We start from the raw sequence: 56,522 nt of genomic DNA, 5'->3' as shown, positions 1-56,522 counted from the left end.
GCGGCGATGCAGGTCGGTCCCGGCGTCAGGTAGACCGTCTTCGGCTGGGTGATGTTGCGGCGAGGGCCGTACTCGGTCTTCACGCTGTCGTAGAGCTTGGTGCTCCAGATCGACACGGTGATCGAGCTGGAGGTGTACGACGTGTCGATCAGGACGCCGTAGGGCGTGTTGTTGCGGAACTTGAAGTCGAGCTGCGGCCAGTAGATGGTCGACTCGATCACTGCCGGGTAGCGGCTGAAGTAGAACGAGTGCGGCTTGTGCTCGACGTCCTCCAGCCCGGCGTAGTAGGTCGCGTTGAACAGCGTGGTGGTGAACTGGGAGACGCCACCGCCGACGCCCGGCACCAGCTTGCCGCCGACAATCGTCGGCGCGTCCTTGTATCCCTGGTCGTAGCCGCGTTCGCCGGTGTGCCCGTTGAGCGAGAACGTCTCGCCCGGCTTCACCAGTGCGCCGTCCACGTCCTTCGCGGCGCGGACGATGTTCTGGCTGCGCGGCGACGAGAGGCCGCCGGTGAAGTGGGTGGTGAAGCTCGACACCCGCTCCTTGATGCCGAGCTTCGCCAGCTCCGCCTCGGTCAGCTCGGGGGCGGCCGGCTTCAGCGCGGCGGTCACCGTACGGCCCTCGGTCTTCGGCAGCACCGCGAGCAGCGCCGGGCCGAGCGCGGCGGCGTCGACCTGGCGCCCGGGCTTGCTGGGCACCACCTTCGGCTTGCCGCCGCTGATGGTCAGCCCGGCGTCCCGCGGCTCGATCTCGAGCTTCGTGAGCCGGTCACCGAGCGCGGTACGCAGCCGCTTGACGTCGACCTTCGGAGTGAGCGTGCCCGCGTCGTCGGCGGAGAAGCGCAGCGACCGGGCGATGGCGGCGGGCGGGATGGTGACCGAGCCGCCGTCGGTGGTGAGCGTGACCGGTGCGGCCACCGCGGGCCGGGCCAGCTCGGAGACGAGGCGGTCCACCTCCTCGCGGGTGGTGGCCGGCCACTTCTCGACGAGCGGCACGGTGACCGGCTCGGCCGCCAGCCAGCCGGCCTTCACCACGGCGGTGGCGCCGTCCGTGTCGATCGTCAGCGCCGGCTTCGGGTAGACCGGCTTCGGTGTGGTGCCGGTCCAGACGATTGCCGGCATGGTCATCTCGCGTCCCTGCGCGCCCATCACCTTGCGCAGGGCCGCCCCCAGCTTGGCCTGGTCGACGGTGACCACCGGCTCGACCGTACGGGAGCCGACGAGCCGGCTCACCGCGTGCGCGTCGGCCTCGGCCGCAGCCGCCACCGTCGCTTCCACATCGATGGCGAGCCCCACCTCGGACGGCTTCAGCTCGGCCTTGTTCTCGCCGACGGCGACCGCGAGCGGGGCGTTCAGCGTGTCGGCCCGGCGTTCCAGCTCGGCGCGGAGCGCCTGGGCCGCCTCCGCGCGGCTCCGCCCGCCCAGCTCGGTGCCGAGCACCGTGGTGCCACGGGGTACGTCACCGGCGTACGCGTAGGCGCCCAGGCCGATACCACCGGCGAGCACGGCCGCGACGATCCCCCCGGCCAGCAGCAGCCGGGCCCGCCGCGAGCGGCTCGGCTCGGGCGCGTCGCCTCCGGGCGGTGTGGCGACCGGCTCCATCTCGACGCCGGGCCAGCTCACCGCCGCCACCTTGATGGTGGGACGGTCGTCGGCAGCCGGCATCTTCTCGCCGTACATCGTCACTGCAACCTCGATCGGAAGTACACGCGGGGACCGCTTCCCCCGCGGGAGACACCTACGGTAACCAACGCTCGGGCCCATCGGGAGGGTCCGGCCCGGCGCTCGTGTCGGGCGACCGCCGGTGTCGTACCGATCACCCGTTTCGGGGCCGTGCCACGGTGTGGATCGTGGCACGGTGAGCTGGTGCGGACACAGGATCGGGTGCCGGCGTACGGCGGTGGGTGGCTGGACCGGGCGGCGGCGCGGCGCGCCGACGCGGACTGGCTGGCCGAGCGGCTGGCCGATCCGGCGAGCGTCGTGCTGCCGCTGTGGCGGGACCGCTGCCTGGTCGACGACGACGGCCCGGTCCGGCTCACCGCGCAGCGCGCGTCGGCCGTCCGGGCCACCGCGGGCGAGACCGTCTTCCTCGGGCTCGACGGGGACGCCGCGGTGTTCGCCGTCGACCTGTCCGCGCTCGGCGAGCGGGCGGCCGTGGAGGCGACAGCCGCGACCGGCGTGGTCGACCTGCGGGCGCTCGCGGGCCGGCTCGACCCGGCCGGAGCGGCGATCCAGGCGTACGCCCGGGGGTTGTTGTTGTGGCACCGGCAGCAGCGATACTGCGGCGCGTGTGGCGCGGCGGCAGTGGCCGGTGGCGGTGGACACGTCCGGACCTGCGCCGACGCGGAGTGCGGGCGGCTGCTGTTCCCCCGGATCGAGCCGGCCGTCATCATGCTCGTCGAGGCGCCCGGCCCGCCGGGGCGCTGTCTGCTGGCCCGGCACGCGGGCGCGGCCGAGGGGGCCTGGTCGACGCTCGCCGGCTTCGTCGAGGTCGGTGAGAGCCTGGAGGACGCGGTCCGCCGGGAGCTGGCGGAGGAGGCTGGGGTGACAGTCACCGACGTGACCTACCAGGGGTCGCAGGCGTGGCCGTTCCCCGCCGGCCTGATGGTGGCTTTCCGGGCCGTCGCCACGTCCGAGCAGGTCCGCGTGGACGGGGAGGAACTGCTGGAGGCGCGTTGGTTCAGCCGGGCGGAGCTGCGGGAGCGGATCGCGTCCGGGCGGTCGCTGGGCCGGGTGGACTCGATCGATCACCTGTTGCTGGGTGACTGGCTGAGCGCCGACGCGCCGGCACGGCCATCAGCAGTGTCGTGACCACGGCCGTCGCGAGGGCCGCGGCGACGAGACCGCCGACGGTACGCGGGCGCAGAATCGCGGCCACCGTCACCAGTGCGCCGGTGCCCAGCCACAGCGGTGCCGCCGCCCACCTGACGCCCCCGGCGAGACGGTCGTTGAGCAGCACGAACGTCACCGCGTAGAGCGCGCCGACGGCGGCGAACAGCGGCGCGTACCGGCCGAGCGCCGTGTAGTCGGGTCCGCCGACGAGCCGGAAGGCCAGCCCGCCGGCGACCGCCGACGCGCCCACCAGGACCAGACCGCACGCGCCCGTCACCGCGAGCGCCACGGTACGGCTCCGGCGGTCGCCGCGAGCCAGGCGTGGCAGGGCGAGGACGGCGGCGACCTGCGGCGCCCAGAGCGCGCCCTTGGTCAGGACGGTCCCCACCGAGTACGCCCCGGAGCCCGACGGTGGCAGCAGTTGCCGGGCCAGGAGCAGGTCGGCGTAGGAGACGACGAGCATCGCCAGCGTCGCCCCGCATCCGGCGGTCACCTGGGCGACGGTCAGGCGCGGGGCGGCCGACGGACGCCGGGGCGTACCGGTGAGCCGGGCCAGCGCCGGGGGCGCCAGCGCGGCGGTGAGCGCCCCGATCCCCAGCGCGCCGGTCAGGCCCGCGCCGAGCAGCAGCCCCACGATCACCCCGCCGTAGCGGGCGGCGGCCAGCAGCGCCATCGCGGTGGCGAGCCGCAGGAAGCGCTGACCGCCCTGCAACTCGCCGAGCGAGCGCGACGAGAGCACCACCGAGGCGGTGGTGACCGCCAGCAGCGCGGGCACCACCGCGGGCAGGTCCAGCGCGGCGACCAGCACCGGCGTCGCCACCAGCAACGCCCCCGCGCACATGGCGGCGGTCAGCACGGTGAGCCGCCGGGTGTCGGACGGGCCGTGCCGGGCGTGGTGCACGGCGACTGCCAGTTGCAGGCCGAGCCCCGGCACACCGGCGATGGCCACCAGGCCGAGGGCGGTGGCGAGCGCGCCGAGGTCGTCCGCGTCCAGCTTCCGGGCGGCGAGCACCGGCACCAGGTAGGCCAGGCCGTTGACCAGGACACCGGCGAGCGTGACGGCAACGCCCGCCGCGCCCAGCCCGGTTCTCCGGCCGTCCGCCGCCTCCGGCTCGGGGCCCGTCCGTTCCTCGCTCACGTGATCTCCGAGACGCGGGCCGCCGGGCCGCCGTCCGAGCCCGGCACGGCGTCCGGTGCCGGCCGCCCGTCCGGACCCGGCTCGGCGCGACCGTCCAGGTCCGGACCCGGCTCGGGGTCGCGGTCCGGGCCTCGGTCCGCGGCCGGCTCGACGTCGCGGTCCGCGGCCGGCTCGGCCTCCCGGTTCGCGGCCGGCTCGGCCTCATGGTCCGCAACCGGCCCGGTCTCGCGGTCCGGTCCCAGGCCCGCAACGGGACCCGGACCGGCGAGTGCGGCTGGGACGGCAGGACCGGCGAGGGTGGCGGGAGCGGCGACGGCAGCGGCGGCGAGGGCGGGGACGGGCGTCGGCTGCCCGTCCGGCTCCGGCGCCCGGGGGCCGGCACGGCCGGGGCCGCCGCCGGGGCCGGGCGGATCCGGCGTACGGGCCGGCGGCGGGCGGTCGTGGGAAGCCAGAGCGCGCCCAGGGCGGCGACCGTCAGAAGTTGCGGCAGCGCGTCGGTGTGCTGGTCGGCCGATTCCAGGTAGACCCACCCGGCCAGCGCCACCAGCGCGCCGGGAAGCCACGTCTCGGCCGCCCGGGCGATCCGCCTGACCCGCCGGGGGTCACCGGTCCAGGGCAGGCGGCGCGGTCCGGGTACGGCGAGCATGAAGCCCGCCGCGACCAGCAGGGCACCGAGCAGACCGCTGTGGAGCACGAGCGCGGCGGCGCCGACTGCGAGCAGCGGCAGCGAGCGGGTGAGCCGTCGCCGGGCCGCCGGTACGACGGCGACCGCGCGATCCCCGGCCGGCCGGCGGTCCGGCAGCACCGCGAGCAGGACCACCACCGCCAGCAGGACGCCGCCGAGCAGCAGACCCATCCGGTACGGAGTGTCCGGCGTGAAGCGCAGCACCACGTCCCCGGCGACACCGGCGGGCAGGATCCAGCCCTGCTGCCAGCCGTCCACCACGAGCGGGGTGAGCGTCTTCCCGCCGATGGTCGCCTGCCAGCCGGTGTTGGTGTTCTCCCGGACCGCGAGCACCCGGTCGACGGAGTGTTCGGACACCCGTACCCGACGCTCGGTGGCCGACCAGGAACCCACCTCGATATCGCCGGCGGCGGCCGCCGCGGCGGGCGTGGCGGTGCGCGGCGCCAGCGCGACCCGGGTGGCGACGGCGAGCGTGCCCGCCGTGGTGATGACGCGGTGCTCGCCGCTGGCCAGGTCGAGCTGCCGGGGTGTGTTCCGGCCGCAGGCGGTGACCGGCATCTCGCGCATCTCCAGCAGGTCGCGCACCGTGCCGGTGAGCGTGGTGGTGATGCGGGACGAGCCGACCTGGAGCGTCGGGCCCGATCCGCAGGCCAGCTTCAGCGGCGTCTCCGGGCGGGGTGCGACGGTGGTCCCGAGGGGCAGCACCGTCACCTCACCGACCGCGATGGGCAGCGGCTCGGGCAGGCGCAGGCCGTACGGGTCGATGCTCGTGACGGACGGCTTGTCGAGGAACTGGATGGTGATCGAGTCGGTTCGCATCGGCGGGTCGAGCGTGAGCACACCGTCGTTGGTGAGCAGGTTGCTGCGGAAACCGTCGTTGCCCACCACCCGGACGCTGCCGAGCCGGGTGGCGGCGGTCCCGTCCTCGACGGTGAACCGGATCCGGCTGATGACCTGCGGTTCGAGCCAGGTGAGGCGCAGGATCGGCGCCTCGTCGTTCAGCGCCGGTGACCAGCTCGTGGCCGGGTCGCCGTCGAGGACCGCGCCGGGCCGGCCGGCCGGGTCGGGCACCGCCGTCGAGGACGCGGTGACCTGCGGCGCGAGGCGCAACGGCTGGGCTTCGGCGACCAGCTTGTCCAGGGCGGCGTTCAGCTCCGGGCCGGGCGTCGGCCGCGCCCACATCCTCGTGTCGTACGTCCCGGCCACCGGCAGCGTGAAGGTGCGGTCGATGGTGGAGCCGTCCTCCGAGCCGCGGATCGCGTCGGTGGAGCAGCGCGGGCGGCCGTCGACGGTGAAGCAGGCAGGCGTGGACGGCGCCGCCGACACGACGACGCCGGCCGGCTGATCGGTGGCGGGGGCGGCGGGCAACTGGAGCGTCCGGCCGGTCTCGACGCCAGGAATCTTGATCTCGCTGATGCCGACCGACTTGTCGCCGAACGGGCGCAGGTCGAACGCGGCGTCGACGGCGACCTCGACCTTGCGGGTGGCGTGGACGCCGGCCAGCTCGAAGACCATGTGGTCACCGAACTGCTCGACGGTGCGGCTCTCGTACCCGGCGGTCACGGTGACTGTGGTGGGCAGGGCGTCGGCCTTCAGGTCGAACCACACCTCGACCCGGGTGACCCGGGTCGGGTTCGCCAGGTTCACCTCGATCCACTGCTTGTCGCTGTCCGAGTGCGGCGCCGACCGCCAGGACGTGGCGGTGTCGCCGTCCATCGCCGCGTACGGCTGGTACTCCGGCCGGGCGCCGCCGGTGGCGTCGATCTGGGAGCGGGCGGTCGAGGCACGGATGCCGCTGATGCCCTCGAAGCGGGCGACGGTCGACCACTCCGGCCCCCAGTCGGGCAGGTAGTCGTGCGCGGGCGCGGTCACCGCGAAGGTGTCGTCGGCGGTGAGCGTCTGGGAGGAGTTGTCGCGCAGCCGGCCGAACGAGACGTCGCGTCGTCGCAACCCGTCGGTCAGCACGACCGGCCCCGTGGTCTCGCCGGCCTTCGCGTCGCCGGCCAGGACCGTGGGCGCGGCGCCGAGCTGGCCCGAGGCGGCCAGGTCGAGCAGCGACTCGGGACCGCCGACGACAGTGGTCACGTCGTCGCGGTCGTACGCGACCACCGGCTGGACGGGCCGGTCCACCCGGTACACCTCGAGTGCCCGTCCGGGCACGTCGAGGCCCTGGTCGCGGAACTCGTCCGGGGAGTCGGAGCCGCCGCGTACCGGGCCGAAGGACACGACGCGGGTCAGCCCGGGTGAGCGTTCCAGCGCCTGCCGGACGACCGCCGGGCGGGCCGTGTCCGAGCGGCCGTGGTCGAGGTCGGCGCGGAACAGTACGTGGCTGATCCCGGAGCGGGCGAGCAGGTCGGCCAGGCCGGCCGAGCCGGCGCCGGTGGCGAGCGTCGACTCGATCGCGTCCAGCAGCCGGATCGTGGCGGGCGGGGTGAACGGGATGGCGTTGCGCACCGCCCACCGGCTGTCCAGCAGCGGCTGGGCGATCTCGTCGGTGGTGCTGCCCCAGTCGTACGCGGGGAAGCGCGCGCCGGGGACCACGAGCACGCGTCCGCGTCCGGTGTTGGCGTCCAGCCAGTCGGTGGCCTCGTGCCAGTAGCCGGGCACGTCCTTGACCGCGCCCGGCGTGGCGAGGCCACCGGCGAGCGCCGGTGAGGCGACGCCCGCGACCGCCACCATCGCGGTGCCGGCGGTGAGCCAGGCCCGGGCCGTGGCGCGGCCGCGGCGCTGCTCGGGTGCGGTCCGGGCGGCGCGTACGGCGAGGCTGACCAGGTGCGCCAGGCCGAGCGCCAGCGGCAGGCGGAGCAGCACGTCGAACTTGTGCACGTTGCGCAGCGGGGCGCCGATGCCGTCGAGGAACTGCTGCTGCGGCCCGGCGAGGATGTTGGGCAGGTCGCCGGTGTGCCCGAGCCCGACGAGCGCGACGCCGAGCAGCAGACCGGTGATGAGGAACCGGCGGTGCGGCATTCCCCGCCGGGACAGGCCGAGCACGCCGAGCGCGGCGACCGCCAGGGTGGCCACGACGAGCAGCGTCTCGTTGGCCAGCCGCGCGCCGGCCGGGATGGTCGCGCCGAACGGGGAGGCCAGGTAGGCGACCCAGTAGGAGGCGCCGCGCAGCGTCGTCACCGCGTCGGTGACGCTCGTGGTGTTGCGGGCGGTCTCGATGTAGTCCAGGAACGGCGGGCTGTACCGGCCGAGGACCAGCAGCGGGATCAGCCACCACGCGGTGGCCATGGCGACCGCCCCGCACCAGGCCGCGAGGGCGGTGACGCGGCGGCGCAGCGGCTGGAGCGTGGCGAGCCAGAGCAGGGCGAGCGGCACCACGGCGGCGACGGCTGTGGCGTTGACGCCGCCCGCGCACGCGACGGCGATCGCCGACCCGGCGACCGCGCGTCGCAGCCGGGCGCCCCGGGCGAGTCCCACGAGCGGGATGAGCACCCACGGCGCGACGGCGCTGGGCCAGGACTCCACCGACGACCAGCCGAGCTGGGTCAGGATGCGCGGGGACAGCGCGAACGCGACGCCGGCGATCATCCGGCCGGCGGGACTGCCGATGCCGAGCCGGCCCGCCAGCCGCACCACACCGAGGTACGCGACGCAGAACAGCAGCGCCCACCACAACCGCTGGACGATCCACGGCGCGATGCCCAGTTCCGTCCCGAGCAGGAAGAACGGGCCCATCGGCCACAGATATCCGTACGCCTGGTTCTGGAGCTGGCCGAACGTGCCGGTGGGGTCCCACAGGTGCAGCGAGCGCAGCAGCCACCCGGCCGGATTCACGTTCAGGTCGACCTTGGTGTCCGGTACGACCTGCCCGGGTGCCTGCTGGAAGGCGAGGGCGGTGAGCGCGAGACAGATCGTCAGGTGCCGGAACCGTCGCGCCGTCTGCCGGGCACGGCCGGTCTCCCGGGCGGGGAGATCCGTCCCCGTCGGCGACGTTGTCGTCCCGTCCGCACGCATTTTCGGCTCCTGTCTCGCCGGCCGTACGCGTACCTGCAACATGACGCGTGTCGCGCGACGTTATCCGGAGCGGACGCGCAGCGGCGACCTGGGGGCGCTGCGCGGCTTTATCAGGAGAACGGCCGTCCCCACGGCGTGTAAGCGTGTGGCAGGCTGCCGACCATGTCAATGCCACAAGCAGCGGCCGAGACGCATCCGGCAGCCGTCGGCGCGGAGGACGACGGACCCGGACCCATCGGTCGCTGGATACGTGCCGACCGCGTGCGCGCGGTCGCGATCGCCCTCATCGTCGTGTCCGTCGCGTCGCGCGCCGGGCTGGCCGCCCGTGGCTGGTTCTCGCAGGACGAGTTCGTCATCGCCGCGCAGGTGCTCGACACCCGGCTGGACCCGGACTACCTGCTGGGCACGTTCAACAACCACCTCATGCCGGCCGGGCTGGCGGTCGCGTGGCTGATGGTCCGGGCGGCCGGTTTCGCCGGCTGGCCGTGGATCCTGCTGCTGGCGGCCGGGCAGGCGGCGGTGGGCATCGCCCTCTACCGGCTGCTCCGTGACCTGCTGCGCCCCGGGTGGGGGCTGCTCGTCCCGCTGAGCCTGTTCCTGTTCAGCCCGCTGACGCTCGAGGTGTCGTCGCTGTGGCTGGTCGGGCTGCTCGTGCTGCCGCCGCAGCTCGCGCTGGTCCTGGCGGTGGCGGCCCAGGTCCGGTACGTGCGCACCGGCCGGAAGCGGCACCTCGTCCTGGTCGCGTTCTGGCTGGTGTTCGGCCTGCTCTTCGACACCAAGGCGCTGCTGATCGTGCCGCTGCTGTTCCTGCTGACCGCGTTCCTGTTCACCAAGGGCCGCGCGTGGCGCAGCCTGGTGACCACCGTCGTGCGGTTCTGGCCGGCGTGGCTGATGCTCACCGTGCTGTCCGGGGCGTACCTGGCGTACTACCTGACCCGTCCGGCCCGGGTGCTGGACGAGCCCACCGCGGTCGGGCAGGTCTTCACCTTCCTCGGCGACCTGATCGGCGACACGGTGGTGCCGGGCCTGCTCGGCGGGCCGTGGCGCTGGACGTACGCCGGTGACGGGCCGCCGCTGTCCGACCCGTACGACATCGCCAAGTGGCTGTCCTGGGCGGTGCTCGCGGCGCTGATCGTGGTCACCGTGCGGCGGCGGCCGTCCGCCGGGCGGGCCTGGCTGCTGCTCGCCTGCTACCTCGGCCTGGTCGCGGCGCTGTTCGCGGTGACCCGGCTCGGCGGACCGCTGGGGCCGCTGGTCGGCGTCGTGCCCCGCTACGTCGCGGACGTGGTGCTGGTGGCCGCGATCTGCGTCGGGGTGGCGCTGCTCGGAATGAAGGACCACGACGAGGACGACGTCTCCGCGTGGCCGCTGCCGACCGTGCTGCGGGAGCCGGGCGCCTTCGCGGTCGGTCTGGTCTCAATGGTGGTGCTGCTGGCGACCATCGGCGTGGGCACGCTGTGGAGCACCGCGCGGTTCGGCGACAACTGGAGCACCAAGCACGGGCGGGACTACCTGGCCACGACGCAGGCCGAGCTGGCCGCCGCGCCGCCGGGCACCGTCTTCTTCGACACGACCGTCCCGGACCGGGTCGTGGCCGGGTACTTCTGGCCGGACAACCTCCAGTCCCACTTCTTCCGTCCGGCCGAGCGCCGGCCGACGTTCGTGACGATGAGCGAGAAGCCGTCGACGTTCGACGAGAACGGCCGGATCCGGCCGGTCGTGGTCGAGGGGCGCAAGGTCGCGCCCGGCACCGTGGAGGGCTGCGGGCACCTGGCCGAGGGCGGCCGGACCGCCCGCATCCCGATGGACGGCTACCTGGTGGAGTGGCCGTACGTGGTGCACTTCGGCTATGTCAGCTCCGGTGAGTCGACGGCGGTGTTCACGCTCGGCGAGGCGACCCGCGAGATCACGCTGAAGGAAGGGCTGAACGACGTGTTCTTCATGCTCGAGGGCGCCGGGAGTGCCGTCGAGCTGACCGTGAACACGCCCGGAGTCAGGTTGTGCACCAACCTGATCACCATCGGCCGGGCGGTGCCGAAGCCGTAATGACCGGACGTCCCGCCGAGGGCGGCGGCCCCGCGGTCCGGCGGTGGCGGGAGACGCTGCCGCTGTACCTCGTGGCGGTCGTCGTCACCGCGTTGATCCTGGCGCCGCTCGTGGCGCCGGGCTACGCGCTGCGGTACGACATGGTGTTCGTCCCCCGGCAGCCGCTGAGCTGGGATCTGGTGGCCCCGGCGCAGAGCCTGCCCCGGGCGGTGCCGATGGACGCGCTGGTATCCCTGGTGACCCAGCTCGTGCCGGGCTGGGTGGTGCAGCGGGTGGCGCTGGCCGGGGCGGTCCTGTTCGCCGCAGTGGGCGCGGGACGGCTGGTGCCGACGCAGCGGCGTGCCGTGCAACTGGTCGCCGCGGTGGCGTACGCGTGGACGCCGTACCTGGCCGAGCGTCTGCTGATCGGGCAGTGGGGGCTGCTGCTGGCGTACGCCGCACTGCCCTGGCTGGTGCGGGCGGCGCTGGACCTGCGGGCGGGCCGCGACGGCGCGCTCGCCCGGGTGGTGCTGCTCGCCGCGCCCGCCGCGATCACCCCGACCGGCGGCCTGATCGCGCTGGCGACGGTGCTGGTGCTGGCGGCGGACCGGGCCCGGCTCCGGCTGTCCGCGGTCGCGGTGGGCGGTGTCGCGCTGCTCAACGCCCCGTGGATCGTGGCGGCCCTGGTCACGGGGGCGGGCGGCACGTCCGACCCGGCCGGCGTGGCGGCGTTCGCGGCGCGCGCCGAGAACTGGGCGGGCACGCTGGTGGCGCTCGCGGGCACCGGCGGCATCTGGAACGTGCAGGCCACCCCGGCCAGCCGGTCCGCCACGTTGGCCCCGCTGGCGACACTGCTGCTCGTGGTGCTGGCCGCTGCCGGCGCCGGCCTGTTGCGGCGCCGGCTGCCGGCGGGCGCGGCGGTACGGCTGGGCGTGCTGGCCGGCGGCGCGTACCTGCTGGCCGCTCTCGCCGTGCTCCCCGGCGGGAACGCGGCGCTGAGCTGGGCGGTGGCGCACGTGCCGGGGGCGGGACTGCTCCGCGACGGGCAGAAGTTCCTCGCGCCGTACGCCCTCGTGCTGGTGGTGTGCGCGGCGCTGGGCGCCGAACGGCTGGTGGCCCGGATCGACCGCGAGGTCGGCGGGATCGTGCTGGCCGGGCTGCTGCTCCTGCCGGTGGCCGCGATGCCGGACCTGGCGTTCGGCGGAGCCGGGCGGATCAGCCCGGTGCGCTACCCGGCGGACTGGCGGGCGGTCGCCGAGCGCCTGCCCGACGACCCCGGTGAGATTCTCGCCCTGCCGCTGACCACCTACCGGGCCTATCCGTGGAACCCGGGCCGGGTGGTGCTGGACCCGGCTCCCCGCTATCTGCCGGGAACCGTGCTCACCGACGACACGCTCGTGGTCGACGACGTCGCGGTGGCCGGGGAGAATCCGCGCCTGCGCGAGGTGCGCCGGGTGCTCGCCGAGGGGCGGCCGGTCTCGGCCACCGGCGTGCCCTGGGTGGTGGTGCAGCACGGTACGCCGAGCACAGTGGACCCGGCCGTTCTGGCCGGTCTCGACCTCCGGTACGAGGGGGAGTCGCTGAGCCTCTACCGGAACCCGGCCGCCTCGGGTTCGCCGCCGCGGACCGGAGCGAGCCGCTGGCTGGTCGTGCTCGCGTGCGGAACTGCCGTTCTGGCGGTCATGGCTGCCGCCTTTTCGACCCTACGCCGGCGAGCTACTGCGTGGTAACGTCCGCTCGCACGTCTCACCATCGGAGGAATGGCATGCGTAGAGCTTTGACCCTTGTCGTGTCCGGCCTGGTGGCGGCGTTGCTCGGGGTCCTGGCCCTCGGCGGGCTCTCGGCCGCCGCGACCGCCACGGCCGAGGAGGCCGCGACCGAGGCGCGTAACGCCACGGAGGCGGCCAAGCGGGCCGGGAAGCAGGACCCGTACGCCCCCGAGGTCTACGGCAACAGGTAGGACGGGTCGCCCCGCCGCTGGACCGGGCGGGGCGAGTCCGCAGTCTCCAGCAGGGTCGCGAAGCGTTCCCCCGCCACCGGCCAGGTGAAGTTCGCCGCGTGCCGCCGGGCCTGGGTGCCCATCTCCTGACGCATCTCGTCGTCGTGCAGCAGTGCGCGCACCTTCGCCAGGTAGTCGTCGATGTCGTCGGCCAGCAGGCCGGTACGCCCGTCGACCACCGCCTCCGCGACGCCGCCCGCCTCCCGGAACGCCACCGTCGGGGTACCCGCCGCGCCGGCCTCCACGATCGTCAGCCCCCAGCCCTCCTTGAGCGACGGCGTCAGGGCGACCCAGGCCGAGGCGAGCAGCGCGGCCTTCTCCTCCTCCGTCACGAAGCCCCGGAAGTCCACCCGGTCGGCGATGTCCAGCTCGTCGGCGACCTCGCGCAGGTGCGACTCCCACCAGCCCTGCCCGGCGACCACCAGCCGGAGCTGCGGCAGCTCGTCGGCGAGCGCCGCGACCGCGCGCAGCGCCACCTCCACCCGCTTGTGCGGCACCAGGCGGTTCAGCGTCACGAGCAGCGGGAACGGGGCGCGTTCGACGTCGGTGCGGGGCAGCTCCGGCGTGCCGTTGTAGACCACCGAGACCTGCTCCGGCGGTACGCCGAGGGTGGCGAGTTCGCGCCGCGTCGCCTCGGACACGGTGACGTACCGGCACCGCCGGTAGACGCGTACCGCCAGCGACGACTCGACCCACCAGCCGAACCGGGCGGCCCACTGCGGCAGGACCACCGGCCACTGCTCGCGGTGCACGTGGTGGATCAGCTTGACCACCGGGCGCCGGGCCCAGAGCGGGGAGAGGAACGGCAGGCCGTTGCAGACGTCGACGAGGATGTCCGGCCGGCCGCCCCGGCGCGCGGCGAGCGGGCCGAGGCCGAACGCCCCGGCGAGGTAGCAGAGCGCAGCCCAGAGGTAGACGGTGTGCCGGCCGCCGCGCCGGACGAACCGGATGCCCTCGGCGTTTACCTCGTCGGCGGGGGCCTCGCGGTGCGCGGCGCAGAACAGGGTGGCGCGGAATCCGCGCGCCACCAGCTCGGCGGCGATCCGTTCCACGTACACCTCGGAACCGCCGCCCTCGGGGTTGCGAGTGTCTCGCCAATTGAGGAACAGCACGTGTCCGGGCATGCCGAAGCGACGCTTCACGCGAACCCTACTCTCAAGTAATTTAGCGGTGCGCGTCACATTAAGGGCTGGGCCTGCGCCCCGGCAATGCCCCGACCGGCGGCGGTGGGCCGCGGGCCGTCGTCGGGTAACCGGAGGTGAGCGGTGCGTGACAGCTAGGCGGGCGCCGCGACGTCCGGTGTGGTGGCCGGGACGGCGGAGGTCCCGGATGCCGGTCCGCGGCCGGTCGGCCGACGGCTCTGCGTGCCGAGCGCCTGGAGGGGGCGCTCGACGCCGTAGTAGCTGACCGCGGCGTACGCCAGGCCGAAGACCATGGTCAGGGCGAAGACGTTGACGAAGTCGCCGGTGAACAGCGGCCGGTCCTCGAGCAGATAGATCAGCTCGATGACCAGCGGGTGCCACAGGAACAGTCCGTACGACACGTGGCCCATCCACCGTGCCCACCCGGTGCTGAAGGCCTCCTTGGCCCGGGTCCGCCCGCCGAACGCCACCGGGATCGTGATCAGGACGGCGATCAGGAGGTAGAGCGCCAGCTTGATGCCGAACTCGGTGGCGGTCGGGCTGGTCAGGTCGCGCGGGCCGGCGATCGGCGTCGTCGCGATCGCCATCACCGCGACCGCTGCCGCCCAGCAGGCGAGCGGCGCCGAGGCGAGGTCGTCGAGCACGCGGAAGGCGGCCGGCGCGGTGCCGGTACGCAGGGCCACGTGCGCCGCGGCGAGCGCCATGCCGCCGCCGAACCAGGCGCCGTACGAGGGGAACCACATCGTGTGCAGCGCGCCGTCGAGCCAGCCGGCGCCCATCATGGCGACCCACGCGAGGGTCAGCAGCGCCCCGGAGGAGGCGAGCAGCACGGTGCGGACGGGACGCCAGGTGCGGCCCACGGCGAGCACGGCGAGCAGCGGCAGGAGCAGGTAGAAGACGACCTCGGTGGCGAGGCTCCAGGTCTGGCTGAGCCCGTGCCCGAGCTGGCCGGCTTCGTAGATCTGGGTGAGCGTGAGGTGGCGCAGCCAGTCACCTGCCGACGCCGGGTGGTTGCCGGGCAGGACGACGAAACAGACCACCACCGCCAGCCAGTACGCGGGCAGGATCCGCAGCGCCCGGCGCCAGAAGTACCGCTTGGTGCGGGGCCGCGGCCGTCCGGTCGCGATGCTGAGTGCCCACGGGCGGAACAGCAGGAAGCCGGACAGCACGAAGAAGATCGCCACGCCCACGTCCAGGCGCGCCAACCAGCCGCCCCACGTGGTGTTCATGGTGACGGCGGTCTGGAAGCCGACGTGGTGACCGACGACCGCCACCGCGCCGATCGCTCGCAGCGCGTCCAGGGCGGGAAGACGGCCCGTTACCGATGGCTCCGGGATTGTTGGCGTGGTGGCTGTGGACATCTGGACATCCAGGGGGTCGCTTTTGAAGGTGACTGGGGAGTAACCTCCCGCCAATGCTAAGGATCGGGTGCCCCGGACGACAGACCGTAGGGCGGCAGGTTACAGGAGGATGAGTGAAGCTTCGCGTGGGCGCCGCGCTCTTCGGGCTAGGTGTCTTGTTGCTGGTCTTCGCGGCCGGGCTGCCGTTCTACGTGGCCCCCGCCGTGACCAAGCTGCCCTATGACCTGGAACCAACGACGTCCGTCGCCGAGGCGAAGGGCGCGAAGTTCCTACAGATCAAGTCCGAAGGCGGCGCGGTCAGCATCGACGTGCCCCAGGCCGATCTCGTGTCGAGCATCGAGGTCATCCCGCAGCCGGAGGACACCAAGGACCGCGTACCCAAGGAGCTGAAGGGTGACGCGGTCATCTGGAACGTCTTCCAGACGGTCAAGCGCAGCGACAACCAGGATGTGATCAGCCAGTACAGCACCGAGCTGGCGCTTTACCGGATCTCCGGCGCGGCGGCGCCGTGGGACGAGCAGTGGCTCAACGAGTCCGGCGCGGAGCAGACCCCGGTCGGCAACGTGCGCTACTCCGGCCAGATCTACAAGTTCCCGTTCGGCACCGGCAAGCGTGACTACCAGGTGTTCGACCGTGACCTGAAGAAGACGTTCCCGGCGCGGTTCACCGGCACCGAGAAGATCAAGGGCGTCGAGACGTACCGCTTCGAGCAGCGGATCGAGAACGAGGTGCTGAACACCCCGGCGGACAGCATCAAGACGCTGCTGGGCAAGTTCACGCCGACCGCGACCAGCGGCCAGGTCGTCTACAGCAACACCCGTACGCTCTGGGTGGACCCGGTGACCGGCGCCTACATCAAGGTGCGCGAGCAGCAGTACAAGGAGCTGCGTCCGGACACCGGCGCCCCGACGGTGGTGCTGGACGCGGACTTCAACTACAACGACGACACGATCAGCCGCAGCGTCGAGACGGTGAAGGAGAACCGTTTCAAGATCGGCATGATCAGTGTCTGGGGCCCGATCATCGCCGGTGTGCTCGGCCTGATCGCCCTGATCGCGGGCGTGTGGCTGGTGACCCGGCCCAAGGGTGACGGCAACGCCCGGCACCGCGCGGACGCGCCGACCTCCGACCCGACGTCGACCCGTGTCGACCAGGAGCCCGTCGGCGGCCCGCTCGACGACGAGATCCCGCCGGCGTCGACGAACTGGCGGTCCGACGAGGTGCCGGCGCAGCGTTCGGGCGCCGGCGAGGTGGAGCGCCGCTGACCGGTACGCCGGAAGCACGACGGAGGGGTGGGCCGCACCGCGGCCCACCCCTCCGTCGTGCAGATCTTCCATGCGGGCGACCGTACTTTACATTCGTTACTCGATTGTAACGGCAAGATGTCCGGTGACTTTCCGTCGTGCTCATCGCCATCGATGCCCGGTTTGGCCCGACATTTCGCCCTCCGTGCCCTGGCCGGGCGGGGGTTTCGTGACGCGTGGTCACCTCCCCGTCCCGCCTCGGTGTTACCCCCGGGTAATCAGGGGGTTGTGAGCTGCACCTCATCGGGTGCACGATCAGGCTCGATCGTTACCCGTCGGTAACAGGGGCGGGCCCGGCGCGGGCCGCCGGTGCGGAATCCGGCCGCCGCGCACATTCGTTCGAGGAGGAACCCGTGCAGAATCGGCTCGACAACCAGGGTCGTACCCGGTGGCGGCGCTTCGCCGCCATGATCGTGCCCACCACGGCCGCCGCCGGTGCCATCCTGTTCGGCATGTCGACCGGCGCCATCGCCTCCGACATCACCGTGTCCGGGCAGACGTTCAAGATCGGGGCCGACCGCCTGGAGGGCGAGGGCTTCAAGCAGTACGGCGGCATCGTCCGGGAGAAGGGCGAGAACGGCAAGGCCGGCGCGACGCGCCCGGTCGCGATGGCCGAGATCAGCAGCGCCGACCTCTACAACCTGTGCCAGTCCGTCCGTGCCGACCTGCCCGGCCTGCCGGTGGTGCTCACCATCAACGCCGGAGAGGGCAAGGACCCCGCCCGGGCCAAGGACCTCGTGATCGCGATGGACTCGCTCGAGGGCAACGCGACCTTCACCAACATCCAGATCGGCCGCGACGCCAGCGACCTCAACCCCACGGCACAGCGGGGCTCGTTCGGCCAGAACTCCGACCGGGTGACCATCCGGGACCTGAAGCAGGTGTCCCGCTACACCACTTCCTCGACGTTCAACCTGGTCGGGCTCCGGCTCAAGGTCAACGTGGGTGACGACGCGAAGGGCAAGGAGTGCTTCTGAGCTGAGCACGGCCCGCGGTGGACGACCACCGCGGGCCCGCTCCACCGTTCCCGTCCCCGCTCCGCCAGGAGGAGTACGTGACAACCGTCGAACCGTCCCATGCCCGGCTCGGTACCGCGACCCGGGCATGGCGGAGCTTCCGCCGCTGGCAGCGGGGCCGGCCGTTCTGGGGCGGCCTGTTGATCATCCTGGCCGGGGTGGAGATGCTCGCCTCCACCCGGTTGACGCTCAACGGCCTGAGCTTCAGCAGCGGCGCCACCGGCCTGCTCGCCCTGCTGATCCCGGCCATCCTGGTGACCTGCGGGGTGCTGCTCTGGCTCAGTCCGGCGCAGCGGCTGTTCTACTCGATCGTCGCGGCGATCACCACCGTCTACTCCCTGATCGGGCTCAACCTCGGCGGCTTCTTCCTCGGCCTGCTGCTCGGCATCGTGGGCAGCGCGCTCGCGTTCGCCTGGGTGCCGACCCGCCCGGCCGATCCGGCCGACCCGGCCGATGACGAGCACGGCAGCGAGGCGGGCGACGAGCCCGACACCGTCGTGGACGGGCAGCCCGTGAGCGCGCAGCCCGTGGATGAGCAGGCCGTGGATGAGCAGGCCGTGGACGAGCAGCCCGTGGACGAGCGGCCGACCGTCGAGGTGCCCGCCGCCGTGCGGCCGGCCGTCGAGCAGCCGACTGCCGAGCGGCCGGGCGGGGAGCGGCCGGTCCCTCGGCAGTCGGTGAACGGGCAGGAGGCCGGATCCGACGGCGGCCCGCCGGAGTGGGCGGGCCGTTCGGCGGACCCGCGCGCCTTCGGCATCGTCCTGCTGGTGCTCGGCCTCGCCACCGCCGGCCTGGCCGTTCAGCCGGGAGCGGTGCAGGCCGCCCCGAGCAAGCCCACCGCGAGCGCCTGCCCGACGAAGCCCGCCACGCCGTCGAAGGCGCCCTCGGCGACGCCCACCCCGTCGCCGAGCGCGAGCCCGACGCGGGAGGGCAACATCATCACCGATTTCTTTGAGGGGATCGGTGACCTGTTCAAGGGCAGTAAGAAGAGCGCGACGCCCTCGCCCACACCGACCGCGAGCGGATCGGCGGCCCCGACGAGCAAGCCGACCACCCGCCCCGGCTCGACCGACTGCCCGGCGCCGGACAAGCCCGGCAAGGTGGACCCGGCGAAACCCGGCAAGGTGGAACCGGGCAAGCCCCTGCCGCGTATCGCCGCCGACCCGAGCCTGCCGAAGGTGGCCAAGCAGCCGTCGAAGCTCACCGGCTCCAAGGTGACCATGACCGGGCTGCGGTTCGAGGGGATCACCGACCTCCAGACCGAGCAGGGCGCGCTCAAGGTGCTGAAGTTCAGCATGAAGGAAGCCGTGACCGACGACTTCCTGCTGGTCGCCGACGGCCCCAGCGGCCGCACCCAGCGGTACGCGACCGACCGCCTCACCGTCCGCGACGACGTCGCGTTCTACTGCACCCGGTTCGTCGGCAAGCTTGCCGGCATCAAGCTGACGCTGACCCCGGACCTGCCGTTCCCGGACGGCCTGCCGGTCACGCTGCCCATCCCGGTGACGTTCACCGACCCGGTCATCGACCTGGCGTACGTCACCAGCAACACGCTCACCGGCCGGCCGACGCTGCGGCTGACGCTCGGCGCCTGACCCGGCGGGTGCCGGCGGTACTGACCTCCGGCACCCGCAACCGGCTCAGAGCCGGGCCAGCGCCTTGCGCAGCGGGTCCAGCCCGAGCGAGCCGAGGTCGAGCGCCTGGCGGTGGAACTCCTTGAGGTCGAAGTCGGCGCCCTTGCGGGCCTTCGCGTCCTCCCGGGCCTGCAACCAGATCCGCTCGCCCACCTTGTACGACGGGGCCTGCCCGGGCCAGCCCAGGTAACGGTTCAGCTCGAAGCGCAGGTTCTCGTCCGGCACCCGGCAGTGCGCCCGCATGAACTCCCAGCCCAGCTCCGGCGTCCACCGCTCGCCCGGGTGGAAGCCGAACGGGTTGTCCTTCGGGATCTCCAGCTCCAGGTGCATGCCGATGTCCACGATGACCCGGGCCGCGCGCAGCGCCTGCCCGTCGAGCATGCCGAGCCGGTCACCGGGGTCGCCGAGGTAGCCCAGCTCGTCCATCAGCCGCTCGGAGTAGAGCGCCCAGCCCTCGCCGTGTCCGGAGACCCAGCACAGCAGCCGCTGCCAGCGGTTGAGCAGGTCGGCCCGGACGGCGGTCTGGGCGACCTGGAGGTGGTGACCCGGCACGCCCTCGTGGTAGACGGTGGTCACCTCGCGCCAGGTGGAGAAGTCGGTGATGCCCTGCGGCACCGCCCACCACATCCGCCCCGGCCGGGAGAAGTCCTCGCTCGGGCCGGTGTAGTAGATGGCGCCGTCGCTCGTCGGCGCGAGGCAGCACTCGATCCGGCGTACCTGCTCGGGGATGTCGAAGTGGGTGCCGTTCAGCTCGGTGATCGCCTTGTCGGCGAGCGCCTGCATCCAGTCCCGGAACGCCTCCTTGCCGCGTACCGTCCGCGCCGGATCGGCGTCGAGCACGCGTACCGCGTCGTCGACCGAGGCGCCGCGCCCGGCGATCCGCGCGGCCACCGCCCGCATCTCGGCCTCCAGCCGGGCCAGCTCCGCGAAACCCCAGGCGTACGTCTCGTCCAGATCGACCTTGGCGCCGAGGAAGTACTGCGAGGCCAGTTCGTAGCGCTCCCGCCCGGCGGCCTGCTTCTCCCGCCCCACCGGCGCCAGTTCGGTGCGCAGGAACTGCCCGAACTCGGCGGTCGCGGCGGTGGCGGCGGCGGCTCCCTTGCGCAGCTCCGCGCCGAGCGTGCCGTCGGCGTCGATCCGCTCGACCAGCCCGTGGAAGAAGTTGTCGCCCTCCGGGTCGACCCAGATGTCGCACTGCTTGGCGACCTCGACGAGCTGCACCTGCGAGCTGACCCGTCCCGCGGCGGCGGCCTCGCGCAGCGTGCGCTTGTAGCCGTCCAGCGCGGACGCGAAGCGGTTGAGCCGGGCGGACACGTTCGCCCGGGCTTCCTCTCCGTCGGTCGGCATGAGGTCGAAGACCATCCGGATCTCGTGCAGGCCGCTGGAGATGACGTTGACCTCGCTGCCGGTCTCGCCGGCGTCGTGGCGGGCCAGCTCCAGGCCGAGGCGCTCCTGCATGGCCTCCTTGGCGGTCCGCTCCGCCTCGGTCTCCGGCTCGGTCACGTCGAGTTCGCCGAGCGTGCGGCGGGCCAGGTCGGCGCGCGCCGCGTAGCCCTCGGGCGACAGGTCGTCGAGCTGGTCGTCGTAGCCGGCGATGCCGACGTAGGTGGCGCCGGTCGGGCTCAGCGGGGCCCACTCGGCCACGTACCGGTTGGCGAGGTCATCGATTCGTCCCACCAGGCGACCCTACGTGACCACGCATCCGGAATACCGCGCGACTTCGTCGTACCTCTGCGGCAGAGTGTCAGGGGTGAACGTCGAGATCACTCCTGACCGGGCGCCGGTACGCAGCTGGCTGCCCGGGTTCGTCGCGCTCGCCGCCATCTGGGGTTCCAGTTTCCTGTTCATCAAGGTGGGCGTGACCGAGCTGCACCCCGTGCACCTCACCCTCTACCGCGTGGCCACCGGCGCGCTGACCCTGCTCGTGGTGCTCGCCGTGCTGCGCGACCGGCTGCCCCGCGACCCCCGGGTCTGGGCGCACATGCTCGTCGTGGCCGCGTTCGGCGTCGCGGTGCCGTTCACTCTGTTCGGCTACGGCGAGCAGCGGGTCGAGTCGATGCTCGCCGGCATCTGGAACGCCACCACGCCGCTGATCGTGCTGCCCCTGGCGGTGCTGGTGTTCCGCACCGAGCGGCTGACCGCCCGGCGGGCGGTCGGGCTGGGGCTGGGCTTCGCCGGCGTCCTCGTGGTGCTCGGCGTCTGGGAGGGCGTCGGTGGCGCCCACTTCGTCGGCCAGCTCATGTGCTTCGGTGCGGCGGCCTGTTACGGCCTGGCCATTCCGTACCAGAAGAAGTTCGTCGCGGGCAGCGCGTACTCCGGGCTGTCGCTGTCGGCGGCCCAGCTGCTGGTGGCGACCGCGCAGCTCGCGGTGGTCGCGCCGTTCGTCGGCACGCCGCCGTCGCCGCTCGACCTCTCCCCGCGCGTGGCGGCGAGCGTGCTGGCGCTCGGCGCGCTCGGCACCGGGCTCGCCTTCGTCATCAACATGCGCAACATCCGGCTGGCCGGGGCCAGCACGGCGTCCACAGTGACGTACCTGATCCCGGTGTTCGCGGTGCTCGTCGGCGCGGTGGTGCTGGGCGAGCGGATGAACTGGCACCAGCCCGTCGGCGCGTTCGTGGTGCTCGTCGGCGTGGCGGTCGCCCAGGGCCTGTTCGGGCGGCGCCGCCCGCGCCCGGACGCGGTGGCACCCACCACCCGTCCGGCCGAAGCGGCCACCAGGGGCTGACCCGTCAGCCGCGGCCGGCCGTCCACTTCACCAGGCGGTCGGCCGTCCAGGTGTTCACCACACGCTTCGCCGGTACGCCGCACAGCGCGGCCCGCTCGCAGCCGAACCGCTGCCAGTCGAGCTGCCCGGGCGCGTGCGCGTCGGTGTCGATGGCGAACCGGCACCCGGCCTCCAGCGCGAGGCGGATCAGCCGCTTCGGCGGGTCCTGCCGCTCCGGCCGGGAGTTGATCTCGACGGCCACGTCGTGCTCCGCGCAGGCGGCGAAGACGGCGTCCGCGTCGAACTCGCTCTCCTTGCGGGTACGCGCCCGGTGCCCCCGGTCGCCCGGCCCGGTCACCCCGGCGGGCCGGGAGGAGACCATCCGGCCGGTGCAGTGACCGAGGATGTCCAGGTGCGGGTTCGCGATCGCGGTCAGCATCCGGCGCGTCATCTTGGCCCGGTCGTCGTTCAGGCCGCTGTGCACCGAGCCGACCACCACGTCCAGGCGGGCCAGCAGCTTCTCGTCCTGGTCGAGCGAGCCGTCGGCGAGGATGTCCACCTCGATGCCGGTGAGGATCCGGAAGCCCTTCGGCAGCGCCTCGTTGACGGCGGCGACGTGGTCGAGCTGCTTGCGCAGCCGTTCCGCGGTCAGGCCCCGGGCCACTGTGAGTCGCGGCGAGTGGTCGGTGAGCACCAGGTACTCGTGGCCCAGCTCGACCGCCGCCAGCGCCATCTCCTCGATCGGTGAGCCGCCGTCGGACCAGTCCGAGTGGGTGTGGCAGTCGCCGCGCAGCGCGTCCCGCAGCTTCGCCGCCGCCTCGTCCAGGTCGGTGCCCTCGGTGGCCAGCAGCCGGCGCAGGTAGACGGGTTCCTCGCCGGCCAGCGACTCGGCCACGCAGCGGGCGGTGACGTCACCGACGCCGGACAGCTCGGTCAGCTTGCCGGTGCGGGCCCGCTCGGCCACCTCGGCGGCGGGCAGCGCGCCGAGTGTCTTCGCCGCCGACCGGAACGCGCGCACCCGGTAGGTGGCCTCGTTCGCCCGTTCCAGCAGGAACGCGATCCGGCGCAGGTCGGCGAGGGGATCCCGGGCACTCATGTCCTGGAACCTACGCGCTCACGCCGTCCGCCGCGTGGCCCCGCACCGCGCGCCGGTCAGCCGCTGCGGGTGGACCGGCCGGGCGCGGCCGGGCAGCCGTGCTTGCGCTGCCAGGCGGTGACCTCGGCGACCGGCGAGCGGTTGCCGCCCTTGCGCCAGGAGTTCAGGTACGGCGCCGGCCAGACCACGCCCCGGCGGATCCACCAGTCGTCGGCGCCGGTGCACTTCGGGGAGAGACCGAAGTGCAGGTGGCAGACGTTGTTGGCGTTGCCCGTACGGCCGACCTTGCCGAGCTGCTGCCCGGCACGCACCCGTACCCCGGCGTCGACGCCGGCCGCGATCGCGCTCAGGTGCGAGCCGTAGTAGCGCACCCCGTCGTCGCCGAGCAGCGAGACGGAGAGCCCGCCGTTGTTCGGGCCCAGCGGCCCGCGCTTGTCGAACCGGTCGACGCGGCTCACCTCCAGCACCACGCCGTCGGTGACCGCCACCACCGGTTCGCCGCAGTCGGCGAACACGTCGGTGCCGGGGTAGCCGCCGTGCGTCGGGTGGTAGTCGACGTTGCCGGCCCGCACCGGGAAGACCCGCTTCACGTCCGTGCGGGCCGGCGACGGCGCGGCGGACGAGGAGGCGGCCGGGGGCGAGGCCGGGTCGGCGGGCTGCGCGGCGGTCGCCATCGGGCTCGGCTCCTGCCACCTGTCGGCGCGCCCGGTGGTGGCGCCGCACCCGCCGGCGGCGAGCGCCGCGACGAGCAGCAGGATCGGGTACGCCGGCCGCGTGCGGCGTCCGATCGATGGCGAGCGCATCCGGTCATCCTGACAGACCACTACCGTAGGGACGAAAGCCGAACGCGGGACGGATGGTCGGGAGAGGGGGCGGCGGTGACGCACGGGTGGCACGGCGGACCTGAGGGGACCGGTCCGGGAACGTTCCCGCCGCGTACGCCCTCGGGGCTCTTCCCGTCGAGCACGTCGATGCGGCCCAGCTACCGCGAGCCGTACCCGGTCACCGGAGCCGGTGTCGCGGTCGGCGCGCTGGTCGCGTTCGCCTGGTTGCTGTTGTTCGGGCTGCTCGGCCGCGGCGTGGCCGGTTACGCCTGGTGGACGCTGCTGGCCGGCGGCCTGGCCTGGCTGGCCGCCGCGGTGCTGGTCCGCCACGGCGACCGAGGGGTCGCGACGGGGGTCGCGATCGTCACCGCGGGTGGCTGGAGCATCGCCGCGGCGATCGTCGCGACGCGCTGGGCACAGACCGGAGACTGGCCGCTCTGGTGACCTTCGGTGCCGGTTTCGCTGCGTAGCGAAGGCCACCTTGACGTACGCGTGAGGACGGTCCACGCTCGCGGTATGGCCTGGACCACATCGCCGCGGCTCGACCCCGACCGGAGCCGCCGTCGCCTGCAACTCCTCGCCGAGTTGGCCGGTGCGCGTGCGGTACAGCAGCGCCAACGGCCGCAGCGGGCCCGCACCGAGCGGCTGCGCCAACTCATCGCCACCCGCCGGCGCGTCGTCGGCTGACCGGCTTTCTCCCGAGGAACGGCCGGCCCATACGGGGCGTTGACCGCTCGCCTGCCGACCCGACCGGTTAACGTGCATCGCGTGACGTGTCGGCGTGCTGCCGAGGCCAATTTGGGGGGACCGTGTCGTACTTCGCTGCTGCCGTGGCGCGCGTCGACGGCGGCTGGACCGCCGGTGAGGTGAGCCTGCGAGGCGTCACCGACATCGAGGAGGTGGCCGACCGGCTGCGCGACGTCGAGCCGGACGCCGACCTCTCGCTGCTGTTCGTCGAGGCCGACGACACGTACCTGGTCGTCATGCGCCTGGACGAGGGGGAGGACCTGCGGGTCTTCGGCTCGGACTCGGCGTACGCGGAGGAGTCCCGGCTGGGTGCGCTGCTCGTCGGCGACCTGAAGACCTCGGTGACCGGGCTGGAGGATGTCGACGAGCCGCGTGCCTCCGCCGGCGACGACGACACCGAGCAGCCCGCTGTGGACCCGGAAGCAGACCCGGTGGGCGACGCGGACCTGCTGACCGACCTGGGGATCCCGGCGCAGAAGCTGCTGGCGCTCTGCGCGCACGAGGGCTCCATGCCGGCCGACGTGACAGCCGAGATCTGCCAGGTGCTGGGCTGCGTGGACGAGGTCGAGGAGCTGCGTGAGGTCTGAGCCCGGGGAGTCCCTGACGCCCGGCGCCGCCGAACCGGCCGACGCGACCGATCCGTCGCTGGAGACCGTACGCCCGGGGCAGCCCACCCCCGGGCGGGCCGCACGCGTCGGTCCCGGCGCGGACGAGGCACTGGCCGACCCGGGCGCGGTGGGCCGCCGGCAGCGGCACGAGCTGTGGATGCGCCGGGCCCTCGAGGTCGCGGCGACCGGCCCGGACGGTGCGACCCCCGACGCCGACGACGTGCCGGTCGGCGCGGTGCTCTACGGCCCCGACGGGACCGAACTGGCGATCGGCCGCAACGAGCGGGAGCTGACCGGCGACCCGACCGCGCACGCCGAGGTGCTGGCGTTGCGCCGGGCCGCGCAGCGGCTGGGCCGCTGGCGGCTGGACGACTGCACGCTCGTGGTGACGCTGGAACCGTGCACCATGTGCGCCGGGGCGATCGCGCTGGCGCGCGTCCCGACAGTGGTGTTCGGCGCCTGGGAACCGAAGACCGGCGCCGTCGGGTCACTCTGGGACGTGCTGCGCGACCGCCGCGTCACGCACCGCCCCGAGGTGTACGGCGGCGTGCTGGAACGCGAGAGCGCTGCGCTGTTGCGCGCGTTCTTCCGCTGAGGAGTTCTGGTCCTGTCTCAGGCTCCGGCCGGCGCGGGGCGCAGCAGCGTCGCGGCGATCGCGCGGCCGACCTCGGTCCAGGCGGTCGGACGCAGCGTGGCCGGGTCGAGCCGGACGATCGACCGGGTGCCGGTGGCGTGCACCGTGGTGCCGTCGACCGAGCGGAACTCGAAGGCGTAACGGGCGCTGCTGGTGCCGAAGTGTTCCAGCCAGAAGTGCACCGCCACCGTGCCGACGCCGACGACCGGCGCCCGGTAGGTGATGGTGAACTCGCGGACCGCGTGGAACACGTCGGGTGCGGCGTGCACGTCGCCCCGGAAGGCGACGCCGCGTTCGGCCCAGTACGGCGTCAGGGCGCGTTCCAGCAGCACCGCGTAGCGGGCGTTGTGCAGGATGCCCATCGCGTCGAGGTCGTCGAAGTGCACCGGCACGTGCTCGACGTGCCCGAACTCGGCGACCGGCCGGTCGGTGGTGGCGTGGCTCATGACTGGCCTTCCGGTAGCAGGGTCGGATCCGGGCAGAGCGCCCGCAGCCGGGTCAGCAGGCCCTGGCGGGCGTGCCGGTAGGTGGCGTCCGGGTCGAGCAGCCGGGACCGCATCACCGCGCTGATCCCCAGCGCGTCGATCTCGTACGCGAGCAGCGGCACGTCCAGGTCGGCGGGCAGTTCGCCCAGGTCGACGGCCTCCTGGACGAGGCGTTCCAGCAGCGCGGTCCAGCGGGCGAACGCCTCGGCGAGCCGGTCCCGGACCGGGCCGGGGCGGGCGTTGTACTCGAACTCGGTGTTGGCGAAGAAGCAGCCGCCGGGCAGCACCCGGGCGGCGTAGAAGTCGATCCGGGCGTCGTGCAGCGCACGCAGCCGGCGTACGCCCCGAGGGGCGAGCAGGGCGGGCGCGACGATCCGCTCCCGCCACTGCGCCACCGCGCGGTCGACGGTGGCGAGTTGCAGTGCCTCCTTGGAGCGCCAGTGCGCGAAGAGGCCGGACTTGCTCACCTCCAGCCGGTCGGCGAGCTGGGCCAGGGAGAGGCCGTGCAGGCCGACCTCGGTCGCCAGCGCCACCGCGGTGTCGAGCACCGCGGTGCGGGTGCGGTCGCCACGGGCGACGCGGCCGTCGGAGGTCATGCGATCAGCGTAGGGGAAACAAGCACGACCGGTCGTATTTATTTTTGTGACGGCGGTAACGCGGAACCGCCCCGCCACCGAGCGGTGGCGGGGCGGTTCAGGTTGGTCCGGGTCAGGCGATGATGGTGTCCAGCGCGATCTCGACCATCTGGCCGAACGTCTGCTCGCGCTCCTGCGACGTGGTCTTCTCGCCGGTCTTGATGTGATCGCTGACGGTCAGGATGGTCAGCGCGCGGGCCTTGAAGCGCGCCGCGATCGTGTAGAGCGCCGCCGACTCCATCTCCACCGCCAACACGCCGTAGTCGGCGAGCGTGTCGTACAGGTCCGGCCGGTCCGTGTAGAAGGCGTCCGCCGCCAGGATCGGCCCGACCCGCATGCTGATGCCGCGCCGCTCGGCCACCTCGACCGAGGTACGCAGCAGCCCGAAGTCGGCAACCGGGGCATAGTCGATCAGCCCGTCGAAGCGCATCCGGTTCATGTTCGAGTCGGTGGACGAACCGATGGCCGCCACCACGTCCCGCAGCTGCAGATCCTCGGTCAGGGCGCCGCAGGAGCCGACCCGGATCAGCGACTTCACGCCGTACTCGTTGACCAGCTCGTGCGCGTAGATCGAGGCGGACGGCATGCCCATGCCGGAGCCCTGGACGGACACGTCGACACCGTTCCACTTCCCGGTGAAGCCCAGCATGCCGCGCACCGTCGTGTAGCAGCGGGCCCCTTCCAGGTAGGTCTCCGCGATCCACTTGGCCCGCAGCGGGTCGCCCGGCATCAGGACCCGCTCGGCGATCTCTCCCGGCTCAGCGCCGATGTGCGTACTCATGGCAAAGATCCTGCCAGGCCGGGCCGAGGGATACCGGTTCGGCGTCCAAGCCGGCGGTCCTGTACCCTCGTCGGCGGTGGCGTGTCCGAGTGGCCTAAGGAGCACGCCTCGAAAGCGTGTGAGGGTTTACGCCCTCCGCGGGTTCAAATCCCGCCGCCACCGCTCGTGAAATGCGAGAACGCCCGGTCGATCCTCAGGGATCGGTCGGGCGTTCCGCTTCTGGTCTCAGTTCCGGTCTCAGTTGGGTTCAAGGCGCCGTTTCATGGCCCTCTGCCGGTTTCTCCCACAGCAGCCCGCCGACGCGCTGGGCGATGTCCCGGCGTACCTGAGTCGTGACGTGCTGGTACCGGACCGCCATTGCCGAGTTCGACCAGCCCATGATGCCCATCACCGCTCGCTCCGCCACGCCGAGGATCAGCAGCACCGTGGCGGCCGTGTGACGGGCGTCGTGCAACCGACCATCCCGTAGACCAGCGAGCTTGAGTAGGCGCTTCCACTCGTCGTAGTCAGTCCGGGGGTTGACCGGTCCACCGGTAGGTGTGGCGAACAGCCAGTCACCGTCCTCCCAAAGCTGGGCGGCGGTGACGCGCTCCTGGTCCTGCTCTTCGCGATGCTTTCGGAGCAGCGCGACCAGCTCGTCGGGGAGCCCGATGCTGCGTCGGCCAGCCCGGGACTTGGTCTCTGCGGTGTCGGCCCGTATCGGGCGACGGTCGGGGCAGTGCCCGCCATACTTCCGTCCGCACGGTGAGTGGCACCCGTGTTCCCACTTCGGCCGCTGTCGTCCGCGCCGAACGCTCAACGTCCCGGCGTCCAGGTCGACGTCCGACCAGCGCAGGCCGAGCGCTTCTCCCTGCCGCAGCCCGAGGGCGAGTGCGACGGCCCACCGGGCGCTGTTGCGCCGATCGCTGGTGACGGCCAGGAGGCGTTGCACGTCGGCGACGGAGTACGGCTCGATTTCGCTCTCCGCCAGGCGCGGGGCCTTGGCGAGGGTCGCCGGGTTCTTAACCAGGTGCCCGCGGCGCACCGCCTCGTTGAGTGCTGTACGGATGGTGCGGTGCGCCTGGTGCGCCGTCGCCGGGGCACTCCCGTTCTCCTGCATCCTCCGGTAGAAGCGCTCCAAGTGCTCGGGCTCCAACCGCTCAAGGCGATGCCCACCAAGTCCGGGAATGAGGTGCCGGTAGACCGCCACGCGGTAGCCGGCGAGGGTGTTCTCACGCACGGCCAGCGCGGCGATGTTCTCCACCCAGTGCGTCAGCCAGGTCTTGACCGTCCAGCGCTGACCGGCTTTTCGGACCGTGCCGGTGTCCCGCTCTCGCTCCAAGAGACGCACCTTCTTGATGACAGCGGCTTCGGTCTTCCCCCGTACGTGCCGCCGATCCGGGGATCCGTCGTCTTTCACGCCGACGGTGACCCGTCCATGCCAGGAACCGTCGGCGCCGAGGTAGACGCTTGAGGCCCCATTGGGTTTGCGTCCCATCCGCTGGCTCCTTTCGTCAGGCGGCGGAGTCGAGTGGCGTCGGTTCGGCGAGCAGGTGTTGCACGTACTCGTCGAGGCAGAACGTGGGTACGCGGCGGAGGCGACCGATGGTGACGGTGCGGATTTGGCCTGCCTTGATGAGTGCGTACATGGTGGTGCGGCCGATGCCGAGTCGTTGAGCGGCTTCTTCGATGGTGAGCAGTTCTCGGGGGTTCATCGCATTCCTTTCGCTGGCGTTGGGTTAGGCGGCGGTGGGCATGGCTGTGCTGGCGATGCCGGTTTCGTGGGCGAGTTCTTCGCGGCCGGTGGTTCGTCGCTCGCGGGCGAGGGCGGCGGCGGTGTTGGCGAGGAGGGCGTCTCCGCTGGTGTGCCAGCCGACTCCGGCAAAGGCGAGGGTGCCGATGACGAGCGTGGTGTCCTCGTCGAGGTGGCCTATGGGCCGGCCGTTGGCGGCGGGCTGCTCATGGTCCTGGTCCTGGTGACGTCGGAAGGTGATCCGGGTGTCGCGGAGGACTTTGAAGGTGACGGAGTAGCGGCGGGCTTTGGTGAGGAAGTGGCCGCCGAAGCCGAGCATGTGGGCCCATCGGCGTAGCCGGGCATACGGGTTGGTGGTGGTTGGCCTGCGAGCGGGTTGGGCGTCAAGGGCGGCTTGACGGGCGGCGACGCAGACGGGGCAGGCGGGGTAGCGGGTGTGGGTGCCGCAGTCGGGGCACTGCCAGCGGGCGACGAAGCCGGGCCGAGGCCGGGGCGTGCGGGGCCGTTCGGACAGTGAGGTGGGAGTGCCGGTGGGGCGGCCGAGTCGCCAGCAGGCGTCGATGAGGCGGGCGGTGTGGTCGCCGTCGGGGTCGGCGTAGTCGCCGATGGAGTCGGCGTCGAGCCTGACGGAGCGGTGCCCGGTGGCCTCGGTGCTCTTGGTGGCGTACTTGGCAAGGTATCCGGCGACCATGCTGTCGGTGACGTCTCCGCGCCCGTTGACGCTGATGGGGCGCAGGTCGAGGCCCTTGGCGGGGTCGCCCCAGGTGATGGGCCAGCCGTCGGGCCGCTCGGGGTGGGCGGGGGTGTGGAAGGTGACCTGGTCGACGGCGACCCGAATGGCGTCTTCCAGGTCGGCGACGGTGAAGCCGGCGGGTGGGGGCACGACGGCGGTGGGGTCGCTGGGGTGGACGCCGTCGAGGCGGATCAGGGCGTGGAAGTGGACCGCTCCCCGTGCCTGGAATTCGGCGGCTTTGCCGTGGGAGAGGCGGACGGGCGGGACGCGTCGGGTGTTGCCGGAGGCGGTGGTGACTTCGACGCGGGGGATGCGGCGTTGGCGGGCGAGGTTGGCGAGGTGGCGTTCCGCGGCTTGCTTGGTGCGGTGCCACAGTTCGCCGGAGAACAGGTTCCACACGACCTGGTGGTCGTGGTCGTAGCAGTCCAGGCACAGCGGCTGCCCGAGCACCACGTCGGTGGGCTCGTGGCGGGTCCAACACATGCCCGGCCGGCCGTGGGGGCAGGTTGCGGCGGTGGGGTCGTCGGCGCGGCGGGCGTGGCAAGGGTCGGGGCGGCAGTCGCAGCGTTTGCGGCTGGCGCAGGTGTGCTTGCGAACGGCGCGGACGTGGACCGGCCCGAAGGACGGCGCGGTGAGGGTGGCGAACACGGCTGGGTGCTGGGTGACCGTGTCGGGGACGCCTTTGCCGCCGATGAGGCCGGCGCGGAGGAGTTGGTAGGCGTCGCGTTGGTAGGTGCGGGCGCAGGAGGGGCAGACGGCGGCGCGGCGGTTGCCGCAGGCGGTGTAGATAACGCCGTCGGGCATGGATTCGGTGTGCCGCTTGGCGAGGAGGGCGCCGGTGGCGGTGTCGCGGGTGGTGATGCTGCCGGCGAGGCGTACCGGGCGGGTGCAGCCTGCGGCGGACAGGATGTGTTCCAGCCAGCCGAAGTAGTCCGGTCGAGTGGCGCGTTCGAAGGCGGAGCCGGCGGCGGTGTAGCCGAGAACGGGCGGGACGTCGGCGTTCGAGCCCACCCCCCGGGCCGTGGAGGTCCGGGGGGTGAGGTCCAGCGTCGAGGCCATCAGACGGTGCCCTCGTCGTCGAGGGTCGTGATGGTGCGTTCGGTGACGATGACTCGGCAGGCGCCGCACTGGCGCTTGGCCGGCTCGTGCCGGCGGCACGGGATCTGGACGGTCTTTCCGCCGCTGCGGATGGTGACCGGTGCCCGGCACGGTCCGCCGGGAATGACGTGTACCAGGATCCGGCGGATGTCGTAGGGGTGCGGTCCCGGCTCCGCCGGGCAGGTGTGCACCAGTTGGACGATGTCGATGATGTGGATGGTCATCGGGCACCACCGCTGATGGTGGTGAGGATCTGCCCGGCGACGGCTGGGGCCACGTCCAGGCGGTCGGCCAGCTCGGCCGGCGTGATGGGCGTTCCGGTGGATTGTTCGTGCTGCACGGCGGCGAAGCGGGCCATGGGCAGCAGGTGGGCAGGGACGTCGACCGGCTCCGGTGCCGGCACGGTGACGGGCTCCGGCTCGACAGCCGGCGTGGCTTCCGGATCGAGGGCCGGTGCCGGTTCGGTGGCCGGGTTCGGGGTGATGGCGGCCGGTGGTGCCGGCTCGGTGACCTGCTCGGCCACCTGGATGCGGATCGGCTCAGCCGGCGGGGCGTCCTCCCGCATGGGGGCGGGGGCGAGGACGAGCTTGACCAGGGCCATGAAGGCGAGTGCCGGGACGGCGGACAGGAGCCAGCCGGAGGGTCCGGGCTTGGCGACCGCGAGTTGCGCGGCGAGGGAGAGGCCGGCGGCGGCGATGAGCAGGAACAGCGGGTAGCCGATGGGTGCGCCGGCGCGGCGGCGTCGGCGGATGGTCAGGAGGGAGGCGATGGGGACGAGTTCGGAAATGACGGCGTTGGCCCAGCCGAACCATGCCCCGGTGCCGTCAGGGCTGTTGGCGAGGGTCCAGTCCTTGACGTGGGTGAAGGAGGCGGCCCCAGCGAAGCCGGCGACGGTGAGCAGGATGAGGACCAGGACCAGGCCCTCGACGCGAGTGCCGCTGCTGCGCTCAGGGGTGGCCATTGGTGGTCACCTCCCCGGAGGTGACGGCGCGTTGTTCGGCGATGAGGCCGGCGAGGCCGACGCGGATGCCGGCGCAGGTGTTGCAGCCCTGGCCGTCCGGGACGGTGCAGTCGGCGAGGTGGGCTTCCTGAACGATGCGCAGGGCTTCGGCGTAGTAGCCGGACAGGAACCGTTCGAAGGACAGCTCACCGCGGGCGGCGAAGTCGGCGGCGAGGGTGGTGACGACGTAGTCGTCCGGGGTCATCCGCTGCTGAGCGGCAAGGTTCGTGACGGCAGTGGTCATCGGGCACCTCCCGGGGTGCAGTCGAGGCAGGAGCCGGTACGGCGGGGGATGTAGTAGGGCCGCACGACGCCGCATGCGTGGCAGGTGCGCCGGGCACGCAGGGCCTTGGCGATGGCCTCCCGCTGTGCGGGCGTGGCGGTGCGCTTGGGCTTGGCGCAGTCGAGGCGGTAGAGGTAGGCGACGCGCTTGCCGCGCCGCCAGAGGATCTGCGCGACCGGGTCATGACCGTCCGGTCGCAGGCCGGCGGCGCGCAGTTGCCGGCGAGTGGCCAGCCCGCCCGGGGCGAGCCGGTAGGGGTAGGTCGGGAAGCCGGTCACGGTGCCGGCCGGGTCGTAGACGGTGGTCATGGCCGGTCTCCCCAGCGCTGCTGGGCGGCCTGCCGGGAGATGCCGAGCCGGGAGCCGATCTCAGCCCAGGAGTAGCCGAACTCGCGGAGTCCGATGACGGCTTCGGTGATGGCCTGGTCGATGACCGCCGACAGGGCGGTCAGGTCGCGGAGGGCTTCGACGTCTCCGGTGGCGACGCGGCGGCCATGGGCGCGGATGATGCGCCGGGCGAAGGCCGCGAAGGCGTCGTTCTCGACGACATCTCGACGACGGTGGGATCGGGGCGGGTGCGTCAAGGTGTGCTTGACGGTGCTCACTGGTTCTCGCCTCCCTTGGTGTGGAGGCGGTCCCACTCGTCCGCAGCCGCCTCAAGGGCGGTGATGACGTCCTCGGCGGTGCGGCCGGGGTCGTCGTTCCACGAGTACGGGGAGATGTGCTCGTGCAGGAAGAAGCCGTCCTCGTCAACGGCGCAGATCGGCTGGTAGGAGTCCAGGTAGTCGACGACCACGGCGAGGGCCTGCCGGTAGGTGGCCTCGTCGGTGCGGTCGAGCTGGCCGGGGTACTCCAGTCGCCGGCCGGCGCAGGCGATGCCGACAGCGCCGACGAGGCAGGCCGACGGCATCGGAGAGTCGGCGTCGGTGGAGTAGTAGGAGCCCTGAAGCCAGCCGTGCCGGCGCAGGTAGAGGGCAGCCATCCGCAGCACGTCAGCGGGGGTGAGCTGAGGATCGGTGGGCGGTTGGTGGGTAGCCTTCATGGCAGCCACGTCCTTTCGAAGGGCTGTTGGTGGAGGTCGGCAGGACCGGTGTGCTTGCGAGGCCAGTCCGGTCCTGTCGGCCGATTCAGGTGGTGCGCAGCCGCAGGTAGCGGCGGTGGCGGGTGTCGTCTCCGCCCATGAGTTGGGGCGGGCCGACGTAGACGAGTCGGCCGCTGGCGGAGGCGACCTGGACCATGGCGGCGATCTCCGCCGGCTGGGCGATCACCCAGAATTCGGCGTACTGCGCGGCCCGCTGCTGGTTGGCGCGGGCGTAGGTGCGCTCCCGGGTGGTCATGCCGCCATCCCCAGGTCGACGCGGGAGAGATCCGGAACGAGGGCCGGTAACCGGCGGGGTCGGCGGATCCAGGCGGCGTAGTCGGCGATACCGGCGATCTGGCTGTCGGAGAGGTAAGCGACCTTGATGCGCTGGGGGGTGCCGCCTTCGGCGATGAGGTAGGCCGCGCCCTGATTGCTGGGGGCGATGTCGGTGGCGGTGTAGCCCTGCTCGGCCCAGCCGTGGCCCAGCACGATGTTCGAGCTGTTGGGTGTGGTGCAGCGGAACGCGGCGCGGTAGCCGAACAGGTCCCGCAGGCTGGTGGGGATGATGTCGAAGGACGGCCGCTGGGTGGCGGCGACGACCGGGATGCCGGCGGCCCGGCCCCGGGCGACCAGGTCCCGCAGGAGGGCGACGAACTCTTCCTGTTCCTGCTTGCTGCCGACGGTCGCGCTGTAGAAGGCGATCTCGTCGATGAGGACGGTGATGACGGACAGGCCGTCGGCGGCGGTGACTTTGCGGCGCCCGTGGGCGCGCAGCCAGGCGTAGCGGTTGTTCATCACCAGCTGGAGCCGCTTGAGCACGTCGAGGGCGGCGGTGATGTCGGGGCCGATGAACGCGTCGGCGCAGTCCTCCCACTGGCCCAGTTCGACGAGCTTGCCGTCGAGTAGCACGAGCCGGGAGTCCACGGAGAGGGCGGCGTGGGCGGCGATGGTGTTGAGCAGGCCGCTCTTGCCTCCGCCGGGTTCGCCGCCGGCGAGGAGGTTGCGGTAGGCGAGGGTGATGTAGACGGGGTGACCGAACTCGTCGATGCCGACGAAGATGGGGTCGAACATCGACAGGCCAGGCCCCACCGGTATCCCGGCGCTCGGGGCGGTAGCGGCGGTCATGGTTGCCCTCCTTGGGCGTTGATGGGCGCGAGGAGCCACACGAACGAGCCGCAGGGCTCCTCGCGTCCGGGTTGGGTAGGCGGTTAGATCAGGCCGTCGTCGTGCTGCTCGTCGTGCCGGTCGGCGTCGAGCTCGGCGTCACGGCGGCGGTCCCAGCTGCGGCCGTCACGGCCGCAGGCGTAGCAGTGGAAGTAGAAGCCGTCGGTGGCCTCGTCGTACTCGATCTGCGTCATGGTCAGATCCAGTCCGAAACGTCGTCCTCGGGAGCCGAGGACGCAGCCGCGGGCTTGCTGCCGTTGGCGTTCGTGGCCGGCTTCTTGGGTTGTGCCGGCAGGGTGATGGTGGGGACATCGACGTCGGGCAGGTCCAGCGCCGTGGGGACGGTCGGGGTGGGCCGGTCGCTGGCCGGGGTGTCCGGGTTGATGACGTCGATCAGCGGCGAGGCGACCTGAGCGTTCAGGACCTCGCGGCGTTTGATGTCGAACCGCAGATACGCGGCGTTGCCGTCCGAGGCCCGCTCGACCAGGGCGGTGGAGGCGTGACAGGCGACCGCGATGCGATCGAGGCGGCCTTCCAGGTCGCCTAGGGCGAGGCCGGGGCGCAGGTAGATCCAGACCCGCTCACCCACGGGGGTGGGGCGGGCCCACAGGATCAGCGGCAGGCTTCCGGACTGGTTGGCGATGATGAACTGCGCGAAGCACACGCGCAGCCGGTGACGCACGAACAGGCACATGGCCCAGGCGAGCACCGCTCGGCGGATGACCGGCACGGCAGCCGGCACGCCCACGACCAGGGCGATGACCCCGGCGGTGACCGGCGTGATGGTGTGGTTGGCCAGCTGGGTCCAGCCGTAGCCGAGGCCGGTGGTGATCCCGATTTCCGGGGCCCACCACCAGATCAGCCGCAGCACGGGCCAGATGCGGACCAGCACCCACACGATGCCGCCGGTCGGGACGCCGATCGCAGCGCCCAGGAACAGGGCAAGGATCGGGTGGATGTAGGAAGCGGCCACCACGGCCGACAGGAGGCCGACGATGACCGCCGTGAGGATGGACGCCAACCGGGCGTTGCGCGCAGAGGAGCGGTGAACCTTGGCCTCGATGACCGTCACCGTTCCGCTGGACTTCCCGCCGAAGGGTCGGCGAGGGCTAGACTTGGACACGACAAGTCCTCCCTTGTGAGGGTGGATGAGTTGGAGGGCACGGGGTCGGCAGATGTAGGAGTCGGACCGACCCCGCGCCAGCTCTTGCGGGGATGCCACCGCCGCAGGCGGTGACCGGGCCGGGAGCGTAGGAGTCGGAATCACTCCCGGACCGTTTGCTTGTCAGGTCAGCGGACCATCAGGCCGCTTTGGCGGAGGACACCGCAGGCTTCACACAGCACGCTGTGCGAAGGACTACTTGGCCGCCGAACCAGCCTTCGGCTTCAGCGAGATCGCACGGAACGCGACGCCGTTGCGCCCGTTGGTCGCCCACGGAATGGCCTCCAACTGCTCGACCTCGATGAGCTGCCCCACCATCACTCCCGGCTTCTCACCCGCCGTGGTGATGGTGATGACCTCACCGCCCGTCTCGTCGAGAACGAAGACCTGGGTGGACCACATGGGCCGGCCGGTGTTCTTCTCCGACCGCTGGTTGCCGTTCTGGTCGTTCTTCGGCTCCGGGTCCTTCGACACCGTCACCTGCTTCGCCTTGGTGTCCACGTACAGCTTCACGAGATGCCTCCGAGGGTCTTGAGCGCGTCCCCTGTGGACGACCGCTCTGCAACCGACGCTACGACGGCATCCGGTGCCGAACCCGGAATAACTTTCCGGGGTCATCGTCGGCGGTCCATGGCAAGCTAGACGCATGCGCGGAATCGGCCAGTCGTTGACCATCGGAGAACGAATTGCCTGGTACAGGCGACGGCGGGGAATGTCCCAGGAAGTGCTCGCGGGACTAGTCGGCCGTACCGTCGACTGGCTAAGCAAGGTAGAGAACGGGCGGATCGACCTCGACCGACTTTCCGTAATCCGCGCTGTTGCGGACCAGTTGGACGTGACTCTGGGCGACCTGCTGGGAGAGCCCTCTGTGCTCGATTGGTCGCGAGAAGGCGGCACCCGAACCGTGCCTGCACTCCGAGAGACTCTGCTGAACTACCGGCAGTTGTCCCCGTTCCTTGCAACGGAGGCAGACGAAGAAGCGCCGGACCTTGCCCAGCTCCGAGGGCACGTCGGGCAGGTGTGGGACGCCTACCAGGAGTCCCGCTATGGCTTCGTTGCTTCTCGGCTCCCGATGCTCGTGAAGTCCGCGCAAGCGGCCACCGCACTGCACGATGGTGCAGCGCAAGTCGACGCGTTCCGCCTACTTGCCCTGAGCTACCAGGCCGCGGCGGTGCTCTTGCCGAAGCTAGGGGAATCTGATCTAGCCTGGATTGCAGCCGAGCGCGGGTTCAATGCGGCACAGCGCAGCGGCGACACCGTGCTCATCGGGTCCCTTTTCCGGTCGCTTACGCACACGCTTTTGTGCACCGGGCGATACAAGGAAGCAAAGCAGCTCACGCAAGATGCGGCTGCATTTCTGCAGGCCGGCCTAGGCAAAGCGAGCCCTGCATACCTGTCCATATATGGGACGCTGTTTCTGGCCGGTTCGATCGCGGCAGCGCGCGATGATGACCGGGCAACCGCAAACGCGTTCCTTGCGGAAGCCGAGACGGCAGCGCAGCGACTCGGCCGGGATGAGAACCACCTCTGGACTGCGTTCGGTCCAACCAACGTCGCGATCCACCGAGCGACGGCCGCCCTGGACCTCGGAGACGTCCAAGTCGCCATCGACCTCGGTGCCCGCGTGGACGCATCAGGGATGCCTAAAGAACGCCGGGTACGACACGCGATTGAGACGGCCCGAGCCCTGAGCGCGTGGAACCGCACCGATGAGGCCATGACGGCGCTGCTCGACGCAGAGCAGATCGCGCCCGAGCAGGTGCGTCACCACGCGATCAGCCGGCAGCTGGTACAGGCGTGGATGCGCAGAGGCCGCCGCAAGCCAAGCGCCACCCTCGCCAGCCTTGCTCGTCGAGTGCATGTTGCCGACTGATCTCGTAGAGTCCGTCCGGTGAGCGGAGCGGCGGACTTTCCAGCAGTGGCAACCCCCCGCGTCGCCGCCGGCGTCTTGTTCGTCGACGAGCACGACCATGTCATGCTCGTCAAGCCCAGCTATAAGCCCTACTGGGATATCCCGGGAGGCTACGTAGAGCCAGGCGAAAGCCCTAGGGCGGCGTGCCGGCGCGAAGTCCTTGAGGAGCTCGGGATCAGGGTTCCCATCGGCGGCATGTTGGCTGTCGATTGGGCGCCGCACCCCGCCGAGGGTGACAAGATGCTGTTCATCTTCGATGGCGGGACGCTTGCCGATGAGCAGCTCGCCGCCATTCAGTTCCAGGACAAAGAGATCACCGATTTCACCTTCGCCTCGTCGGACGACATCGAACGCCTGACGATCCCTCGGTTGGCGAGGCGTCTGCACGCGGCGGTAGCGGCCCTCGCGCACCAGCGGCCGGTCTATCTGGAAGAGGGAAGCTCGCCGGCAGGAGATGCCGCGTCGTGAGGGACGGTTCGCTCTGAATCCTGGTATGCCTTCGACGTCCCCGTACCCTCAGGGCGGGCCGCCTCTGCCAGGTCGCCGAGCTGCCAAAAGGCCCGCAGCGGTTAGCTCTCCCCGCCATTGGCCGTGGGTAGTTCTCTCGCTCGTAGCCGTGCTCTGTACCGGGGTCGTGGCAGTGCCGGTGTCGTGGGCTGTGCGCAAGCAGGCGGAGACGGATCGGGGCGAGGCGACGCCGGAGGCGGCGGTGAACGTGTACGTGCTCCAGATGAGCGGCGGAGAGCGGATCGGCCTGTCGCGGGTGCTGGCTGGCAGGCGTCATGACGAGCTGCTGCGGCAGTGGCGTGAGTACCGCGGCGAGATGGAGCGCGGCAATGTTCCGTCAAAGCTTGAAGTGGTCGGACCGATCGACGTCGAGGACCAGGCCGAGGACCGTGCAACGGTGACCGCCCAGGTGCATACGGTCTGGTGGAACGAACAGATCAACCTCAGCGGCACAGCTCACCCGTGGCGGTTCGAGACTCGGCGATATGCCGGCGGTTGGCGGGTTTGGTCAGCCGACCTGCCGCCGTGGTGCGGTGTGCACGTCCGGGCAGACGCCTGCCACTGAGCGCTCCCGGGCGCGTCCAGTGGCAGATGGCTAGAGAGGCTCGCCGCAACTCTGGCAGGTGTCCTCGCCGTCCTCGTAAATCATTCCGCAGCAGTACGACGGCCCACCGCTGACCTCGTAGCAGGCTTCGTGCCAGTCCTCCCCATTGGAGTCGAGGTGACTGCCGTCGTCCTCGATCGGGTCACCGCAACCCTCGCATGTGAGCGTTGTCATGTTCTCGCTCTCCCCTCACACCGGCTCCGCAGCGTCCCAGTTCCAACAATCGGGGGACGTGAACGGCGAGCAATAGTCGCTGTCGTGGCGCTCGGAGTAGTCGTTCATGTTGGCTGTGGGCCTGCCGCAGTTGGGACAAGTAGGGTGCTCGCCCGGACAGGTGCGGCTGTTGTGCCCGCCGAGTCCACAAACTGTGCATGCCACGCGGCGGATCCTAGCCCGAGTTTCCGGGATAAGTTGACCTTCAGGGTTGGGTGTCTTGGGCAACGGGGGCAACCTATCCAGCTAGTGAGTCCGCCGGCGGTTGGACTCCTGCCGGATAGCCTCCGTGAGATCCCGCCAGGTGCCGGCCGAGGTCTTCATCATCCGTTCGACCATCGCGCAGGCGGATGCCTCGTCGGTGAAGTCGTACGACACCTCCTGCCCTCCGTCACCGCCGAGACGGCCACGAACCCGCCAGAGTTCGCCGTCGGAGACCAGCCAGATGTCGCGCCTGGCCATGCGGCCCCAGCTTCCGTTCCACCAGCGTCCGCGTACCTCCACCCGCAGCAGCCTAGTCGAACGTACGTACGAACCCGCCGGCTGCCGGGCGATGTTGTTCAAAGTTTCTGTACGTCTTCAAGGCGGCCCGCAACGGGCCGCACGCGCCGCCGCCTGGGCGCGCGTCCGTCGCTCCGCTGGCGCTCCGACTCCGGCCACGCAACACGCCCGGCGGCTGGCGCGGAGAGCGGGAAGCCCGGGGGCCGCCGCAGAACGACAGACCGTTGACGAGTGAGGGGTGGGCCGGCAGCCGCCGGGCCGCGCGGCCACGAGCCCGCGCGGCGTAGGGGAGCGGACGCCAGCCGCGTCGGCGAACTGCCGGCGGTCGCGGGGTTGCGGCTAGTGCGCCTCCGGCGGGGGCGCTCCGGCGCCAGGATGGCCGGGGCTCCGTCGGCAGCCGCCGGGTCCGTGGGTGGTTGCGGTAGCCATCCCGCCTGCCATCGACCCGGGCAAGCCGAGCAGACCACCGCCCGACCCGCCAGCGTCCGAACCTATGTCAAGGTCCGCTTGACGTGGCGGGCCGGGCGGCGGCCCGCTCCCCAAGAGGGCGGGTCGACGGCACACGGGATGGCAGGGTCGAGCCGTAGGCCTTAGCCTGTCTCGATGCTCAATCCGGTGCCAGAGGTTCCATGGTTCTTAGGTCACCACACTGGACCGGCTGGGTTTGGACGTAGCTCGCTTCCGATAACCGCCGACTACATCGACACGACAGCCATCGCCAGCCGGACGTCGGTTGTGGCTTAGACCTGGGAGGACGGGCCGTGGTTAGCTCATCGATATTCGTCCAGGACGCGACGGTGGGCAGAATCAACGGAGTCATCGAGGCTGTGGAAGCGGGTGCATCAGCTGCAGGCGTCGATCGCATGGACGTTGCGATAGCCTATGCGAGCGCAGCCGGCGTAGACGTCTTGAGGAATAGATTGAGCAGTGTCGCCGGTTGGCGTGGCTGGCGAAAGCGATTCCTTGTGAGCATCGACTTCGGTACGACTCAGCCCTCCGCGCTGGATCAGCTGCGCCGATTGCCAAATTCGGAGGTGCGAGTTCCCCACGGCAGGGAGGTTCTGGCGCGTGCTGGGCTGGCGCCTAGGGTGCCCTTTCATAGCAAGGCGTGGATCTTTTACCGCTCGAGAACTCAGACGCCGATATCGATAGTTGTTGGCTCGGGAAACCTAACAGTGAGCGGCCTTGCGACAGGCGGTGAGGTCGCTACCACGCAGATATGGACTACAGGCTCCGGGGATACATGGCGGGTCGGCGCCCAGCAGTTAATGAGTTGGTTTGACCAAGTGTGGAACGCCGCCGACGATGTGGACTTTATCCTTCCACATTATAGAAGCCGCGTGCCGACGTCGGTAATGAAAGGACGCCCGCCCGAAGACTCCTCACCTGCTGCGCATGCGTATAACGAGGCGGCAGCTGCGGGAGGCGCCGTTCCGCCCGACTTGACAGCGAGACTTGCAAGCGCCGAAGCCCTGTACGTGTACGTGGACAGAGCGATTCGCAATCGAGGGCCGGCTAGGCCGGGAAGTCAGATTGATACACCGCTGGGTACGAGCACCTTTTTTGGGTTGTCCGCGCGCAGAGCACCCGGCGTTATCGGTGCAATATCAATGCGCATCTCCGGCTTCTCCCCTGTCTCTCGCACGATTCGGGTCGGTTCTAACGGGATGGACAAAATCAACTTGCCGATTCCGGGTAGAGACGGCCCCGATTCGTATGACAATACAGTCCTTATATTTGAGCGCACCGGCGAACGAGATGCCGACGGCAACGACTTGTTTGACGTGGAAGTCACCAACGAGGCTGGCCTACGGCGACGCCGAACCTCAGCCGCCGCAGTTGTCCCCCTTCGGATGGCCGGCGGGCGCAAGTACGGCTTGCTGTTCGGCGCGCCGGATGGTTCGTAGAGGGGAAGGCTGCCGGTTGAAGGGCCCTGACACCACGACCAAGCTGGAGCGCCCCACCGTACATGGAAGCTCTGCCACGGTCGGTACGAACGCCACAGCCCCACCTCGGTGCAGGTACTCTGCCAGCACTGCTCCGCGACGTCTGGATGACCCATGCCCCACGCTGCCGCTCTAGCCGCGATCAATCGCCTTGCCTCCCGCGACGGCACCCGGACGGAAGCAGACATCCAGGCCGACGTCTACCTACTCTTGACCTCGGGGAGCCTGGCGCTTCAGCCGTGGCAGGTCGCGAGGCTTGAGGTGCCTACCAATGACGGGACCAGGCGACGTCTCGATGTGGAGATCGGCCACTGCGTGATCGAGGTCAAGAAGGACCTGCGGACTCCCGGCATACGTTCTGATGCCGAGGCCCAGCTTGCGGGCTACGTTCGCACGCAAACCGACCGACTCGACGTCAGGTACGTGGGAATCCTCACTGACGGAACAGACTGGCACCTGTACCACTTGAATAGCGGGATTCTTCAGCAGACGGCGCAACTATCACTGAACCCTGCGGCTCCCGATGCTGAGCGATTGCTGGTCTGGCTGGAGGCCATTCTCGCCACGCAGGAGTCCGTTCGACCCACTCCACTGGAAATAGCTCGGCGGCTCGGCGCGGACTCTCCGGCCCATCTGCTCGATCAGGCGACTCTAAAGGCCATGTACGATCAAGCAGCAGCGATTCCGGAAGTGCGGCTAAAGCGGGAACTGTGGGCAAAACTTCTACGGACGGCCTTTGGTAAGGCCTTCAACGATGACGAGCGCCTGTTCATCAACCACACACTGCTAGTCCTGACAGCAGAGATTATCGCTCACGCCGTCGTTGGATTCGATGTATCCAATCCAGCGGAAATGCCTGCTGCGACTCTCGTTCAAGGCACTGCCTTTACGAGCGCAGAGATTCACGGTGTCGTCGAGGCCGACTTTTTCGATTGGGTTCTCCACGCTCGCGGGGGGTCCCAGTTCGTCAATGAACTTGCTCGCCGCCTAGCTCGGTTTGACTGGGGGCAGGTGGAGCACGACGTACTCAAAACGATATACGAGTCAGTGATCGGTGCTGAATCTCGAGCCAGCCTGGGTGAATACTATACGCCGGACTGGTTGGCCGACCGAATGGTCAATTCTGCCATTACGGAGCCACTCAAGCAGCGTGTCCTCGACCCTGCTTGCGGGTCCGGTACCTTCCTCTTTCATGCGGTGCGGGCCTACCTACGAGCAGCTGAAGAGGGCGGTATACCTAACGGCAACGCCGTAGTTGGCCTTACCGAGCGCGTCTATGGAATGGATATCCATCCTGTAGCAGTAACGCTCGCTCGGGTCACGTATCTCCTGGCAATCGGCAAGGAGAGGCTGGCTGCCGAGGATCGGGGACCCATTGCGATACCGGTGTATTTGGGTGACTCGATTCAGTGGGAGCAGCGCCGAGACCTCTTCGGCGGTCTTGACACGGTTACTATATCAACCGCCGGTGACGACTTGGTTGATGGTGGAGCGGGTATGTTGTTCGGGGACGACCTCGCTTTCCCTCGCAGAGTTCTTCGCGATGCCGCCACCTTCGACCGACTCGTCACAGCGATGGCCAACAAAGCGACTGATGGTGTCAGTAAGTCCAACAAGTCCAGCAGGGATATCATTGCTCCGGTGCTACGGCAGTTTGGGGTCCATGCCGATGACATCGTTCAGCTGACAGCCACATTCGATACAATGCGGCGGCTGCATAATGAAGGCCGTGATCACATCTGGGGTTACTATGTCCGCAACCTAATCCGACCCCTCTGGTTGTCTGAGCCGCCCAACAAAGCGGACGTTCTAATAGGCAATCCGCCTTGGTTGCGGTACTCGAAGATGACTAAGCCAATGCAGGACCGTTATAAGGGGCTTGCGGGCGAGCGAGGTCTACTGTCGGGTGGCTTGGGGGCGTCTGGTCGTGACCTCTCAACACTTTTCGTGGCGCGTAGTGTTGAGCTTTACCTAAAGGCATCTGGCAGGTTCGCATTTGTCATGCCCCACGGAACCCTCACCCGGAAGCCTCACGACGGGTTCAGATCCGGTGCATGGAGCTCGCAGACAATCGGCGATTTGACCGTCAAGTTTGATGAGCCGTGGGATCTGTCAGAATCGCCTACGGGGTTTCCCATGGTCTCCTGTGTCATTCACGGGAATATGAGCTCCCGCCAGGCAAGGCGAATGCCAGCGCGCGCGCAGGCATGGGCCGCACGGCTTTCGAACCCGAATGTTACTTGGGAAGCCGCACGAACGAAGTTCACGATTAGCAGCAAGGTTCTCTCGGCGCTCGACGGGACCGAACTATCTGTGTCTCCCTACAAGAGGCGGTTTAGGCAGGGGGCGATTTTTGTTCCGCGGGCCCTGCTGTTTGTCACTGAGGCGCCCGCCGGCCCCCTCGGGGCAGGAGCTGGCCGTGTACGCCTACAGTCCCGCCGCACGAGTAATGAAAAGCCGCCGTGGAAGCACCTTCCGTCCCTTGCCGGCGCGGTAGAAAGGGCGTTCGTGCGGAAGGTCCACCTGGGGGAGACGCTGCTGCCGTACCGCATGCTTGAACCCCTGCGCGCGGTGCTGCCCATCACCACGGCTGGCATATTGTCGCGCGAGGCGATCGACGAGTACCCAGGACTCGGAGCGTGGTGGGCGGATGTCGAGAAGATGTGGGATGCGCATAAGTCAGAGGCGGATGCATCCGCATTACTGCAGCGCCTCGACTACCACGGACAACTCGCTGCCCAGTTACCCGCGGCCGGCCACCGCGTTCTTTACAGCAAGGCAGGCAACACCTTGGCGGCGGCGCGGATTACGAATCCAGAGTTCGTCATCGACCACATGCTCTACTGGGCGGCAGCAAGCAGCCTTGAAGAAGCTCGTTACCTGACTGCGATCCTGAACTCGACGACCGTACTCGAACGAGTCAAGCCCCTGCAGGCGCTCGGGCTTTTCGGTGCACGACACTTCGACAAGGCTGTCTTTTCCGTTCCCATCCCAACGTATGACTCGAGTAATCCCGACCATGATCGGCTGGTGGCCCTCGCTGCTGAAGCCGAAGGGATCGCCCAAGAGCTGGACATCGAAAATGTTCGGGACTTCAAGGTTGCTCGTCGGTGCATTCGTGACTCCCTCGCTGGCTTAGGCCTCGCTCGCGAAATAGATGAGACCGTTGCGCGGGTGATTCCAGAGCACCGGGCATAGATCGGTTGTCGGTGCCTCTAGCCGCGTATCGGTTGAGGGAGCCGTCGGGATCGCACTGACGGCTGCCCGCCCACGGGACGGACCGGAGCAAGGGCGGCGGCTTGCTGCATGGCCTGCACTGATGCCGCCGCACGCATTGCGCTACAAGCCCTAGGCTTGACAACGGCCCACTTCGTTGCTCAGCATGCTCATGCTAGTGCTCGGCCTGAGAAGGAGTGCTGTGGCTGAGATTGTGGTGTCCCGATCTACCTACGAGAGCATTGCGCTACTCGCCAATGCATGGGCGACCTCCGAAGGGGAGGTGGTGGAACGCCTACTTGATGGCTTTCGTCACACGGGAAAGCGACACCATGATTCGAGGGCGGACAAGAGGATTCGCGTTCATGCCATATACGAGGGCTCGCGGACCGATGGGCTCTTCGATCCGGGGTCTGAAGCTCTAGAAATCACGAGCGGCCCGCGTGCTGGAGACCATTTCAAGTCGCCTAGTGGGGCGGCTGCGGCCGTGGTGCAGGCGGCGAACCCAAGTATCCGCCCCAACCGTAACGGCTGGTCGTTTTGGGTGGTCACCGAGACAGGGAAGATTCTGCAGATGATCCGCCGGGGACGATGAAGTTGCCCAAGTTGCCCTGGCGCCGCCGCTTGGTACGGCTATAGATCTCGACGAACGCGGGACGACAAGACTTGGGGAGAGTGGGGGCCTTGGCGAAGCCCACAGGCGCTAAGTCGGCGACGAGGACCTGGGTTTGCTATCAGCGGGAACTAATGGGCCCTCCAGACCAGAACGAGCGGATTCGTGCGCGTGCGGAAGCTGGTGCCTGCGACCGGATGAAGATCTCGCCGCCTCCCCAGTACAGGCAGTCAATGCCGTAGGTGTGGAGGAGTCGGATGTCCGCGGGGGCCGGTGCGGCGGGGAAGAGAGCGGTCAGGCGGTTAATCGGTTGGGTGGTGTGCGCGGCGTAGTCCAGTAGCTGCCCGAGCGCGTCTCGGACGTAAGAGTGACTGGCAGAACGCTTCGCCTCGATGAGGTCGCCGTCCTCGATGCAGTACAGGTCGGTCCATCCGACCGCGAGGCGCAGGCGCATCAGCTCCGGCAGTGTCGCACGGTACTTAGCGACCAGGCGGGCTTCGGCCCGTCGGACGGTCACGGTGGCAGCGCTGCGCTCGTACGTCGTGGTGTCGGTGTGACTCTCCTCCGCGCTGAACAGCTCCTGGTCGCTGCCGAGGGCCTTGATGAGGCGGTCGCCCGCGTGCTCGTGGTTTTCTTCAATGGCCTCGGTGGCAGTCAGACCGAGGCCAGCGATGAGTGCGGCGGCCTGTTCTGGGCGGGGTACTCGGGTCTCCTGGAAGACGTCGCGAGGGCTGTACCCCGCTAGGACTTGGAGGTCGCTGTAGCGCAGGTCGTGGACGCGGCGGAAGTCGACCAGCGTGTAGACGTTGCTCCAGCTTCCGGTGTCTGGCTCCGGTTGCCAGAGTGCATCGGCGAGCGCTGCGTTGCGCAGCTTGCAACCAAGGTAGGCGATGGCCTGGACGCGGTTTTGTCCGGTGAACAGGACCGGATCACCGGGCGCGAGGCGGTCCATCTTGCTGTCGTGGCGTGACAGTGCGCCCCAGAACCGAGCCCGTCCGGCAGGGTGGGCCGCGAGTAGCCGCTGGGTCTCGTCCCTATTCAAAGCCCCGACTACCGGCTGCTCGGTAAAGGAAACTTCCTGCTCGAGCGTGTCCTGAAAGCGCGCCCGGGATGCCGAGTTGCCGTAACAAGGGGCAATCAGTACCAGCGTTTGCCTGGCGGCCGTGGTGAAGGCGCCATGGTTGTCCGACGTGATCGGGTCAGGCATGCGAGGCGACGGGACGGGCACTGCTCCTGAAGGGTTTGCCAACTCTCGCTCCAGCGCCGCAGCATTCGCCGCCTCATGACCTGGTACCGCCACGCGAAGTCGCAGCCGTTTGCTGTTGTTGCCGGCCTTTGTCGCCTCGGCGCTTTGGCCAATCGTGCCCTGGCTGGCGGTGAGCCGTAGACGGACGCGGTCAAGGTCCGGCTGCTCCACAAGGACTACGGGGCCCTCAAGCACTGTCCGGTCAGTCTCGGGCAAGCTTGTCAGCTTCCTGGAGTCGACAACCGCCCTTACCAGGACCGCCTTTCGGTCCCTGAGGCGTTCGAGCAGCAGACGGAGTGCCTTGCGGTAGTCGGGGTTGCGGCTACCCCCGTCGGCAGTTCGTCCGCCGGCGCTTTCCAAGATCACTGATAGGCCGTGGGAGTCGGCCTCCACCGTGTAGTTGGCGTTGAGGATTCGTCCCTCACTATCCGTCAGGTGCACCGCCTCAGGCTTCCACATAGGTGCGACAGACCATCGCTGGTCTCAGTTGCGGTCTCATCCGGTTAGGTGCGAGGACGTTCGCGTGAAGGTCGCCCGGCGTGTTATCCCTGATCCTGAACGCCTACGAGGGCGGCTGAACGGTCGGTCGCAGACCTCGAAAGCGTGTGAGGGTTTACGCCCTCCGCGGGTTCAAATCCCGCCGCCACCGCTCGTGAACAGCGAGAACGCCCGGTCGATCCGCGAGGATCGCACCGGGCGTTCCGCTTGTGCCCCTCGGCAAGCCGGTTGTGTGACGAGGGTCGATGCGCCTATAACTGTTGTCGGCTCCCGCCGGCAGTCGGCGGGCTCTGCACGGGGGACAAATGAAGATCAGATCGGTCCTTGCTGCCGGCGTTCTCGCCGCTGTCCTGTTGGCCTTCGGCTCGCCGGCCCCGGCCCAGGCCGCCGACGTCCTGCAGGTCAACTCTGCCTACAACGACTCGTCGGACGACCTCGGAAGACTGTACGTCTCCGTCACCTCGTCCCAGCCGGTTGCCGAGATCCGCGCGGAACTCGTCGACGAGGAGACCGGGGCGCTGGTCGCGCGCGCCACGGACTTCGTGCTCCACTCGGAGGCTCCGGAGAAGACCGTCTTCCGCACTTCGGCGCCCCTGATTCTCGACGCGCTCGGCGACTACCTCGTGCACGTCGAGGTGACCGACGTTGCGGGCAACCACGTACGGCAGGAGCGTGCCGGGTGGATCCTCTACCGGGTCGTCACCTTCCTGGAGGATGTGACGATCAACCCCACCACCGTCGACTACGACAACCGCCAGGTGGCTGTCCGGGGGGTGCTCAAGGGCCGCTGGCCGGGCACCGGCGAGGTTCGGCCGCTCGCCGACTTCCCGGTCCAGGTCAACAGCAGCTTCGACCCGACTCCGGCCATCACTGCGTCCGACGGCTCATTCGGCAAGACGGTCACCATCTACGCCATCAGCCCGGAAGTCGACATCTCCTACTCCTACTCCCTGGGCCGGCCGTACTTCGAGTACATTCCCCAGCAGATTTTCCCGATCACGATCGATCCGCGGGAGACCCGGATCACGGCAAAGGTGAATCGCACCCGGGTGGCAGCGGGCCAGAGCGTCCGGCTCACCGGACAGCTGTCGTGGCTCACCGCCTCCGGGTGGGCCCCGCATGCCAACCAGGTCCACGACATCTACCTGGACCTGTGCGACGACAACCGCTGTTACGCCACCTACGGTCCGCTCGACACCGACGGCAAGGGCCAGTTCGCAGCAGACGTGGTCCCTCTTCACAGCGGATACTTCATCATCGGCTACTCACCGTCGGACCGGTTCGTGGCCGGCAGTTCGGGTCGGACGAAGGCTGTCACCGTAGTGGCGGCTCAGCGGTAGCGGAGCGCTGTTCGGCCCCTGCCGACTCCTGCCCTATGGTCAGCAGGGGCCGTAGCCCTCGTCGAAGAGGCGGCGGGCCCAGTCCGCGTACCCGGCGATGATCTCGCGGACGGTGAACCCGTCGTGCAGGAACAGGTACGCGCGGTCGCCGTCGCGGGCGAGCAGCCCGGCGAAGCGGTGACTGCCGGGCGGTGCCGGCAGGTCGACGGCGCCCGGGTACGCGGCGCGGACCTCGCCCACCGGCGTGCCGGCGCTGATGCCCTCGGGCGTGCTCATCGGGTCGTCGAGCCAGAGCAGGACGAGCCGGTCGTCGACGAAGATCGGGCTGACCGCACCGTGGCCGACCAGCGCGGGCCCGCACGCCTCCTCGTCGGCGCGCAGCACGCCGCGCCGGGTCAGGTCCGCCTCGGTGTCACCGAACTCCGCGTCGCGCAGGCCGTCCAGGCTGACCACCTGCGTGACGCCGACCGGTTCGACCGGCCACTGTGGATGAACGCCGCTGCCGGCTGCGGACGCGGCAGCAAGCAGTGCGGCAATAAAGCCGAATTGTCGTAGTTTCATGCAATCCCCCAGTCACCAACGGGACCGGGGCGATGAGGTTGCTGCTGCGGGTCGGATTGGCGTAGTTCCCACTCTTCGGCCAGCTCGTCCCAGTAGTCGGCGGACAGTCCGCGTCGGCCGTGCGCCAGCCAGCCGTCCGTGTCGCGTTCCAGGTGCAGGCCCAGCTCGGCGAACGGGTCGATCCACGCGCCCGGCTCCGCGCCCAGCCGGGCCAGCGCGGTGTTGATCGGCCACTCGGTCCGCGGCCGGTCCAGCGCGGCGTCGTACCGCGGGCCCCAGCTCACCTCGCCGCCCAGCCAGACCACCGCCGACTGGTGGCCCAGGCCACCCGCGAACTCCGCTTCCAGGTACGCCACCGGGCCGCTGGTCGACCAGCGGGCCAGCACGTCGGCCAGGGGCGGCGAGAGCACCAGCCGGAACGGGCGCTCGGCGTGCGGCTCGTCGGTGGCGTAGTCCGGCAGGCCGCCGGTCAGTTCCTGCACCAGCTGCGGGGTCATAGGCAGCAGCGCGAAGTCCTGGCGGAGCGCGGCGAGCACCGCGTGGTCGAGGTCGGCGGTCTGCTCGCGAAGCAACTCGACGTCGGCGACCACGGCGCTGAGCTGGTAACTCATCCGGTCCTCTCGGCGTCCACAGGCTGTGGATGGAACATGTGTACGACGGATCGTCGGGTGCCTCGGCGCGCCCGGCGCGTGACGCGGCCGATGCCCAACGTACGGGCGCGGCAGCGCTGCCGCATCATCGCGCCCGATACTTGCTCCGCACGGTTGTCGGATCGGGGCGGCGGCGTTCGTAGCCGGGGTGACGGCAGCCCGGCCGGCGGCCGACGACGGCGAAAGAGGAACCGATGGCGCAGTACCTGATCTCCGTACTCGACGACACGACCGGCTCGGCCACCGAGGCGGAGATGGCCGCGATCGGTGAGTTCAACGAACGGTTGCGAGCCGACGGTCACTGGGTCTTCGCCGGTGGGCTCGCCGCACCGGAGACGGCCACCGTCGTGGATGCGCGGGGTGGAAGTCCGCTGCTCACCGACGGACCCTACGTGGAGACGAAGGAGTACGTCGGCGGGTTCTGGATCATCGAGGCGCCGGATTTCGACGTGGCGCTGCCGCTCGCCGCGCTGGCATCCCAGCGGTGCAACAGGCGGGTCGAGCTGCGGCCGTTCCTGGTCGCGTGACAGACGTCGGCGAGGCGCTCACCCGGGTCCACCGCGAGGAATGGGCCCGGGTGGTGGCCACCATCGCCCGGCGCATAGGCGACCTCGACGTCGCGGAGGAGATGACCGCCGAGGCGTTCGCCGCCGCCGTCGAGCGGTGGTCGGCCGACGGCGTACCGCCGAACCCCGGCGCGTGGCTCACCACCACCGCGTACCGGCGGGCCGTCGACCGGATCCGGCGCGAGAGCCGGCGGGACGACAAGCACCGGGAGGCGCTGATGCTGGCCGACGTGCCGGAACCGCTCGGTGTCATCGACGACGACCGGCTCCGCCTGATCTTCACCTGCTGTCACCCGGCGCTGGCCATGGAGGCGCGGGTGGCGCTGACGCTGCGCCTGGTCGGCGGGCTCACCGTGCCGGAGATCGCCCGCGCGTACCTGGTCCAGGAGCCCGCCATGGGCAGGCGGATCACCCGCGCCAAGACGAAGATCAAGGCAGCTGGGATCCCGTACCGGGTGCCGTCCCGCGAGGACCTGCCGGCCCGGGTCGCCGGCGTGCTCGCCGTCCTCTACCTGATCTTCAACGAGGGCTACCTCGCCTCCGACCCGGGCAAGGAGGCGGTCCGCGCCGACCTGACCGCCGAGGCGATCCGGCTCACCCGGCTGGTCCGTACGCTGCTGCCCGACGACCACGAGGCCGCCGGGCTGCTGGCGCTGATGCTGCTCACCGAGGCCCGCCGCCCCGCCCGGGTCTCCGCGACAGGCGAACTCGTCGTCCTCGCCGAACAGGACCGCAGCGCCTGGGACCGGGAGCTGATCGCCGAGGGACACGCCCTGGTCCGCGCGTGCATCGCCGCCGGACGGCCGCCGGGCCGCTACCAGATCCTCGCCGCGATAAACGCCGTCCACACCGACGCCCGCGACGCGCGGGACACCGACTGGGCGCAGATCGCCGCGCTCTACGACCATCTGGTACGCGTCGACCCGTCGCCGATCGTGCGGCTCAACCGGGCGGTGGCGATCGCCGAGCTGGACGGGCCGCAGGTCGCGCTCGCCGAGGTGGACGTGCTGCCGCTGGAGAGTTACCACGCGTACCACGCGACGCGCGCCGAGTTGTTGCGGCGGATGGGGCGGGGCGGGGAGGCGCGGGCGGCGTACGAGCGGGCGATCGAGCTGGCCGGGAACAGCGCGGAGACGGCGTATCTGAAGCGGCGGCGCGACCAGCTGGGCGGCCGATGAACGCCCGCGTGAACCGGTCAACCGGTGCGGATGAAACCGAGGCACGCATGACGCGGCGCAGCCAGCGCTGCTACCGGCTGAACTCTCAACCTTCGCCTGGTGCCCGGAGGGTGAAGAGCTTGGCTTGAATTCGCTCCTTGCGAGTCTCGAAGGGCCCGGCGGACTGCTGGAGGTCGAGCACGACTTTGTCGTCCGAGTGCCGATAGTCGTCGTAGTAATACGAGTATTGCTTCCCCGGCGTGCTCTCGCCGAGAGGGTCGGCGTAGGCGAGGACGATGTACTTGGACAGCCCCGGGACCGACTTCCGATCGTGGAGTTGATGGACGCACCTCTGGAACTCGCGCAGGTTCTGAGGGCTGGGGCCGCCCTTGAAGCCGGACGAACCGCCTGTGTAGGGATCAAACCGTTGCGGGTGCACGTAGAACTTGAACTCGACGAACGCCTTCTCCTCGCCGCGATGCAGGACGAGGTCGATCCGTTCGCACTCCACGAACTGCTGCACGCCTTCGTCGACGTCATGCAGCTGCCGGCAGAAGAAGTGGCGAAAGACCGACTCGTTCCAGCTGGCCAGCGGCGCTCGTCGGAGCTCACCGGGCATGAACTCGATGGTGCGGAGGAAGGTTGATCGGACAACCGCATCCAGGCTCTGCCCCATCGACGGAACGTATCAGCCCGGCGGCTGGAAACGTTGAGGACAGAACGGCGAGCCGGTGGCCGCGGAGACGACGAAGGGCCGGTCCCCGATGGGGCCGGCCCTCGCGTTCGTGCTGCTCAAGAGAGCGGAGGATACGAGATTCGAACTCGTGAGGGTGTAAACCCAACACGCTTTCCAAGCGTGCGCCCTAGGCCTCTAGGCGAATCCTCCGCGAGCCAGGATACAGGTCTCCCGACGGCGGGCCACCCCACCCTCCCGGAAGATCCACAACCCTTCGGGTAGGCTTGGCGTCACCTCCCGTGCGGCGGTACCTCGTGAACCTCCCCAGGGCCGGAAGGCAGCAAGGATAAGCGAGCTCTGCCGGGTGCACGGGAGGCCTTTCTGTCTCCCGGGCCGGGTAACGTCGCTGCGGGTCGGGTCACGGGGTGGTGGGTGGTCACCCGGGGCCGACCGGCGCAGAATGGCTCGGTCGAGAGGAGGCGGGACGGGTGGCACTGGCCCTTTACCGCAAGTACCGGCCGCGGACGTTCGCCGAGATGATCGGCCAGGAGCAGGTCACCGAGCCGCTGTCGCAGGCGCTGCGCAGCGGGCGGCTCAACCACGCCTACCTCTTCTCCGGTCCGCGGGGCTGCGGCAAGACCTCCAGCGCCCGGATCCTGGCCCGCTCCCTCAACTGTGAGCAGGGCCCCACCCCCGAGCCGTGTGGGCAGTGCGACTCGTGCCGCGGCCTGGCTCCCGACGGCGGCGGCTCGATCGACGTCATCGAGATCGACGCGGCCAGCCACGGTGGTGTCGACGACGCCCGTGAGCTGCGCGAGAAGGCGTTCTTCGCCCCGGCCCGCAGCCGCTTCAAGATCTACATCATCGACGAGGCGCACATGGTCTCGTCGGCCGGCTTCAACGCCCTGCTCAAGCTGGTCGAGGAGCCCCCGGAGTACGTCAAGTTCATCTTCGCCACCACCGAACCGGAGAAGGTCCTCGGCACTATCAAGTCGCGGACCCACCACTACCCGTTCCGGCTGTTCCCGCCGAAGGTGGTCCGCCCCTACCTCGAGCAGCTCTGCGAGGCGGAAGGCGTCAAGGTCGAGCCGGCGGTCTTCCCGCTGGTGGTTCGCGCCGGCGGGGGCAGCATGCGCGACAGCCTCTCCGTACTCGACCAGCTCATCGCGGGCGCCGGCCCGGAAGGCGTCGACTACGGCCGGGCCGCCGCGCTGCTCGGCGTCACCGACGCCGCGCTGATCGACGAGATGTGCGACGCGCTCGCCGCCGGTGACGGCGCCGCCGCGTACGCCACCGTCGACCGGGTCGCCGAGGCCGGGCACGACTCGCGCCGGTTCGCCTCCGACCTGCTGGAACGCCTCCGCGACCTGATCGTCCTGCAGCAGGTGCCGGACGCTGCCGCCCGGGGCCTCATCGACGGGCCGGCCGACCAGATCGAGCGGATGGCCGCCCAGGCCCAGCGCCTCGGCCCGGCCACGCTGTCGCGCTGCGCCGACATCGTGCACAACGGCCTGGTCGAGATGCGCGGCACCACAGCGCCCCGGCTGCTGCTGGAGCTGATCTGCGCGCGCATGCTCCTGCCCGGCGCGGACGACTCCTCGGCCGGCCTGCTCCAGCGCCTGGAGCGGATGGAGCGCCGGCTGACGCTGGGCGGCGCCGAGCTGCCGTCGGCCGCCGCCGACTCCGCGCACCCCGACCACACCCCTGGGGTACGCCCGGCGGCTCCCGCCCCGGGCGCGGCTGCCGCCGCGGTCCACCCGGATTCCGCCGGCAGGCCGGCGGCTGCCGGTGCCCCGACCGGGGCCGCCGCCGCACGTGCCGCTGCCGCCGCTGCGGCAGGTGCCCGGAGCGCCACACCCGGCTCCCGTCCGGTCGGCCCCGCCACCGGCACCCGTCCGGCCCCGAACGGTGCGGGCATCGATTCCCGTCCCGCGGCCGGTGCCGTTCCCGAGTCCGGTCCGGCATCTGCCGAGTCCGGCCCGCGTCCCACCCCGGTGGCGACCGAGGTGACAGCGGCTGCCGGGGCCCACCCGGCCACGGACGCCGGGTTCGCTGCGCCGGCCGCCGCCGGCTCGACGACGCCCGGTCAGGCGGCCGCCCGACGCCCGGTACCGCCGTCCGCGGTGATGCCCGACCCGGCCACGCCCGAGCCGCCCCGCCCCGGCGCGGCGAATCCCGGCGCGCTCGACGCGGTAGCGGTGCGCCGCGTCTGGCCCGAGGTGGTCGGCAAGGTCAACCGGAGCAACAAGCGGATCGCCGCGCTGATGCGGGACGCGGTGGTACGCGACCTGGACGGCGACACGCTCGTGCTGACCGTGAAGTCGACGGTGCTGGCCAAGATGATGGCCGACCACGCCGCCGTGCTGACCGACGCGCTCTACGAGGAGCTGGGCGGCCGTTGGCAGATCCGCTGCGAGGTGGCCGGCGAGCGCGGTGCGGCCTCGCTCGGTGGCCCGTCCCGCCCGTCCGGGGCGAGCCGTGCCCAGGCCGGCGCCGCGCGGGGCCGCACCCCGTCCGACAGCGCTCCGGGCCGCCCGGCGTCCGACGCCGGGTCCGGTGGGCCGGATTCCGGGGCGGCAGGTGCTGCTCACGGCCGTCCGGACGCTGACGCGGCTGACGCCGGGTACCGCGACGTAGCCGACGCGGGAGCGAGCCGTCCCGGCTCCGACGCCGGTCCGAGCCGTCCCGGCTCCGAGGCGGGATCGGGCCGCCCGGGTTCAGCCCACTCCGGTCCGGGCCGTCCGGATTCCGCTGCCGTCGGGCACCCGGCGTCCGGTGGCGCCCCGGCACAGCCGGTGTCCGGCTCGGGCGGCACCACGGGCAGCCGACCCACTGGCAACCCGGCCGCCGGCAGCCAAGGCGCGGCAAGCCAGGCCGGAGGACCGGCGGGCCGACCCGGCGCGGGTTCGGCCGACGCCTCGCACCGGACGGCGGCGACCGCTGCCGGTGACCAGGCCGGCGAGGAGGACTGGCCGGAGCCGGCCCGACCCGGTGGCGCGGCCACCGCCTCGGCCACCGGTACCGCCTCGACGACCGGCACCGCCTCGGCGGCGAGCACCGGGGGTGCGGAGGACTGGCCGGCGGCGGCCCGTCCGGGCGGGGGCACGGCGACCGCTACCGCGCCTGTCGTCGTACCCAAGCCGGCTGGACCTGCGACGGCGCCTGCCGGTGGGGCGAGGCCGGCGGGGCCGAAGAACAGCGCGATCGCGGCGGCGCGTGCGGCCGCGGCGGCTGCCGCCGCGGGCGGTGGGGCCGGCAAGGGCCGCGCGCGGCGCAGCCGGCGCGAAAGACGGCCGATGCCGAGTGGGCGGGCGAGCCGCCCTACGACCCGGACTTCGACGGCCCGGTGCGGGGCGGGGGCGCGCCCGCGGCGGCGCCCGCCTACGAGGGGTTCGATCCGGGCGACGAGCCGCTCGACGAGGTGATCGACGAGCGGACCGCCCGGCAGTCGAGCGAGGAGCAGGCGGTGCAGCTGCTGCGCGAGACGTTCGGGGCGGAGAAGATCGACGAGGTGGACGCGCGCTGAGCGCGCGTCGACCGCGATTCAGCGGTGCCGTGGCCCGACTAGGCTGGGCGCGGCCGACCAGACGAGTGGAAGAAGGAGCGGTCCGTGCGCCCAGGTGGACAGCCGAACATGCAGCAGATGCTGAAGCAGGCGCAGAAGATGCAGCAGCAGATCGCCAAGGCCCAGGCCGAGCTGGCCGAGGCGGAGCTGACCGGCACCGCCGGCGGGGGCCTGGTCACCGCGACCGTCGCCGGTACCGGTGAGCTGAAGGCGATCAAGATCGACCCGAAGGCGGTCGACCCGGAGGACGTCGAGACGCTCGAGGACCTGGTCGTCGCGGCCGTGCACAACGCCGCCGAGGCGGCCCGCGAGCTGACCGAGAAGAAGATGGGCCCGCTCGCGGGCGGCATGGGCGGCCTCGGCCTGCCCGGGTTCTGAGCCGGCAGATGTACGAGGGTGCCATCCAGGATCTGATCGACGAGCTGGGCCGGTTGCCGGGCGTGGGCCCGAAGAGTGCCCAGCGGATCGCGTTCCACGTGCTGTCGGCGGATCCGGCCGACGTCAACCGGCTGGCCGGCGCGCTGCGCAAGGTGAAGGACCTGGTCCGGTTCTGCACGACCTGCTACAACGTGGCCGAGTCGGAGCAGTGCCGGATCTGCCGCGACCCACGGCGTACCGACGAGGTGCTCTGCGTGGTCGAGGAGCCGAAGGACGTGGTGGCGATCGAGCGGACCGGTGAGTTCCGCGGGCGCTACCACGTGCTCGGCGGCGCGATCAATCCGCTGGAGGGCATCGGCCCGGACAACCTGCGGATCCGTGAGCTGATGACCCGCCTGGGCAGCGGCGAGGTCCGCGAGCTGATCCTCGCCACCGACCCCAACACCGAGGGCGAGGCGACGGCCACCTATCTGGCTCTGATGGTCAAGCCGATGGGGATCGCCGTGACCCGG

Annotated in this window: 50 protein-coding genes, 2 tRNA genes, 1 other RNA gene and 3 pseudogenes (2 of these 56 cut by a window edge); 24 read left to right on the top strand and 32 right to left on the bottom strand. The window is 70.7% G+C overall.

From position 1 onward, the window contains the following. Positions 1-1,679: the 5' portion of a VanW family protein gene (locus ACQP26_RS29500; RefSeq protein WP_433496226.1), read on the bottom strand. Its footprint begins 142 nt before the window's first position; only the first 1,679 of its 1,821 coding nucleotides appear in the window; the start codon lies at positions 1,677-1,679; its stop codon lies beyond the left edge, outside the window. A 186-nt stretch (positions 1,680-1,865) separates the two neighbouring features. Here ACQP26_RS29500 and nudC point away from each other — a divergent pair. Continuing rightward, a pseudogene (gene nudC, locus ACQP26_RS29495) lies at positions 1,866-2,789 on the top strand (NAD(+) diphosphatase); the annotation flags it as partial. On the opposite strand, the gene ACQP26_RS29490 reads toward nudC, so the two are convergent. Further along, a complete protein-coding gene (locus ACQP26_RS29490; RefSeq protein ID WP_433496225.1) occupies positions 2,680-3,969 on the bottom strand; it encodes a lipopolysaccharide biosynthesis protein in 1,290 nt (429 codons plus the stop codon). The pseudogene nudC and the gene ACQP26_RS29490 sit on opposite strands and share 110 nt — an antisense overlap. Positions 3,970-4,321: 352 nt before the next feature. Next, positions 4,322-8,614, bottom strand: a pseudogene (locus ACQP26_RS29485) (alpha-(1->3)-arabinofuranosyltransferase); the annotation flags it as partial. A 168-nt stretch (positions 8,615-8,782) separates the two neighbouring features. Here ACQP26_RS29485 and ACQP26_RS29480 point away from each other — a divergent pair. From ACQP26_RS29480 to ACQP26_RS29470, 3 genes are read left to right on the top strand one after another with little or no spacing between them, the layout of a single operon-like run. Then, positions 8,783-10,660, top strand: coding sequence for a hypothetical protein (locus tag ACQP26_RS29480; protein ID WP_433496224.1), 1,878 nt, complete (start codon positions 8,783-8,785; stop codon positions 10,658-10,660). Beyond that, entirely contained in the window at positions 10,660-12,369 is a 1,710-nt protein-coding gene (locus tag ACQP26_RS29475; protein ID WP_433494539.1) for a hypothetical protein, read from the top strand. Before ACQP26_RS29480 ends, ACQP26_RS29475 begins: the two co-directional genes overlap by 1 nt. Before the next feature lie 35 nt (positions 12,370-12,404). After that, positions 12,405-12,599: a hypothetical protein gene (locus tag ACQP26_RS29470; RefSeq protein ID WP_091425994.1), complete on the top strand. Its 195-nt coding sequence runs from the start codon at positions 12,405-12,407 to the stop codon at positions 12,597-12,599. Here the strand turns inward: ACQP26_RS29470 and ACQP26_RS29465 are convergent. Together ACQP26_RS29465 and ACQP26_RS29460 are read right to left on the bottom strand one after the other, a co-directional pair. After that, entirely contained in the window at positions 12,584-13,762 is a 1,179-nt protein-coding gene (locus ACQP26_RS29465; protein ID WP_269706972.1) for a glycosyltransferase family 4 protein, read from the bottom strand. The two genes, ACQP26_RS29470 and ACQP26_RS29465, sit on opposite strands and share 16 nt — an antisense overlap. A gap of 152 nt (positions 13,763-13,914) precedes the next feature. Next, the gene (locus ACQP26_RS29460) at positions 13,915-15,141 is read right to left on the bottom strand and encodes an acyltransferase family protein (protein WP_269703543.1); all 1,227 of its coding nucleotides are present in this window, start codon (positions 15,139-15,141) and stop codon (positions 13,915-13,917) included. A gap of 113 nt (positions 15,142-15,254) precedes the next feature. On the opposite strand from ACQP26_RS29460, the gene ACQP26_RS29455 reads away from it, so the two are divergent. The 3 genes from ACQP26_RS29455 (at position 15,255) to ACQP26_RS29445 (ending at position 19,056) form a co-directional block, all read left to right on the top strand. Further along, complete coding sequence (locus ACQP26_RS29455; RefSeq protein ID WP_433494538.1) at positions 15,255-16,406, top strand: porin PorA family protein; 1,152 nt, start codon at positions 15,255-15,257, stop codon at positions 16,404-16,406. 392 nt (positions 16,407-16,798) lie between these two features. Further along, the gene (locus tag ACQP26_RS29450; protein WP_269703545.1) at positions 16,799-17,422 is read left to right on the top strand and encodes a DUF6230 family protein; all 624 of its coding nucleotides are present in this window, start codon (positions 16,799-16,801) and stop codon (positions 17,420-17,422) included. Positions 17,423-17,499: 77 nt separating this feature from the next. After that, positions 17,500-19,056, top strand: coding sequence for a DUF6114 domain-containing protein (locus ACQP26_RS29445; protein ID WP_433494537.1), 1,557 nt, complete (start codon positions 17,500-17,502; stop codon positions 19,054-19,056). Between the two features lie 45 nt (positions 19,057-19,101). Here the strand turns inward: ACQP26_RS29445 and ACQP26_RS29440 are convergent, their stop codons facing one another. Then, positions 19,102-20,772: a DUF885 domain-containing protein gene (locus ACQP26_RS29440; RefSeq protein WP_269703547.1), complete on the bottom strand. Its 1,671-nt coding sequence runs from the start codon at positions 20,770-20,772 to the stop codon at positions 19,102-19,104. Between the two features lie 73 nt (positions 20,773-20,845). Between ACQP26_RS29440 and ACQP26_RS29435 the strand changes: the two are divergent. Beyond that, positions 20,846-21,942 (top strand): annotated as a pseudogene (locus ACQP26_RS29435) (DMT family transporter); the annotation flags it as partial. Here the strand turns inward: ACQP26_RS29435 and ACQP26_RS29430 are convergent. Then, a complete protein-coding gene (locus ACQP26_RS29430; protein ID WP_393159804.1) occupies positions 21,825-22,895 on the bottom strand; it encodes a PHP domain-containing protein in 1,071 nt (356 codons plus the stop codon). The pseudogene ACQP26_RS29435 and the gene ACQP26_RS29430 overlap by 118 nt on opposite strands. 56 nt (positions 22,896-22,951) lie before the next feature. Then, positions 22,952-23,698 carry a M23 family metallopeptidase gene (locus ACQP26_RS29425; protein ID WP_433494536.1) on the bottom strand — a complete coding sequence of 249 codons (747 nt, stop codon included), beginning with the start codon at positions 23,696-23,698 and terminating at the stop codon, positions 22,952-22,954. Positions 23,699-23,866: 168 nt separating this feature from the next. Between ACQP26_RS29425 and ACQP26_RS29420 the strand changes: the two genes are divergently transcribed. The 4 genes from ACQP26_RS29420 (at position 23,867) to ACQP26_RS29405 (ending at position 25,669) form a co-directional block, all read left to right on the top strand. Beyond that, a complete protein-coding gene (locus tag ACQP26_RS29420) occupies positions 23,867-24,163 on the top strand; it encodes a hypothetical protein (protein WP_269703551.1) in 297 nt (98 codons plus the stop codon). Between the two features lie 72 nt (positions 24,164-24,235). Further along, a complete protein-coding gene (locus ACQP26_RS29415; RefSeq protein WP_269703552.1) occupies positions 24,236-24,406 on the top strand; it encodes a hypothetical protein in 171 nt (56 codons plus the stop codon). Between the two features lie 122 nt (positions 24,407-24,528). Next, positions 24,529-25,053, top strand: coding sequence for a tRNA adenosine deaminase-associated protein (locus tag ACQP26_RS29410; RefSeq protein ID WP_269703553.1), 525 nt, complete (start codon positions 24,529-24,531; stop codon positions 25,051-25,053). 178 nt (positions 25,054-25,231) lie between these two features. Continuing rightward, positions 25,232-25,669, top strand: coding sequence for a nucleoside deaminase (locus ACQP26_RS29405; RefSeq protein WP_433496223.1), 438 nt, complete (start codon positions 25,232-25,234; stop codon positions 25,667-25,669). A 17-nt stretch (positions 25,670-25,686) separates the two neighbouring features. Here ACQP26_RS29405 and ACQP26_RS29400 read toward each other — a convergent pair whose 3' ends face one another. From ACQP26_RS29400 to deoD, 3 genes are all read right to left on the bottom strand, one after another. Next, positions 25,687-26,154 (bottom strand): acyl-CoA thioesterase, encoded by a 468-nt coding sequence (locus ACQP26_RS29400; protein WP_269703555.1) that lies wholly within the window; start codon positions 26,152-26,154, stop codon positions 25,687-25,689. Continuing rightward, positions 26,151-26,789, bottom strand: coding sequence for a TetR/AcrR family transcriptional regulator (locus ACQP26_RS29395; protein WP_433494535.1), 639 nt, complete (start codon positions 26,787-26,789; stop codon positions 26,151-26,153). The genes ACQP26_RS29400 and ACQP26_RS29395 overlap by 4 nt, the downstream gene beginning before the upstream one ends. Positions 26,790-26,901: 112 nt before the next feature. Then, entirely contained in the window at positions 26,902-27,609 is a 708-nt protein-coding gene (deoD, locus tag ACQP26_RS29390; protein WP_043327826.1) for a purine-nucleoside phosphorylase, read from the bottom strand. 75 nt (positions 27,610-27,684) lie between these two features. Between deoD and ACQP26_RS29385 the strand changes: the two genes are divergently transcribed. Then, positions 27,685-27,771: transfer RNA gene (locus ACQP26_RS29385), tRNA-Ser, on the top strand. 85 nt (positions 27,772-27,856) lie between these two features. Here the strand turns inward: ACQP26_RS29385 and ACQP26_RS29380 are convergent. The 14 genes from ACQP26_RS29380 to ACQP26_RS29315 all read right to left on the bottom strand — a co-directional run bounded on the left by ACQP26_RS29380 (position 27,857) and on the right by ACQP26_RS29315 (position 36,374). Further along, complete coding sequence (locus ACQP26_RS29380; RefSeq protein WP_433494534.1) at positions 27,857-29,086, bottom strand: tyrosine-type recombinase/integrase; 1,230 nt, start codon at positions 29,084-29,086, stop codon at positions 27,857-27,859. A 16-nt stretch (positions 29,087-29,102) separates the two neighbouring features. Further along, a complete protein-coding gene (locus ACQP26_RS29375) occupies positions 29,103-29,303 on the bottom strand; it encodes a helix-turn-helix domain-containing protein (protein WP_433494533.1) in 201 nt (66 codons plus the stop codon). 24 nt (positions 29,304-29,327) lie between these two features. Continuing rightward, positions 29,328-31,133 carry a replication initiator gene (locus ACQP26_RS29370; RefSeq protein ID WP_433494532.1) on the bottom strand — a complete coding sequence of 602 codons (1,806 nt, stop codon included), beginning with the start codon at positions 31,131-31,133 and terminating at the stop codon, positions 29,328-29,330. Beyond that, complete coding sequence (locus tag ACQP26_RS29365; protein ID WP_433494531.1) at positions 31,133-31,396, bottom strand: hypothetical protein; 264 nt, start codon at positions 31,394-31,396, stop codon at positions 31,133-31,135. Before ACQP26_RS29365 ends, ACQP26_RS29370 begins: the two co-directional genes overlap by 1 nt. Next, on the bottom strand, positions 31,393-32,133 hold the full coding sequence (locus tag ACQP26_RS29360) for a hypothetical protein (protein WP_433494530.1): 741 nt from the start codon (positions 32,131-32,133) through the stop codon (positions 31,393-31,395). The genes ACQP26_RS29365 and ACQP26_RS29360 overlap by 4 nt, the downstream gene beginning before the upstream one ends. Continuing rightward, the gene (locus tag ACQP26_RS29355; protein WP_433494529.1) at positions 32,120-32,416 is read right to left on the bottom strand and encodes a hypothetical protein; all 297 of its coding nucleotides are present in this window, start codon (positions 32,414-32,416) and stop codon (positions 32,120-32,122) included. The genes ACQP26_RS29360 and ACQP26_RS29355 overlap by 14 nt, the downstream gene beginning before the upstream one ends. Beyond that, a complete protein-coding gene (locus tag ACQP26_RS29350) occupies positions 32,413-32,763 on the bottom strand; it encodes an RRQRL motif-containing zinc-binding protein (protein ID WP_433494528.1) in 351 nt (116 codons plus the stop codon). Before ACQP26_RS29350 ends, ACQP26_RS29355 begins: the two co-directional genes overlap by 4 nt. Continuing rightward, on the bottom strand, positions 32,760-33,059 hold the full coding sequence (locus ACQP26_RS29345; protein WP_433494527.1) for a hypothetical protein: 300 nt from the start codon (positions 33,057-33,059) through the stop codon (positions 32,760-32,762). The genes ACQP26_RS29350 and ACQP26_RS29345 overlap by 4 nt, the downstream gene beginning before the upstream one ends. After that, on the bottom strand, positions 33,056-33,496 hold the full coding sequence (locus ACQP26_RS29340) for a DUF6197 family protein (RefSeq protein WP_433494526.1): 441 nt from the start codon (positions 33,494-33,496) through the stop codon (positions 33,056-33,058). The genes ACQP26_RS29345 and ACQP26_RS29340 overlap by 4 nt, the downstream gene beginning before the upstream one ends. Positions 33,497-33,581: 85 nt before the next feature. Then, the gene (locus ACQP26_RS29335) at positions 33,582-33,791 is read right to left on the bottom strand and encodes a hypothetical protein (RefSeq protein ID WP_433494525.1); all 210 of its coding nucleotides are present in this window, start codon (positions 33,789-33,791) and stop codon (positions 33,582-33,584) included. Continuing rightward, on the bottom strand, positions 33,788-34,660 hold the full coding sequence (locus tag ACQP26_RS29330; protein WP_433494524.1) for an FtsK/SpoIIIE domain-containing protein: 873 nt from the start codon (positions 34,658-34,660) through the stop codon (positions 33,788-33,790). The genes ACQP26_RS29335 and ACQP26_RS29330 overlap by 4 nt, the downstream gene beginning before the upstream one ends. An 83-nt stretch (positions 34,661-34,743) precedes the next feature. Then, positions 34,744-34,893 carry a hypothetical protein gene (locus ACQP26_RS29325; protein ID WP_433494523.1) on the bottom strand — a complete coding sequence of 50 codons (150 nt, stop codon included), beginning with the start codon at positions 34,891-34,893 and terminating at the stop codon, positions 34,744-34,746. Positions 34,894-34,895: 2 nt separating this feature from the next. After that, positions 34,896-35,771, bottom strand: coding sequence for a hypothetical protein (locus tag ACQP26_RS29320; RefSeq protein WP_433494522.1), 876 nt, complete (start codon positions 35,769-35,771; stop codon positions 34,896-34,898). A 285-nt stretch (positions 35,772-36,056) separates the two neighbouring features. Beyond that, positions 36,057-36,374 (bottom strand): hypothetical protein, encoded by a 318-nt coding sequence (locus ACQP26_RS29315; RefSeq protein WP_124811937.1) that lies wholly within the window; start codon positions 36,372-36,374, stop codon positions 36,057-36,059. 133 nt (positions 36,375-36,507) lie between these two features. Between ACQP26_RS29315 and ACQP26_RS29310 the strand changes: the two genes are divergently transcribed. The 3 genes from ACQP26_RS29310 (at position 36,508) to ACQP26_RS29300 (ending at position 38,845) form a co-directional block, all read left to right on the top strand. Continuing rightward, on the top strand, positions 36,508-37,734 hold the full coding sequence (locus ACQP26_RS29310; protein WP_433494521.1) for a helix-turn-helix domain-containing protein: 1,227 nt from the start codon (positions 36,508-36,510) through the stop codon (positions 37,732-37,734). Between the two features lie 18 nt (positions 37,735-37,752). After that, positions 37,753-38,241 carry an NUDIX domain-containing protein gene (locus tag ACQP26_RS29305; protein ID WP_433494520.1) on the top strand — a complete coding sequence of 163 codons (489 nt, stop codon included), beginning with the start codon at positions 37,753-37,755 and terminating at the stop codon, positions 38,239-38,241. Between the two features lie 166 nt (positions 38,242-38,407). Further along, positions 38,408-38,845, top strand: coding sequence for a hypothetical protein (locus tag ACQP26_RS29300; protein ID WP_433494519.1), 438 nt, complete (start codon positions 38,408-38,410; stop codon positions 38,843-38,845). 30 nt (positions 38,846-38,875) lie between these two features. On the opposite strand, the gene ACQP26_RS29295 is transcribed toward ACQP26_RS29300, so the two are convergent. After that, entirely contained in the window at positions 38,876-39,058 is a 183-nt protein-coding gene (locus ACQP26_RS29295; RefSeq protein WP_433494518.1) for a hypothetical protein, read from the bottom strand. Positions 39,059-39,343: 285 nt separating this feature from the next. Next, a complete protein-coding gene (locus ACQP26_RS29290; RefSeq protein WP_433315888.1) occupies positions 39,344-39,559 on the bottom strand; it encodes a hypothetical protein in 216 nt (71 codons plus the stop codon). 2,099 nt (positions 39,560-41,658) lie between these two features. Between ACQP26_RS29290 and ACQP26_RS29285 the strand changes: the two genes are divergently transcribed. Further along, entirely contained in the window at positions 41,659-44,742 is a 3,084-nt protein-coding gene (locus tag ACQP26_RS29285; protein ID WP_433494517.1) for an N-6 DNA methylase, read from the top strand. 752 nt (positions 44,743-45,494) lie between these two features. On the opposite strand, the gene ACQP26_RS29280 is transcribed toward ACQP26_RS29285, so the two are convergent. Further along, complete coding sequence (locus ACQP26_RS29280; protein WP_433494516.1) at positions 45,495-47,060, bottom strand: hypothetical protein; 1,566 nt, start codon at positions 47,058-47,060, stop codon at positions 45,495-45,497. Positions 47,061-47,377: 317 nt separating this feature from the next. Here ACQP26_RS29280 and ACQP26_RS29275 point away from each other — a divergent pair, with 317 nt between their 5' ends. Further along, positions 47,378-48,457, top strand: a complete 1,080-nt coding sequence (locus ACQP26_RS29275) for a hypothetical protein (RefSeq protein WP_269703559.1) — start codon at positions 47,378-47,380, stop codon at positions 48,455-48,457. A gap of 39 nt (positions 48,458-48,496) precedes the next feature. Here the strand turns inward: ACQP26_RS29275 and ACQP26_RS29270 are convergent, their stop codons facing one another. After that, entirely contained in the window at positions 48,497-49,018 is a 522-nt protein-coding gene (locus ACQP26_RS29270; RefSeq protein WP_433494515.1) for a hypothetical protein, read from the bottom strand. After that, a complete protein-coding gene (locus tag ACQP26_RS29265; protein WP_433494514.1) occupies positions 49,015-49,629 on the bottom strand; it encodes a hypothetical protein in 615 nt (204 codons plus the stop codon). Before ACQP26_RS29265 ends, ACQP26_RS29270 begins: the two co-directional genes overlap by 4 nt. A gap of 233 nt (positions 49,630-49,862) precedes the next feature. Here ACQP26_RS29265 and ACQP26_RS29260 point away from each other — a divergent pair, with 233 nt between their 5' ends. Both ACQP26_RS29260 and ACQP26_RS29255 read left to right on the top strand, forming a co-directional pair. Continuing rightward, entirely contained in the window at positions 49,863-50,195 is a 333-nt protein-coding gene (locus tag ACQP26_RS29260) for a YciI family protein (protein ID WP_433494513.1), read from the top strand. Next, a complete protein-coding gene (locus ACQP26_RS29255; RefSeq protein ID WP_433494512.1) occupies positions 50,192-51,412 on the top strand; it encodes an RNA polymerase sigma factor in 1,221 nt (406 codons plus the stop codon). The genes ACQP26_RS29260 and ACQP26_RS29255 overlap by 4 nt, the downstream gene beginning before the upstream one ends. Before the next feature lie 85 nt (positions 51,413-51,497). On the opposite strand, the gene ACQP26_RS29250 is transcribed toward ACQP26_RS29255, so the two are convergent. Both ACQP26_RS29250 and ACQP26_RS29245 read right to left on the bottom strand, forming a co-directional pair. Beyond that, positions 51,498-52,067, bottom strand: a complete 570-nt coding sequence (locus tag ACQP26_RS29250; RefSeq protein ID WP_269703566.1) for a hypothetical protein — start codon at positions 52,065-52,067, stop codon at positions 51,498-51,500. 125 nt (positions 52,068-52,192) lie between these two features. After that, positions 52,193-52,277, bottom strand: a tRNA-Ser gene (locus tag ACQP26_RS29245). Between the two features lie 81 nt (positions 52,278-52,358). On the opposite strand from ACQP26_RS29245, the gene ffs reads away from it, so the two are divergent. From ffs to recR, 4 genes are all read left to right on the top strand, one after another. Further along, positions 52,359-52,448: signal recognition particle sRNA small type (gene ffs, locus ACQP26_RS29240), an RNA gene on the top strand. Between the two features lie 107 nt (positions 52,449-52,555). Then, entirely contained in the window at positions 52,556-55,492 is a 2,937-nt protein-coding gene (locus ACQP26_RS29235; RefSeq protein WP_433494511.1) for a DNA polymerase III subunit gamma and tau, read from the top strand. A 209-nt stretch (positions 55,493-55,701) separates the two neighbouring features. Further along, the gene (locus ACQP26_RS29230; RefSeq protein WP_064446817.1) at positions 55,702-56,010 is read left to right on the top strand and encodes a YbaB/EbfC family nucleoid-associated protein; all 309 of its coding nucleotides are present in this window, start codon (positions 55,702-55,704) and stop codon (positions 56,008-56,010) included. Between the two features lie 8 nt (positions 56,011-56,018). Beyond that, positions 56,019-56,522 carry the 5' portion of a recombination mediator RecR gene (gene recR / locus ACQP26_RS29225; protein WP_269703570.1) on the top strand. The gene runs 90 nt beyond the window's last position, so 504 of the gene's 594 nt are visible here — the first part of the coding sequence; the start codon lies at positions 56,019-56,021; the stop codon falls past the right edge of the window.

It is taken from the genome of Micromonospora sp. CA-248089 (assembly GCF_050948515.1).
Classification (GTDB): Bacteria; Actinomycetota; Actinomycetes; order Mycobacteriales; family Micromonosporaceae; genus Micromonospora.
The sequence above is the reverse complement of the archived record's forward strand: the minus strand, read 5'-3'. Positions and strand labels throughout refer to the sequence as shown.

Coding starts and splice junctions, on each gene's coding strand:
- ACQP26_RS29480 (WP_433496224.1), top strand. CDS start 8,783: ATGCCACAAGCAGCGGCCGAGACGCATCCGGCAGCCGTCGGCGCGGAG.
- ACQP26_RS29475 (WP_433494539.1), top strand. CDS start 10,660: ATGACCGGACGTCCCGCCGAGGGCGGCGGCCCCGCGGTCCGGCGGTGG.
- ACQP26_RS29470 (WP_091425994.1), top strand. CDS start 12,405: ATGCGTAGAGCTTTGACCCTTGTCGTGTCCGGCCTGGTGGCGGCGTTG.
- ACQP26_RS29465 (WP_269706972.1), bottom strand. CDS start 13,762: ATGCCCGGACACGTGCTGTTCCTCAATTGGCGAGACACTCGCAACCCC.
- ACQP26_RS29460 (WP_269703543.1), bottom strand. CDS start 15,141: ATGTCCACAGCCACCACGCCAACAATCCCGGAGCCATCGGTAACGGGC.
- ACQP26_RS29430 (WP_393159804.1), bottom strand. CDS start 22,895: ATGAGTGCCCGGGATCCCCTCGCCGACCTGCGCCGGATCGCGTTCCTG.
- ACQP26_RS29425 (WP_433494536.1), bottom strand. CDS start 23,698: ATGCGCTCGCCATCGATCGGACGCCGCACGCGGCCGGCGTACCCGATC.
- ACQP26_RS29420 (WP_269703551.1), top strand. CDS start 23,867: ATGCGGCCCAGCTACCGCGAGCCGTACCCGGTCACCGGAGCCGGTGTC.
- ACQP26_RS29415 (WP_269703552.1), top strand. CDS start 24,236: ATGGCCTGGACCACATCGCCGCGGCTCGACCCCGACCGGAGCCGCCGT.
- ACQP26_RS29405 (WP_433496223.1), top strand. CDS start 25,232: ATGCGCCGGGCCCTCGAGGTCGCGGCGACCGGCCCGGACGGTGCGACC.
- ACQP26_RS29400 (WP_269703555.1), bottom strand. CDS start 26,154: ATGAGCCACGCCACCACCGACCGGCCGGTCGCCGAGTTCGGGCACGTC.
- ACQP26_RS29395 (WP_433494535.1), bottom strand. CDS start 26,789: ATGACCTCCGACGGCCGCGTCGCCCGTGGCGACCGCACCCGCACCGCG.
- deoD (WP_043327826.1), bottom strand. CDS start 27,609: ATGAGTACGCACATCGGCGCTGAGCCGGGAGAGATCGCCGAGCGGGTC.
- ACQP26_RS29380 (WP_433494534.1), bottom strand. CDS start 29,086: ATGGGACGCAAACCCAATGGGGCCTCAAGCGTCTACCTCGGCGCCGAC.
- ACQP26_RS29375 (WP_433494533.1), bottom strand. CDS start 29,303: ATGAACCCCCGAGAACTGCTCACCATCGAAGAAGCCGCTCAACGACTC.
- ACQP26_RS29370 (WP_433494532.1), bottom strand. CDS start 31,133: ATGGCCTCGACGCTGGACCTCACCCCCCGGACCTCCACGGCCCGGGGG.
- ACQP26_RS29365 (WP_433494531.1), bottom strand. CDS start 31,396: ATGACCATCCACATCATCGACATCGTCCAACTGGTGCACACCTGCCCG.
- ACQP26_RS29360 (WP_433494530.1), bottom strand. CDS start 32,133: ATGGCCACCCCTGAGCGCAGCAGCGGCACTCGCGTCGAGGGCCTGGTC.
- ACQP26_RS29355 (WP_433494529.1), bottom strand. CDS start 32,416: ATGACCACTGCCGTCACGAACCTTGCCGCTCAGCAGCGGATGACCCCG.
- ACQP26_RS29350 (WP_433494528.1), bottom strand. CDS start 32,763: ATGACCACCGTCTACGACCCGGCCGGCACCGTGACCGGCTTCCCGACC.
- ACQP26_RS29340 (WP_433494526.1), bottom strand. CDS start 33,496: ATGAAGGCTACCCACCAACCGCCCACCGATCCTCAGCTCACCCCCGCT.
- ACQP26_RS29335 (WP_433494525.1), bottom strand. CDS start 33,791: ATGACCACCCGGGAGCGCACCTACGCCCGCGCCAACCAGCAGCGGGCC.
- ACQP26_RS29330 (WP_433494524.1), bottom strand. CDS start 34,660: ATGACCGCCGCTACCGCCCCGAGCGCCGGGATACCGGTGGGGCCTGGC.
- ACQP26_RS29325 (WP_433494523.1), bottom strand. CDS start 34,893: ATGACGCAGATCGAGTACGACGAGGCCACCGACGGCTTCTACTTCCAC.
- ACQP26_RS29310 (WP_433494521.1), top strand. CDS start 36,508: ATGCGCGGAATCGGCCAGTCGTTGACCATCGGAGAACGAATTGCCTGG.
- ACQP26_RS29295 (WP_433494518.1), bottom strand. CDS start 39,058: ATGACAACGCTCACATGCGAGGGTTGCGGTGACCCGATCGAGGACGAC.
- ACQP26_RS29290 (WP_433315888.1), bottom strand. CDS start 39,559: ATGGCCAGGCGCGACATCTGGCTGGTCTCCGACGGCGAACTCTGGCGG.
- ACQP26_RS29285 (WP_433494517.1), top strand. CDS start 41,659: ATGCCCCACGCTGCCGCTCTAGCCGCGATCAATCGCCTTGCCTCCCGC.
- ACQP26_RS29270 (WP_433494515.1), bottom strand. CDS start 49,018: ATGAAACTACGACAATTCGGCTTTATTGCCGCACTGCTTGCTGCCGCG.
- ACQP26_RS29265 (WP_433494514.1), bottom strand. CDS start 49,629: ATGAGTTACCAGCTCAGCGCCGTGGTCGCCGACGTCGAGTTGCTTCGC.
- ACQP26_RS29260 (WP_433494513.1), top strand. CDS start 49,863: ATGGCGCAGTACCTGATCTCCGTACTCGACGACACGACCGGCTCGGCC.
- ACQP26_RS29250 (WP_269703566.1), bottom strand. CDS start 52,067: ATGGGGCAGAGCCTGGATGCGGTTGTCCGATCAACCTTCCTCCGCACC.
- ACQP26_RS29230 (WP_064446817.1), top strand. CDS start 55,702: ATGCAGCAGATGCTGAAGCAGGCGCAGAAGATGCAGCAGCAGATCGCC.